Annotated in this window: 45 protein-coding genes and 3 pseudogenes (1 of these 48 cut by a window edge); 9 read left to right on the top strand and 39 right to left on the bottom strand. The window is 39.7% G+C overall.

Annotation, left to right across the window (positions count from 1 at the left end; genetic code table 11):
* The 6 genes and pseudogenes from QF028_RS31250 to QF028_RS31225 all read right to left on the bottom strand — a co-directional run.
* Positions 1-84, bottom strand: a pseudogene (locus tag QF028_RS31250) (IclR family transcriptional regulator); it reaches 671 nt to the left of the window's first position.
* Between the two features lie 112 nt (positions 85-196).
* A complete protein-coding gene (locus tag QF028_RS31245; RefSeq protein ID WP_429471536.1) occupies positions 197-1204 on the bottom strand; it encodes a MupG family TIM beta-alpha barrel fold protein in 1008 nt (335 codons plus the stop codon).
* Positions 1201-2562, bottom strand: coding sequence for a PTS transporter subunit EIIC (locus QF028_RS31240; protein WP_429471534.1), 1362 nt, complete (start codon positions 2560-2562; stop codon positions 1201-1203). Before QF028_RS31240 ends, QF028_RS31245 begins: the two co-directional genes overlap by 4 nt.
* A 108-nt stretch (positions 2563-2670) precedes the next feature.
* On the bottom strand, positions 2671-3525 hold the full coding sequence (locus QF028_RS31235) for a MurR/RpiR family transcriptional regulator (protein ID WP_429471532.1): 855 nt from the start codon (positions 3523-3525) through the stop codon (positions 2671-2673).
* A gap of 23 nt (positions 3526-3548) precedes the next feature.
* The gene (gene murQ / locus QF028_RS31230; protein ID WP_429471530.1) at positions 3549-4457 is read right to left on the bottom strand and encodes an N-acetylmuramic acid 6-phosphate etherase; all 909 of its coding nucleotides are present in this window, start codon (positions 4455-4457) and stop codon (positions 3549-3551) included.
* A 150-nt stretch (positions 4458-4607) separates the two neighbouring features.
* Complete coding sequence (locus QF028_RS31225; RefSeq protein ID WP_429471528.1) at positions 4608-5471, bottom strand: Cof-type HAD-IIB family hydrolase; 864 nt, start codon at positions 5469-5471, stop codon at positions 4608-4610.
* A 190-nt stretch (positions 5472-5661) separates the two neighbouring features.
* On the opposite strand from QF028_RS31225, the gene glcD reads away from it, so the two are divergent.
* Together glcD and QF028_RS31215 are read left to right on the top strand one after the other, a co-directional pair.
* A complete protein-coding gene (gene glcD / locus QF028_RS31220) occupies positions 5662-7074 on the top strand; it encodes a glycolate oxidase subunit GlcD (RefSeq protein ID WP_429471526.1) in 1413 nt (470 codons plus the stop codon).
* A complete protein-coding gene (locus QF028_RS31215) occupies positions 7071-8393 on the top strand; it encodes a (Fe-S)-binding protein (protein ID WP_429471524.1) in 1323 nt (440 codons plus the stop codon). The genes glcD and QF028_RS31215 overlap by 4 nt, the downstream gene beginning before the upstream one ends.
* Positions 8394-8497: 104 nt before the next feature.
* Here QF028_RS31215 and QF028_RS31210 read toward each other — a convergent pair whose 3' ends face one another.
* The 9 genes from QF028_RS31210 to QF028_RS31170 form a co-directional block, all read right to left on the bottom strand.
* Positions 8498-9703, bottom strand: a complete 1206-nt coding sequence (locus QF028_RS31210) for a helix-turn-helix domain-containing protein (protein ID WP_429471522.1) — start codon at positions 9701-9703, stop codon at positions 8498-8500.
* An 80-nt stretch (positions 9704-9783) separates the two neighbouring features.
* The gene (hutH, locus tag QF028_RS31205; RefSeq protein ID WP_429471520.1) at positions 9784-11340 is read right to left on the bottom strand and encodes a histidine ammonia-lyase; all 1557 of its coding nucleotides are present in this window, start codon (positions 11338-11340) and stop codon (positions 9784-9786) included.
* Between the two features lie 31 nt (positions 11341-11371).
* Positions 11372-12751: an MFS transporter gene (locus tag QF028_RS31200; RefSeq protein ID WP_429471518.1), complete on the bottom strand. Its 1380-nt coding sequence runs from the start codon at positions 12749-12751 to the stop codon at positions 11372-11374.
* Positions 12752-13192: 441 nt separating this feature from the next.
* Positions 13193-14565, bottom strand: a protein-coding gene (locus QF028_RS31195) for an IS1182 family transposase (RefSeq protein ID WP_429471516.1) whose coding sequence is annotated in 2 segments (ribosomal slippage) — positions 13193-14367 and positions 14367-14565 — 1374 coding nt in all. Because the reading frame shifts where the segments join, the coding sequence is not laid out codon by codon here.
* 368 nt (positions 14566-14933) lie between these two features.
* The gene (locus tag QF028_RS31190) at positions 14934-16400 is read right to left on the bottom strand and encodes a sodium:solute symporter family protein (protein WP_429471514.1); all 1467 of its coding nucleotides are present in this window, start codon (positions 16398-16400) and stop codon (positions 14934-14936) included.
* Positions 16397-16585, bottom strand: coding sequence for a DUF3311 domain-containing protein (locus QF028_RS31185; protein WP_088089896.1), 189 nt, complete (start codon positions 16583-16585; stop codon positions 16397-16399). The genes QF028_RS31190 and QF028_RS31185 overlap by 4 nt, the downstream gene beginning before the upstream one ends.
* Before the next feature lie 232 nt (positions 16586-16817).
* Positions 16818-17909, bottom strand: a complete 1092-nt coding sequence (locus QF028_RS31180) for a tartrate dehydrogenase (RefSeq protein WP_429471512.1) — start codon at positions 17907-17909, stop codon at positions 16818-16820.
* An 18-nt stretch (positions 17910-17927) separates the two neighbouring features.
* Positions 17928-19379, bottom strand: a complete 1452-nt coding sequence (locus QF028_RS31175; protein WP_429471510.1) for an aldehyde dehydrogenase family protein — start codon at positions 19377-19379, stop codon at positions 17928-17930.
* Entirely contained in the window at positions 19372-20454 is a 1083-nt protein-coding gene (locus QF028_RS31170; RefSeq protein WP_429471508.1) for an aromatic ring-hydroxylating oxygenase subunit alpha, read from the bottom strand. Before QF028_RS31170 ends, QF028_RS31175 begins: the two co-directional genes overlap by 8 nt.
* Before the next feature lie 220 nt (positions 20455-20674).
* Between QF028_RS31170 and QF028_RS31165 the strand changes: the two genes are divergently transcribed.
* A complete protein-coding gene (locus QF028_RS31165; protein ID WP_429471506.1) occupies positions 20675-22045 on the top strand; it encodes a sigma-54 interaction domain-containing protein in 1371 nt (456 codons plus the stop codon).
* A 178-nt stretch (positions 22046-22223) separates the two neighbouring features.
* Here the strand turns inward: QF028_RS31165 and solA are convergent, their stop codons facing one another.
* A complete protein-coding gene (solA, locus tag QF028_RS31160) occupies positions 22224-23390 on the bottom strand; it encodes an N-methyl-L-tryptophan oxidase (protein ID WP_429471504.1) in 1167 nt (388 codons plus the stop codon).
* Between the two features lie 371 nt (positions 23391-23761).
* On the opposite strand from solA, the gene QF028_RS31155 reads away from it, so the two are divergent.
* Positions 23762-24019: a Spo0E family sporulation regulatory protein-aspartic acid phosphatase gene (locus tag QF028_RS31155; RefSeq protein ID WP_429471502.1), complete on the top strand. Its 258-nt coding sequence runs from the start codon at positions 23762-23764 to the stop codon at positions 24017-24019.
* A gap of 328 nt (positions 24020-24347) precedes the next feature.
* On the opposite strand, the gene QF028_RS31150 is transcribed toward QF028_RS31155, so the two are convergent.
* The 9 genes and pseudogenes from QF028_RS31150 to corA form a co-directional block, all read right to left on the bottom strand.
* Positions 24348-24491 (bottom strand): GapA-binding peptide SR1P, encoded by a 144-nt coding sequence (locus QF028_RS31150; RefSeq protein ID WP_429471500.1) that lies wholly within the window; start codon positions 24489-24491, stop codon positions 24348-24350.
* 79 nt (positions 24492-24570) lie between these two features.
* On the bottom strand, positions 24571-25527 hold the full coding sequence (gene pfkA / locus QF028_RS31145) for a 6-phosphofructokinase (RefSeq protein WP_429471498.1): 957 nt from the start codon (positions 25525-25527) through the stop codon (positions 24571-24573).
* 121 nt (positions 25528-25648) lie between these two features.
* A pseudogene (locus QF028_RS31140) lies at positions 25649-26976 on the bottom strand (MFS transporter).
* Positions 26977-27290: 314 nt separating this feature from the next.
* Positions 27291-28319, bottom strand: coding sequence for a zinc-dependent alcohol dehydrogenase (locus QF028_RS31135; RefSeq protein WP_429471496.1), 1029 nt, complete (start codon positions 28317-28319; stop codon positions 27291-27293).
* A gap of 239 nt (positions 28320-28558) precedes the next feature.
* A complete protein-coding gene (locus QF028_RS31130; protein WP_429471494.1) occupies positions 28559-29224 on the bottom strand; it encodes a FadR/GntR family transcriptional regulator in 666 nt (221 codons plus the stop codon).
* Positions 29225-29494: 270 nt separating this feature from the next.
* Entirely contained in the window at positions 29495-30253 is a 759-nt protein-coding gene (locus QF028_RS31125; protein ID WP_429471492.1) for an SDR family NAD(P)-dependent oxidoreductase, read from the bottom strand.
* Positions 30254-30287: 34 nt separating this feature from the next.
* Positions 30288-31235, bottom strand: coding sequence for a transketolase family protein (locus QF028_RS31120; protein ID WP_429471490.1), 948 nt, complete (start codon positions 31233-31235; stop codon positions 30288-30290).
* Complete coding sequence (locus tag QF028_RS31115) at positions 31235-32110, bottom strand: transketolase (protein ID WP_429471488.1); 876 nt, start codon at positions 32108-32110, stop codon at positions 31235-31237. Before QF028_RS31115 ends, QF028_RS31120 begins: the two co-directional genes overlap by 1 nt.
* Before the next feature lie 486 nt (positions 32111-32596).
* Positions 32597-33544: a magnesium/cobalt transporter CorA gene (gene corA, locus QF028_RS31110; RefSeq protein ID WP_429471486.1), complete on the bottom strand. Its 948-nt coding sequence runs from the start codon at positions 33542-33544 to the stop codon at positions 32597-32599.
* A gap of 238 nt (positions 33545-33782) precedes the next feature.
* Between corA and QF028_RS31105 the strand changes: the two genes are divergently transcribed.
* Complete coding sequence (locus QF028_RS31105; protein WP_429471484.1) at positions 33783-34151, top strand: hypothetical protein; 369 nt, start codon at positions 33783-33785, stop codon at positions 34149-34151.
* A gap of 106 nt (positions 34152-34257) precedes the next feature.
* Here the strand turns inward: QF028_RS31105 and QF028_RS31100 are convergent, their stop codons facing one another.
* The 4 genes from QF028_RS31100 to pssA form a co-directional block, all read right to left on the bottom strand.
* Positions 34258-34494 (bottom strand): hypothetical protein, encoded by a 237-nt coding sequence (locus tag QF028_RS31100; protein WP_429471483.1) that lies wholly within the window; start codon positions 34492-34494, stop codon positions 34258-34260.
* 579 nt (positions 34495-35073) lie between these two features.
* Positions 35074-35742: a hypothetical protein gene (locus QF028_RS31095; RefSeq protein ID WP_429471481.1), complete on the bottom strand. Its 669-nt coding sequence runs from the start codon at positions 35740-35742 to the stop codon at positions 35074-35076.
* Positions 35743-37093: 1351 nt separating this feature from the next.
* Positions 37094-38386: a DedA family protein gene (locus tag QF028_RS31090; protein ID WP_429471479.1), complete on the bottom strand. Its 1293-nt coding sequence runs from the start codon at positions 38384-38386 to the stop codon at positions 37094-37096.
* A gap of 207 nt (positions 38387-38593) precedes the next feature.
* A complete protein-coding gene (gene pssA, locus QF028_RS31085) occupies positions 38594-39085 on the bottom strand; it encodes a CDP-diacylglycerol--serine O-phosphatidyltransferase (RefSeq protein WP_429471477.1) in 492 nt (163 codons plus the stop codon).
* Positions 39086-39363: 278 nt separating this feature from the next.
* On the opposite strand from pssA, the gene QF028_RS31080 reads away from it, so the two are divergent.
* Entirely contained in the window at positions 39364-42489 is a 3126-nt protein-coding gene (locus QF028_RS31080; RefSeq protein WP_429471475.1) for an efflux RND transporter permease subunit, read from the top strand.
* Positions 42490-42729: 240 nt separating this feature from the next.
* Here QF028_RS31080 and QF028_RS31075 read toward each other — a convergent pair whose 3' ends face one another.
* The 3 genes from QF028_RS31075 to QF028_RS31065 all read right to left on the bottom strand — a co-directional run bounded on the left by QF028_RS31075 (position 42730) and on the right by QF028_RS31065 (position 45211).
* Complete coding sequence (locus tag QF028_RS31075; RefSeq protein WP_429471473.1) at positions 42730-43539, bottom strand: EcsC family protein; 810 nt, start codon at positions 43537-43539, stop codon at positions 42730-42732.
* 182 nt (positions 43540-43721) lie between these two features.
* Positions 43722-44246: a type 1 glutamine amidotransferase domain-containing protein gene (locus QF028_RS31070; protein ID WP_215003961.1), complete on the bottom strand. Its 525-nt coding sequence runs from the start codon at positions 44244-44246 to the stop codon at positions 43722-43724.
* 215 nt (positions 44247-44461) lie between these two features.
* Entirely contained in the window at positions 44462-45211 is a 750-nt protein-coding gene (locus tag QF028_RS31065) for a GDSL-type esterase/lipase family protein (RefSeq protein WP_429471471.1), read from the bottom strand.
* 390 nt (positions 45212-45601) lie between these two features.
* Between QF028_RS31065 and QF028_RS31060 the strand changes: the two genes are divergently transcribed.
* Entirely contained in the window at positions 45602-45820 is a 219-nt protein-coding gene (locus tag QF028_RS31060) for a hypothetical protein (protein WP_410884422.1), read from the top strand.
* Positions 45821-45846: 26 nt separating this feature from the next.
* Complete coding sequence (locus QF028_RS31055; protein WP_429471469.1) at positions 45847-46938, top strand: low temperature requirement protein A; 1092 nt, start codon at positions 45847-45849, stop codon at positions 46936-46938.
* A gap of 130 nt (positions 46939-47068) precedes the next feature.
* On the opposite strand, the gene sdaAA is transcribed toward QF028_RS31055, so the two are convergent.
* The 5 genes from sdaAA to QF028_RS31030 all read right to left on the bottom strand — a co-directional run bounded on the left by sdaAA (position 47069) and on the right by QF028_RS31030 (position 52678).
* Positions 47069-47968: an L-serine ammonia-lyase, iron-sulfur-dependent, subunit alpha gene (gene sdaAA / locus QF028_RS31050; protein ID WP_168240965.1), complete on the bottom strand. Its 900-nt coding sequence runs from the start codon at positions 47966-47968 to the stop codon at positions 47069-47071.
* A 55-nt stretch (positions 47969-48023) separates the two neighbouring features.
* Positions 48024-48683 (bottom strand): L-serine ammonia-lyase, iron-sulfur-dependent subunit beta, encoded by a 660-nt coding sequence (gene sdaAB, locus QF028_RS31045; protein ID WP_410884420.1) that lies wholly within the window; start codon positions 48681-48683, stop codon positions 48024-48026.
* Positions 48684-48861: 178 nt separating this feature from the next.
* Positions 48862-50259, bottom strand: a complete 1398-nt coding sequence (locus QF028_RS31040; protein ID WP_429471467.1) for an amino acid permease — start codon at positions 50257-50259, stop codon at positions 48862-48864.
* Positions 50260-50426: 167 nt separating this feature from the next.
* Positions 50427-51407, bottom strand: a complete 981-nt coding sequence (locus QF028_RS31035; RefSeq protein WP_429471465.1) for an L-threonine 3-dehydrogenase — start codon at positions 51405-51407, stop codon at positions 50427-50429.
* An 80-nt stretch (positions 51408-51487) separates the two neighbouring features.
* Complete coding sequence (locus QF028_RS31030; protein ID WP_410884416.1) at positions 51488-52678, bottom strand: glycine C-acetyltransferase; 1191 nt, start codon at positions 52676-52678, stop codon at positions 51488-51490.
* Between the two features lie 718 nt (positions 52679-53396).
* Here QF028_RS31030 and QF028_RS31025 point away from each other — a divergent pair.
* On the top strand, positions 53397-54803 hold the full coding sequence (locus QF028_RS31025) for a LysM peptidoglycan-binding domain-containing protein (RefSeq protein WP_429471463.1): 1407 nt from the start codon (positions 53397-53399) through the stop codon (positions 54801-54803).
* Positions 54804-54953: 150 nt separating this feature from the next.
* Here the strand turns inward: QF028_RS31025 and QF028_RS31020 are convergent.
* Together QF028_RS31020 and QF028_RS31015 are read right to left on the bottom strand one after the other, a co-directional pair.
* Positions 54954-55280, bottom strand: a pseudogene (locus QF028_RS31020) (NUDIX hydrolase); the annotation flags it as partial.
* Positions 55281-55878: 598 nt separating this feature from the next.
* Positions 55879-56754 carry an ROK family protein gene (locus QF028_RS31015; protein ID WP_429471461.1) on the bottom strand — a complete coding sequence of 292 codons (876 nt, stop codon included), beginning with the start codon at positions 56752-56754 and terminating at the stop codon, positions 55879-55881.
* Positions 56755-57671: the final 917 nt, after the last annotated feature.

Here is a 57671-nt window from a genome sequence, read left to right as displayed (position 1 = left end):
TTCTTGAAATGATAATTCGGAATGCTCTATAAATAGATTTAATACATCCATCGAACGGACAACTGTTTTATTTTTGTTGTTCATTAATTGTAATCTCCTTCTCAAACACCATTCCACAGTATATATAAAAATAATCCTACACGATAAATTCAGACATTCAAACAGAAAAAAACCAAGGGATATCCCTTAGTTTTAATCAAACTCGAATTAGTTTTACGATATGACCCGGTTGCAGGAAGGAAAGCAAAGGTAAATCCGCCTCCACTACCCTTCCAACCACATTAACTCGCTCATCGGACGGTAGGTCATGAAGCGTGATTTGGACCTCTCCGCGATATCGTCCATAGTGGTCATTGTCTCTCGTAATCGTCCCCACCGGCCGTGCTACCGTATTCTCAGCGACGACCGAGCCTGAACTTCTCGTATCCATAAGCCTGAGAACGTCACGGGAAAAATCAGGGCGAAGCCGGAACTCCCCTTCTTGAAACCCTTCCACTCGGAGCGAAACCCGACCAAAACGGTCTAATTCCATTAATTTACTAAGAAGCTCCTCACTTACCTCGGGATCGCCGATATACACATCATCCACACCCGTCCGAAACAACTCCAGTGCCGCTAGATACGGATCGACTTCACGATGTGCTTCCAAGGTGGGCAGCCCTTCAAACAGAGGGCCGCGTTTCTCACCGTCTCCTGGAATATACGCACTTACTGGAATACCATACCGTCTAAAAAGTTCATTCTGTGATTCAAAGAACGATTCAGATAAGCCCGTTTCACGCCTTGGATAGAAATTATGCCAAGCCAGGAGCTGACTAGCCTCTAACCCGCCCTCAAGGAGAGCATGCACATCTTCCTCAAACAAAATACTGGCATTGAGAGCAAGTTTGAATTCCTTAGCTAGGTTCAAAATTGTTTCATGCGCAAAAAAGTCATCCAAACGCAAACCGATGACCCCTAAGGATTTTAACGCTGATAAGCATTCTAATCCTAAATGGGCAGGTGTTCGTGCCGATACATCCGCATAAACCTCTATTCCAGCTTCTTTTGCTGCTTGAAGCAACGATTTCGCTCGGCCCGCTAAATCGCCTGCCTCTTCAGGAATGTGAAGCGACGTAAACGCCCGCCTCACACCCATTTTTCCTGCGAGCGCAATCCGCTCTTCTGCTAAAGGGTCATTTAAATAGAAGGAAATACCAATCAATCAAACTCACCGGCCATATCATCGTTGAAGCCGAATAAATAGGTAAACAAGAACCCAGCAGCATAAGAAATTAACACACCAAGCAGGTAAAGCAGTACTTGCCCAGAAACCACTAGGAAGGCAAGCGGTAAACCAGAAACCCCTACAGCAATCGTTGCGACATGGAAGACAGCCTGGAACGCACCGCCGACACCCGCACCTAAGCAGGCCGTTAAGAATGGACGGCCTAATGGTAAGGTCACACCGAAAATAAGCGGTTCGCCAATTCCAAGAATTCCAGCAGGCAGACCCCCGCCAATCGCTCTTTTTAAGCGTTTTTTCTTCGTCTTAAAGTAAATCGCAAACGCAGCGCCGACTTGTGCTGCACCACCCATAGCCAAGATTGGCAGAAGCGGGTCATTTCCAAGCGTATTAATTAACTCCAAATGAATCGGTGTTAATCCTTGATGTAAACCAGTGACAACGAGCGGCAGGAAGGTTGCCCCAAGGACAAACCCAGCCACAACACCACCCACATCAAGCAGCGAAGTTAATCCTTTTGTAATCGCATCTGAAACGAAACCACCAAGCGGCATAAAAACAAGATAAGTTACAATACCAGTAAGCAATAAAGCAACCGTTGGCGTGATAAACAGGTCAAGCGATTGTGGAACAAAACGACGAACTCGTTTTTCAACAAGGGCAATAAAGATGGCGGCAAAGAGAACTCCAATTAAGCCGCCCCGCCCAGGAAGTAAAGCGGTATCAAACAATTTGATTCCTGCAACAGCTGGGTTAATGATTAAAATACCTGCAATCGCCCCAAGTGCGGGTGAACCACCGAATTCTTTCGCTGCATTGGTACCAACTAAAATACCAAGGTAACCAAATAAACCGCTTCCAATCACGGACAAGATGGTCGCAAGTTGAGAATCTGCTGCTAACCATCCTGCTTGGACGATTGCTTTGGTGATCCCTGTAATCAATCCGGAAGCGACAAGTGCTGGGATTAATGGAATGAAAATACTTGAGATTTTTCGTAAGAATAGCTTAAATGGTGTGGCATTCTTTTTGTTAATTTCAGCCTTTTTGCTGGCTGCCTTTTCTTTCAAATCGATCCCGCCAGCAGCATCTATCAATCTACCAAACTCTTCTGTCACCCTGTTTACTTTTCCAGGGCCTAAGATAATTTGAAGTGTTTCTTCCTCTACCACTCCCATGACTCCGTCTATTTTCTTAATGGCTGCTTGGTTGACAATCGAATCATCCTTCGGTGTCACACGAAGTCTTGTCATACAATGAGTATAATTTTCAATATTCGCTGGGCCGCCTAATTGTTCAAGAATCTTTTCTGCTAAAATTTTATTCTCTCCAGCCATGCTAATTCCCCTTCTCTCTGTTGTTTTTTCAAAAGTGAACTTCTTATTCCAAGTCAGTATTGCAGGACGATAAGAGATGGATGGTGTTCACATCACCTCCTGAAAGGACTATTTCCCTTCTTTAATAAACCGGATCGCTTCTCTTGTTTTATCAATGGAATGAATCGTATCCTCATATTGAACGGTTGCCATCGATAAAAACAAAATATCCATGATATATAACTGCGCAAGGCGTGATGAAGTGGCTGCACTTCGAAACGGAGCTTCACCTGAATATGCGGTAAACAACTTAATATCTGCCAAAGCAGAGACCGATGATTGCCCATATTTCGTTAAACTAATTGTTTTAACGCCGCGCTCTTTTGCGAGTGCCATAACTTTAATCACCTCAGGTGTCTCTCCTGAGTGGGAAATTCCAAACACCAGATCATCCTTATTGGCATTGGCAATCAATGTAGCAACAAGATGTGTATCCGAAAAGGCCGTTGCATTTTTATGAACTCTAAGGAGCTTTTGCTGGGCGTCCCTAGCGATGATGTTTGAAGCCCCAATTCCAAAAAAATGAACATTTTGAGCAGTCGACAAGGTTTGCACAGCACGTTCCAATTCATCGTAATTGATCATCTCTTCCGAGTCGCGGATGCTTTGGATGCTGTTACTCGTTGTCTTCTGAGCGATAGAGAAAAAAGATTCACCAGGCTCGATATCACGGTACCCTTGTTCAACTGGTTTCACAAGATCCCCAGCAATTCGTACTTTTAAATCTTGAAAGCCATTTAAGCCCAAGGACTTACACAGCCGAATCACAGCAGCACCACTTGTATTAGCCTGCAATCCGATGTCATGAACGGTACTGTTTAAAATCGCTTGAGGATTATCAAGAATAAATTCAGCAATTTTCCGCTCGGAAGCCGGAAGCTGTTCCAGCATATTTTGAATCATTTTTAATCCGCCTGCCGCCACACCAAAGACCACCTTTTTTTAAATTACTCTGCCACGTTTTGGATTGCTTTTTTTACATAGCCATTCGCTTCTGTTAATAATCGTTCGGCTTCTTGTTTATTTGTATTTGTTTTTATCATGACGATTGCTGTTTTAACTTGTAGATCTGATGCCTCTAATGTCTCCAAAGCCTGTTGATAGGATACCCCGGTAATTTTCCGGATGATGCCGATCGCTCGTTCCTTCAATTTTTGGTTGCTCACATGAACATCGACCATTAAATTTTCATAGGCTTTTCCTAAAAGAATCATTGAAGAAGTTGAAATCATGTTCAAAATCATTTTATGGGCGGTCCCTGATTTCAAGCGAGTCGAACCAGTTAGTACCTCTGGACCGACAATCACTTCGATGCTTTGGTCGGCTTCCTTACTAATCGCCGCATTTTTATTGCACGAAAGAGCAACCGTTTTCGCCCCAATGCTTCGTGCATAGCGAAGGGCACCAATGACATAAGGTGTCCGCCCACTGGCCGCAATTCCAATAACGGTATCATCTTTTGTCAGACCCAATTCCTTCAAATCGGCTACACCAAGATCAGGCTGATCCTCTGCTCCTTCGACTGCTTTCAAAAAGGCGCCTTCTCCCCCTGCCATAATCCCTTGGACCATTTCAGGGTCCGTGCTGAAGGTAGGCGGACATTCGACTGCATCTAGAACTCCTAATCTTCCGCTCGTGCCTGCACCTAAATAAATGAGACGCCCGCCGTTTTTAAAGGATTCAAACACAAATTGAACCGCTGCCTCCACATCTGGTAACACATCCTTGACCGCTAATGCGACCAGTTGATCTTGCTCATTCATGATTCGTAATATTTCGATTGGATTTGCTGTATCTATTTGCATTGACTGTTCATTTCGCGATTCTGTCGTTAATAATTCAAGATTTTCTGCCATTTTTTTGGATCCTCCTGTAAGTCTTTTCTGAGGTGAAAACGGTTACCCGTACATTTATTATATTACACGTGAAATAACATTTCAAGTTTTCCATCAAAATAATGAAATGTTATTTTAAAACACTATTGTACTGAAATGTTTATTTGGACATTATTCCAGCAAATAGCGGCGGATCGCCTTAGCAACACCAACTTCATTATTCGTACCAGTCACCTGATCCGCTAATTGTCTCACCTTTTCGGGCGCATTTCCCATCGCAATTCCAAGGCCGGCAACCGAGAGCATGAGGGCGTCATTGTAATTATCACCAATCGCAGCCGTTTGAGAGAGTGGAATCTTCAGCTGCTCGGTCAGTTTCATAAGGGCAGACGCCTTTGTCACACCAGTGGGGGTAATTTCTAAATTAACAAAGTTAAAACTGCTGCTAATTTCCATATCGACGCTCTGTTCCTTCAGACGTTTGGTAAAATCAGCCAGCTTGTTCCCATCATCAAAGACAGCAATTTTTGTAATGTTCGGCTCTTGTTCCTTTACGTATCGGTAAAAGTCATCAACCACTTTCACCTGACACTTTTCTCGAAAACTTTGACAATGTTGGCGTTCTCCCCCTGATTTTTCAAGGGTAGGGATGTTATTTTCGATCCAGTTCTCGTTCCATTTATTCACCTGTGGGACCAGGAGCGTATCCCCCTCGTAAAAGTGGGCATAGATGCCCTCTGACTCACATAATTCCCAAAAACTCAACAGCGGTTCGTATTGAAAAACTGATTGCTCGCTGACCTCTCCATTTTCATCGATTAGGATCGCCCCATTGTAAGCAATGATTGGTTCCCCCTCAAGTCCAATCGTACGGGCAATCCATTGGGTTGAAAGCGGGGAACGCCCGCTGCAAATTACGACTTTCCCCCCTCGTTGGCGGTATTCGTGGATTGCCTCAATCGTTTCCAAATCAATCTCTTTTTCATCGTTTAATAATGTACCGTCCAAGTCCGTCGCTAATAGTCGATATTTCACCTAACATTTCCCCTTTGTAATTTTATTTTATATTTAATATAATATTATTGAAATTTAATTTCAAATTTCAGTGGTGCCTGACACCACTTTTTTAGGACGAAAATTTATATAATATTCTGATTTTCAAACAAGAATCACCTATACTGTAAGAAATACTAAAATAGACAAAACAATGAAACGGGGAAAACAAATGCTCTCGAATACAGTAAAAGAAAAACTAATTTCCATTGTATCCAAGGAAAACTTCGATGATTCCCAAGTCGAACGCTTAGTTTACTCATATGATGCCACACCGAACTTCCAGTCGATGCCTGATGCGGTCATCAGCCCGAGGAATACAGCAGAAGTTTCACAAATCCTAAAGGTATGTAATGAGCATAAGGTTCCGATTGTTCCGCGCGGTTCCGGGACCAACCTTTGTGCTGGGACATGCCCAACCGAGGGCGGGATTGTCCTGCTTTTTAAGCATATGAACCAAATCCTTGAAATTGATGAGGAAAATTTAACTATCACCGTTCAACCTGGTGTCATTACCCTCGATCTGATTAATAAGGTCGAAGAAAAAGGGCTGTTCTATCCGCCTGATCCAAGCTCGATGAAGATTTCGACGATTGGCGGAAATATCAATGAGAACTCCGGTGGGTTGCGCGGGCTTAAATACGGGGTGACACGCGATTATGTCATCGCCCTTGAAGTCGTTCTGCCAAATGGCGACATCATCAGGACCGGTGGAAAGCTGGCAAAGGATGTTGCTGGTTATGATTTAACCCGGCTGTTTGTGGGATCTGAAGGCACGCTCGTTGTCATTACCGAGGCCACACTCAAATTGATTCCGATGCCGGAGACGAAACAAACGATGCTAGCCCTTTACCAAGACCTATCTGCTGCAGCAAACTCTGTTTCAAAAATCATTGCTAATAAAATAATTCCTACAACACTGGAGTTCCTTGACCAGCCAACCTTAAAGGTAGTCGAGGAATTTGCTCAAATCGGGCTGCCTACCGATGTGAAGGCCGTTCTTTTAATCGAACAGGACGGCCCGCCCGAAGTGGTCGAGCGTGATTTAATTAAAATGGCGGAAGTTTGTAAGCAAGAAAATGCGGTTTCGATTCAAGTCGCCGCTTCTGAGGCAGAAGCGGACGCACTTAGAACAGCACGACGGGCTGCACTTTCTGCGATTGCACGCTTAAAACCAACGACGATACTCGAGGATGCAACGGTTCCTAGATCAGAAATTGCAAATATGGTGCAGGCGATCAATGAGATAACTGAAAAATACCAGCTGACCATTTGTACGTTTGGCCACGCCGGAGATGGAAACCTCCATCCAACCTGTGCAACAGATGCAAGAAATCATGAAGAAATGGAACGGGTCGAAAAGGCCTTTGAGGAAATTTTCGAAAAAGCGATTGATTTGGGCGGAACGATTACCGGGGAACATGGAGTCGGCGCGATGAAAGCCCCCTACCTTGAATGGAAATTGAAAGAAGAAGGAATTGCAGCAATGAAATCTATTAAAAGCGCGTTTGACCCAAATAACATCATGAATCCTGGGAAGGTTTTTGCCAAAGACAGCAAGAAACGCGTGGTGATTACAAGATGACAACAGTGAAAGAAAAACAAACGATTCAAGAACAATTTAAAGCGCGGATGAACGAAGATGAACTGCTCAACTGTATGCGCTGCGGCTTTTGCCTGCCAACCTGTCCGACCTATATTGAATTAGGCTACAAAGAATCTCATTCTCCAAGAGGCCGGATCGCACTAATGAAGGCGGTTGTGGATGGGCTGATTGAGCCGGATGAGGATTTTGAGCGATCGCTTGAACTCTGTCTTGGCTGCCGCGCCTGTGAACCAGTCTGTCCTTCCGGCGTGAATTATGGCCATTTACTCGAAGAGGCCAGAGATATTATCCATCAAAACAAAAAGCACTCTCTGCCAGCGCGGGTTGTCAGAAAAACCGTTTTTCAAGAGCTGTTCCCGTACCAGAACCGCATGCGCGGGGTGGTCGGCTTAATCGGATTTTATCAGCGCTCCGGCATTCAAACGATTGCTCGAAAAATCGGCTTTTTAGGACTGTTACCAGACCAATTAGCCGCAATGGAAAAAGTATTGCCAAATGTGCCAACGATGAAAGAGATGAAAAATCGGCCATCCTATTTGCCAGCAATAGCTGAGAAGGTATACAGAGTTGCTTTTTTCAGCGGCTGTTTAATGGACACGATGTTCCTGAAGTCAAACGATGCCACCATGAAGCTGCTGCAAAAAGCCGGCTGTGAAGTGGTGATTCCGCAAAATCAAACGTGCTGCGGGGCGCTCCACGGTCATAGTGGAGAAAAAGATGCAGCAAAAGACTTAGCCAAACGGAATATTAGGGCCTTTGAAGATCTTAACGTTGATTTCATCATTACCAACGCAGGTGGATGCGGTGCCTTCTTAGTCGATTATGATCATTTACTGAAAGATGATCCTGTTTGGAAAGACCGCGCTAAGGACTTTAAGGAAAAGATAAAGGATATTTCCGAAATATTAGCAGCCGTCGATTTTCATAAAAAGATACCATTGAAACTTCCTGCGCAGGTGATCACCTACCAGGACTCTTGTCACCTAAGAAATGGCATGAAAACAGCCTCCGCACCAAGAAGACTCCTTCAAGCCATCCAAGGGGCAGAATATAAAGAAATGAAGGATGCCGATCGCTGCTGCGGTTCGGCCGGAATCTATAATATTGTCGAATCAAAGATGTCGATGGTAATGCTCGACGCAAAAATGATTGAGGCCAAAGCGACACACGCAACGACGATTGTCACCGCAAATCCCGGCTGCCTATTACAGATGCAGCTTGGCATTGAACGGGAAGGCTTGTCCTCTACAATGCGTGCGGTCCATATCGTGGACTTATTAGTTGAAGCGATGAAATAAGACTTGAATGTGATTTTCAAAAAGACGATCCGTTTTTTTAGTAGAATAATAAAAGAAAGCCTTTCATATACAAGATTCAAACCTTGTTATATGAAAGGCTTTCTTTATGGAGTTGCGGTCTGAACTCTTGCTAATCGATAATCTGAAGGACTAAACTGCATATACTTTTTAAACATGCGGCTAAAATAATTGGCATCATGGAAACCTATTTTGGCAGCAATCTCACTTATTGGTAAATCAGTCATATCTAAATACGACAAAGACATGTCAATTCTCATTCGATTTAAATAATCAATCAAACTAATCCCTACTTCTTTTTTAAACAAATGACTAAAATGATGCCGGCTTAAGCAGCAATATTGTGCTATTTCAATCAGCGAAATACTCTTCTGATGGTGTTCTTTAATATAACCGATAGCTTGTTGAATTACAGGACTTACTTCATTTAAATTCGTGTTTACTGATTGCTCGGTAAGCCAAACCGCATATTCACAAACCTGATTGACAAATTTATCGTAACGAATAATATGATACAAGTTTTGAATAAAATTAGTATTATTTGAATGGATGGTTATTGCATTTGCACCTGAATCTATCACCCGTTTAGACAATAATAAGACGATGGACACTACTTCTGTTTTGAAAATATCCTCATTAAAATGACTAGCCACAGCTAATTTTTCCAGGAGGCGTTTCAAATTTTGAATGGTCCCTTCTACATCCCCAATTTTAACAAGTGCCAGCAGCTCTGCCTTTTCTTCATTAAACGGATTGATTACTGGCTCCTCGTTATTTCGTTTCATTTCACAATGAAAGATTAATTGATTCCCTTGAAAAAAGCGGCCTGTCATGGATTTCCTTGCTTCTAAAAACGATTGGTAAAGCGCATATGGATCCTGATAATATCTACCAATCCCTATGGATACTGACAGGTCAATAGAATTAGTAGCAAGTTGGATTTCTTTTGCCATATGAACCATTTTTCTATTAAACTCATTTACTGAATCCTGTTCCTCCAATTCTAAAAGAAGAGCTAGAACTCCCTCTTCAATCCAATTCCAAAGAAAAGGAATACGTACGGTTTCCTCAATTTTTTCCACTAGCTGCTGGCCAACTTTTTTTCTCCACTCCAAAGAATTCCCGCTTGCGCTTGCTATATCTGGATAACGATCGATTGAAATAATCATAACTAAATGTGGATGAATAAAAATCCCGAATTTTTGTTGTAACTCTGTAAATGTCCCTTCATGAACAAGCGTTCCAGAGAGTAGAAGATGCGAAAAAGCAGCTCTGATTGGATCTTGCTTCATAATCATTCCCCTCGTTCATCCTGTCTTTCTAAGTTAAAGAAAAAGAAGAAGCTTCCTGTGGCTTCCTCCTTAAAGAATTATTATTCTATTTCTCCAATTAACTCTTCGACTAATGAGACGATTTCTCCTTCTTGAATATATTGGAAAATGATTTCAATATCAGGATGGAAAAATCTGTCCTCTTGTACAGTTGGAATTTTCTCTCGAATAAACTGATGAACTTTTCCAGTGACGATTGATGGATTCAATGTTTCATAGAAATCTAAAGCCTGCGTGGCAAGCATCAGTTCAATCGCTAAAATATATTGAAGTTTCTTTGATATTTGATAGGCTTTCTTAGCAGCAAAATAGGCAAAACTCACCACATCCTCTTGATTGGCACAAGTGGAGACATTATCGATGGTAGCTGGATGGGAAAGAACTCTAATTTCATTTAATAATCCTGCAGCCGTATACTGTGGAATCATATAGCCATTATTCAAACCGAGGTTAGCGACTAAGAAGTTTGGTAATTCACTTACATGATAATTCACTAATCGATCAATCCTGCGTTCCGTTATCTTGGCTAAGTTAGCCATCGCGATACACAAGGCATCTGCATCCATTCCTACGAGGGAGCTGTCGAAGTTTCCTCCCATCAGGGCAAGCCCATCTTCCCCTTCAGGCCAGATGATTGGGTTATCACTGGTGGACTGCATTTCATTCATCAGGTTTTCCAGCGTATTTTTTAATACCTTCTTTACCGCACCATGGACTTGTGGAATACAGCGTAGACTTAGAGCATCTTGTAATCGATAATCTTTGTACTGTTCAACAATTTCACTACCACTCAGAATTCTCACTAAATTTCGAGCTGTTTTCCCCTGTTCCTCGTGTTTTTTTACAGAATGGAGGCGAGGATCAAATGCTTTTATCGTTCCTTTTAACGACTCAAACGACATAGCCCCCGATATATCTGCTGTCTTCACAGCTTGAATTGCATTGTATAAGGCGAGCGTGGCGATTGCTGTAACCGAAGTCGTACCACTTATAAGTGCTAGTCCTTCTTTACAACCTAAGATAACCGGTTTTAGTCCTGCTTTCTCTAAAGCATCAAAACCTGAAAGGAGTTCACCGTTATACCAGGCTTTTCCTTCACCCATTAATACTAAAGCAATATGTGCTTCAGGAGCAAGGTAGGCCACTGAACCATCACCGGGTACAACCGGTAATATGTCATGATTTAATAATCCGGCCATAAGTTCTAAAACCTCTAAACTGACTCCTGAAAACCCATGCCCTAAATGGTTTAGGATCATTAGCTGAATCGCTCTAACCACTTCTTTTTCAAGTGGCTCTCCTACCGAAACAGCATGTGATCGAACAATATTTCGTTGTAGTATTTCAGCATCGCTCTTCGAAATCACTTCTGTTACATTACTGCCAAATCCGGTTGTCACTCCATAAATCGCACGCTCTTCTTGTAAAAACTTTTCGATTAATCCACGTGATGTTTTTACCCTGTTACAATACGTATCCGTAAAGGAAACTTTTGCAGAATATCTAGCAACAGCGATCACCTCATGAAGCGAAAGCTCATGATCTCCAAGAATAACCTCTTTAATATCTCTTGGCTGTAAGTATTCATTCTTGGTCATCTAAAACACCTCTTTAATTCAAAAATAAAGCTTATGATAAATTTCTTTTGCTTGAAAGCGCAGAATCTATGTTTGGAGAGTTCCCCGTTTCAAGTTCTGGTTTATTAACATCACTTATCGATAGATACTTTGTTTCAGGTGCCCATGCGATCGATACAATTGTTCCAATCAACAGTATAACACTCATCGCAATCATCGATGGTCCCATCCCCCATGAACTAACACTAACTGGTAACAGAAAGGTTCCAATAGCAGAACCAATTCGGCTGACAGCAGTAGTTACGCCGACACCTGTGCCACGAATTTCTGTAGGGAAAAGTTCTGCAGGATAAACTAATGTAAGGTTTGATGCCGCAGACATAGCAAAAGTAAAGGTAGCAAAGATAATGATCGCTAACGTTTGCGAATCCTTAGGCAATACACTTAACAAAAATAAAGAAATGGTAAGAATGATAAAGGTAGAAATCGTGAAGCTTCTTCGCGTAAGCTTTTCCGTACACCAAACTCCAACGATGGATCCAACTAGCAGGAAAATGTTCAGTTGCATATCAATACTAAACGTTTCCTCAAATCCCATTTTACTTAAAATCGTAGGTAGAAAAGTATAGATGGCGAAATACGGAACAACCTGACATAAATAAAATAACGATCCAAAGGTTGTCCGTTTCCAAAGATGTTTACTGAAAAGATCAACCATACGGAAAGCTGTTTTGGAATTTTCTTTAATTGTTTCATCCATGATGGCATTGGGTCCAATATATTTTCTAACGATGGCACGAGCCTCTTCCACACGCCCCATTTTAACTAACCAAAGTGGCGATTCTGGAGTTCCCAAACGCATAATTAATAAAAGGAAAGCGGGGATGGCAGCACTCATAAGCATCCATCGCCAAGAATCCGGGCCTGATTTTTGTAAATAAAAACCTACAATATTTGAAACGACATAACCGACTGTCCAAAGTACATTTAAAGAAGAAAGCAATAATCCTCTATACTTTCTAGGGGCAAACTCAGCTAGTAAAGTCGAGCCAACAGCGTAGTCTCCGCCTAATGCAATCCCGATCAATAAGCGTAAAATGAATAACGTCCATGGGTCATTGACAAAAAACTGTAAAGCAGAGGCAATTGTAATAATCAGAAAGTTAGCTAAGTAGATTTTTTGTCTGCCAATGCGATCAGATAATCCACCTAGAAATAGGCTCCCAAAAAAGAGACCAATTAAAGCCGAGCTTCCGATTAATCCTTCCCATATAGGTCCAAGTTTCATTTCTGGTCCTAATAATGAAAGCGCCATTCCAATAATCCCTAAAGCAAAACCATCTGAAAAATTAGAACCGAAAGTAAGTGCAGTAATACGAAGATGAAATTTATTAAGCGGGGCATCATCCATTAAATATTTTTGATTGCTCATAAAAAACTCCTTTTCATTGTTTTTTAATTTTTCAGATAACTACTCTCAAAAAAATAACTTAATTACCTTTCATCGTTATTTAAGCGTTTACACTTTAGCTAACTAAATTATAATGCTTTGAAATACAGAAGGCTCTAGATAATCATTCGAACTATTAGCACAATGTTGCTATTGTAAAGTGAATACCTGTTCATAAAAAAGAAGGAAACCTTTTTAAGGTCTCAGATTGTCGAGAAAGGGTATTTTTCTCGGCAATTTTTTATTCTCAGCATTTAATTATTCATTGTACCTGCTAATGGGACTGTTGATTTCCGCTCCAGGCATTCCGCTTTCCGCGGGCGGTCCGGGGAGCCTCCTCGGCGCTAGCGCCTGCGGGGTCTCCCCAGCCCCGTCCTCCCGCAGGAGTCTGCGTGCCTTCCGCGGAAATCAACAGGGAGGTAATCAACCTAAAGAATTGCAACACACTTTTTCTAGCCTTGCTAATTGTGTTGCAATCTTTTTCATATTTTGGCAGGCTGCCGTAAGGAGAGCCTGTTCGTTTGCTTTCTTCAATCCCCGTAACCGGCAATAGCGAAGCCCGTGCAGCTCTTTTGAGTCTGCGAAGCTTCGCTCAATTTTTTCCTTTCTAAATTTATAAAGCATTTTTCCAGATTTAGATAAGCGATTTTCCCTTACCCTTTCCTTGTGCTCTTCCCAAACATGACGTGTCACTACTTTTACCTTATTTTTGGAGCGTGTACATTGGGAAAGAAGTGGGCAGTTTTCACATTTCTTCGAATCAGACTTAAATTCTTTATAACCCTCACAGTTTGTTGTACTGTAGGGTAATTCTTGATTATTAGGACAAACGTATAGATCTCGTTCTTTATCATATGTAAATTTCCATTTTGGGAATAAACCAGTAGTAGGATGAAATCTTCTATGGGCAATTACTCCAAAGATATTTCGGTCAGATAATCCCTTACAAATCGGGTTCGTGAGATAACCGGAATCAAGTGCCACAGCTTCTACCTTAAATCCAAATCGTTGGACCTGACGGTCCAACCGGCCTAGGTAAGGAACAGATTCATGAACATTTCCAGGAGTAACATATACATCGGTAATAATGTTAAATTTCATATCAGTAGTCCGGTGATCGAGATAACAAAACATTTCCTGCTTATTTTCACGAGACATAAATCCACATTCAGGATCAGTGGTACTAACCCGAATTTCTTTAGTTTCCTTCACTTCTTCCCTTTCCTTTAACTGCTTTTTTCCGTGAGCTAATCTGTCCTCTTCTACGGCTTTATTCAATTCATCAAAATATTCACGAGTCTCTACTTCAATTTCTTGTTTTGTGAATTTATGTTTATTAGCGTTAGCCTTTAAATGAGTAGAATCCGAAAATAAGACACGACCACCTACCATTTTGTGATTCATTGCCTGGAGAACAATCTCATCAAATATTTCCTGAAAGATATCGGTACCTTTAAAACGATGTTGGCGATTCCAACTAATCGTTGAGTGGTGTGGAACAGGGTCCTTAAATTTCAGGCCTAAAAACCAGCGGTAGGCAACATTCATTTCAATTTCTCTTTGTAATTGTCGCTCGGATCGGATGCCATATATATACCAATAAACATCATTTTAAATAGAATAGTGGGATCGGAAGGGCGTCCGTTATCATCACTATAATAAGGACGTACCTTTTCAAGAAGGAATGAAAGATCAATATATTTATCGATTAAACGAAGAAGGTGATTGTCAGGAACCAATTCATCAATAGAAACAAATTCATATTCACTTTGGGTAGATACTCTTGGTTTAAACATAGATTTCACCACTTAATTTTTTATTGTTTGGTTGTGTTAAGAGCAGTGTATTATTGATTTTACAGCTCTGTTGATTTGCGCGGAAGGCACGCAGACTCCTGCGGGAGTACGGGGCAGGGGAGACCCCGCAGGCGCTTCAGCGCCGAGGAGGCTCCCCGGCACGCCCGCGGAAAGCGAAGTGCCTGGAGCGCAAATCAACAGACATGTTGCAAAGCCTATATATTAATAATATTATAATAAATTAACGCGGTGAATGGTTAAAGTTATTGTAGAAAATAAGAGGCTGTCGAAAGTTTCTCGACAGCCTGAAACCTTTTTAAGGTCTCCCTCTTTATCAACCGTTCTTAGTGACCGTGTGCTGCATTTTTTTATACCGCTTCTGTCTCAATCTCTGACTCTATTTTTACTGATGTTCTAGTAATTGCACTGACCGCGAACATGAAAACAATGTTAACGACAAGGGCTGCTATACCGATATCAAGATCTTTTATGAACTGAGGGGCTTTCGGAAAGAACGTCCCCATAGTTGAACTGGTGATCGTTACATAAGCAACCATGATAACACCGGTTATGATTCCTGCAGCTGCGCCTGTTTTGTTCACAGGGTTTTTCTTCCATAAGCTGCAAAGCAGTGGAGGGAATAATTGCAGCACAAAGCTGTAAGCCATGATCAGCAAGGCAATAATACTGTTTCCGCCGAAAAAAGTGAAAAATAAAGCGATTAGCGCCACAATAGGGACACAAATACGCGTGTATCGTCCAATTTGCTCATCGGTGGTATTCGGTTTGATCGCCTTATAAATATTTTTCGATAAAATCGTCGAGGCTGTTAGTAATAACATCGAACACGGAACAAGTGCGGTTAAGATACCGGCGGCTCCTATGACTCCGACCACCCACGGATCGAACGTTGCTTTTGCGATTTTAAAGAGAGCTAAATCTGTATCTGTTCCTTGTAAATTTGGAATTTGTAAAAGGGCTGTGAAGCCAATGAATAAAATGAATACTAAAATGATTTGGTAAAGCGGCAAAATAGCAGCATTCTGGCGCAGTGTCCGTTCATTTTTAGATGATAAGCTTGCACCGAAGCATTGAGGCCACATATATTGCCCTAATCCGATCGTTAAACATGTCGAAATATACCAGGATATGCTGTATCCTTCTTTAGGAATTAATAAAAACTCCGGCTTTGCCGTATCCAATGTTTCAAACATCGGCTTTATTCCGCCGTAGTAGTGATACGGCAAATAAATACCTAAAAAAAGAATTACAACGAGAAGGAGAATGTCTTTTAAAATGGCTGTTGAGGCTGAACCGTGAATACCAGACAATGTCACAAATATTGTGACAGCAACCACCCCAATGCACACCGCTAAATTCGGTGAAATCGCACCATATGAAGTCTCTGATACAATAATTTTAAGTCCTTTTAACTGTAAAACGATATAAGGAATCATTGAAACGACCCCGACAACGGCTACTAATAACCCGAGTGGTTTACTATTATACTTCTTTGCAAAAAAGTCAGATTGAGTAATCACTCGATGCTTTTTGGCATAACGCCAAATGGGAGGCAAAATCCAGAACGGCACAATATAACAGAAGGCGTTGAAGATATAAATGATAGGTCCTCCCATTCGGTAGGATCCGCCGCTTCCTCCTAGAAACACATACGTTGTAAAAATTTCACCGGCCATTAACACAAACATGGTGATAGAACCAAAATTACGGCCGCCTACGGCCCATTCTTCGAGCTGTTGTCCTTTGCGGGCACGGACACCTAAATAGAAAGCAAGAAGAAGAGTAGCTAAGAGAATGAAGATAGCACTATTCATTTAATTCCCTCCTGTCTATCTATTAGAATATTAATAATGTACAAAAATAATGAAGTTAAAACGAGCCAGGCCGTCGCCCAAAAAACAATGAAGGGTAACCCAAATATATACGGCTCGATACGGTTTACAACTGTGAACGCACCAATAATAGGAATTATTGCTAGGATCCAAATTAAAACTTTCACTCAGAAATTCCCCCTCACGAAAAATTAGTATGAATTTTGAGACTTTTTACTCTCTGCCTATTTCGAATTCTATTAGAGTAGAGTATTGGTAATATAAAAACAAGTGAGTTTAGCATCATGTTTGAGAACGCTTTAAATTTTCGAATACAAAAATGAAATGGGTATTACATAAAAGGCCAATTGAGACCTTTTATGTAATACTTAATGCATCAAATGAATCTCTATCAGTCTATCAGCTTTTCACATTTTGAGAAAAAACTAAAGATTTCATCAGGTCTACTACACGGTTTCCTACGTCTGACGTAGTAGAAGTTCCATTCATATCAGGTGTCAAAACTTCATCTTCTACCAAAAGTTGTTCAATCGCATCCAACACTAGTTTTCCGTATGCTTCATAGCCGAAAAAGTCGAGCATTTGGCTAGCGGACCAAATAGCGGCAAGCGGATTGGCTATCTGCTGTCCTGCAATATCAGGAGCTGATCCGTGAATCGGCTCAAACATAGACGGAAAGTCTCTTTCGGGATTAATATTCGCTCCGGCAGCGAGCCCTATCCCGCCAGCAATCGCCGCCCCCAAGTCCGTTAAAATATCGCCGAACAAGTTCGATGTCACAACGACCTCAAAGCGTTTTGGATCTTTAATCATCAGCATCGCCGCCGCGTCGACGAGATAAGAAGCCGTTTCGACTTCAGGATATTCTGCACTCACTTTTTCAAATACCTGGTCCCAGAAAACCATTGAGTAATTAAGGGCGTTTCCTTTAGAAATGCTCGTCAGCGATCTTCCTTCTTTTTTCGCCGTTTCAAACGCGTAACGAATGATTCGCTCTGTGCCTTTACGGGAAAATACACCGTTTTGCAAAACGACTTCGTGTTCCTGCCCTTTAAACAGCCAGTCACCCGCGCCTGAATATTCGCCTTCAGTGTTTTCACGAATGAACAGCATATCGATGTCTTCGCGTTTCACATCCACAAGCGGCAAGTGAGCCCCTTTTAACAGTGTCACAGGCCGAATATTAACATACTGATCAAAATTTTTTCGGATTTTTAATAACAAATCCCACAGTGAAATATGGTCCGGGACACCGGGAAATCCAACTGCTCCCAAATAAATCGCGTCAAAATCTTTCAGCTGTTCAATTCCATCTTCATCCATCATTTTTCCATGTTTCGCATAAAATTCGCATCCCCATGGAAAGTAAGTGAAATTAAATTGGAAACCCGCATCAAGTTCAGCCACTTTTTTTAATACTTTGACACCTTCAGTAATGACTTCAGGACCGATGCCATCTCCAGCAATAACTGCTACTTTAAAAAGTTTCACTATGATCTCCCTCGCTTTTTAGCTTTGGTTCCAAACGACCAATTTCATTTCAGTCATTTCTTCCACTGCGTATTTTATGCCTTCACGGCCTGTACCACTTTCTTTCACACCGCCATATGGCATTTGATCGACACGATAGGTAGGCACGTCATTAATGATTACACCGCCCACATGCAGTTCCTTTGAAGCGTATAAAGCGTTTTTCACATTGTTTGTATAAATGCCTGCCTGTAATCCGAACCGAGAATCATTCACTTGCTCAATCGCTTCTTCAACTGAACTCACTTTGTTTACAACGACAACCGGTGCAAATGCTTCCTGACAAGAAACTTTTAATGAATGGTCCGCATCTGTAATAATTGTTGGCTCAAGAACGCCATCATGAAGTTTGCCGCCCGCAGCTATTGTTGCAGCGCTGCCTTTCGTTTCTTCGATCCAGCCTAGTACACGTTCAGCTTCCCCTTTAGAGATTAAAGCGGAAATATATGTGTCCGGATCAAGAGGGTCACCAATTTTCAGCTTCTTTGCTGCCTCAGTGAACTTGGCAACAAATTCATCATATACATCCTCATGTGCATACACACGCTGCAGAGAAATACATACTTGTCCCTGGTTCGAGAATGCCCCCATGATGCATCGGTCAATAATTTGATCAATGTCAATATCTTTGTCAATAATTAATGCAGAGTTTGAACCAAGTTCAAGCGTCGTCTTTTTCAAGCCCGCTTTATTGCGGATGCCAATTCCGACACTCGGGCTGCCTGTGAATGTTACCATGCTTACGCGGTCATCTTCAACAATCACTTCACCGACTATGCCGCCGGGACCTGTTACTACATTTAATACACCCGCTGGAAGACCTGCTTCTTCAAAAATTTCCGCGATAAAGAGAGCAGACAGTGGAGTTTGCGACGCTGGTTTCAAGACAAGGGTATTGCCCGCCGCTATAGCCGGCCCAACTTTATGAGCAACAAGATTCATCGGGAAGTTAAAAGGTGTGATCGCTCCAATGACACCAATCGGCTCTCTTAACGTGTAACCAATTCGGCCGACGCCGCCAACAGCAGCATCAAAAGGTATCGTTTCTCCGTGGATTCTTTTTGCTTCTTCAGCCGCAAACTTATACGTTTCAATCGTTCTGGCCACTTCCGCTTTTGCGAACATAATTGGTTTAGCTGATTCACGAGAAATAACTTCAGCCGCTTGATCCGCTTTCTCTTTTAATAGCGCCACAACGTTTTCCAAAATCTCCGCCCGCTGATACGCTGGCATTTTTGCCATTATTCCGCGTGCGTTATAGGCAGCAGTAATGGCCTGTACAGTCAGTTCTTTATCCGCCATCGCAATTTGAGCGATTTCTTCCCCAGAATAAGGGGAGTATAATGGAGCATATTTCGTTGTTTCAACTTTTTCACCATTGATCATGAGAAACTGCTTCGCCACTTTTACTTCATTCGCTAAATTACTCATTGAGGGCCTCCAATACCATTTCATGAAATTGTACAATTGCTTTTTCTGAAGACGAATATCTTCCTTTGTTAAATGCACGTGAGCGGAAACCGATTTGTTCTAACTCTACAAGTTCCACATCTTCCAAGCGAACTTGTTCAGCAAAAGCAACTAAGTCTTTTTCTTCTTGCGTCAAATTTTCGTTACGGAAATAATAAGTGTACACAATCTTAGTTGTTTCATGATCAATCGGCACTAATTGAATTGACGCCATGTTCCCAGGACCTGGGTAAATTGTTAACATTAGGTTTGGCCACAACCAGAAGAAAGATCCGCCTTGCATTTCTGCCTGATTTAAATCAACGGTTCCATAATTTTTATCAGGTTTAACAATTGAGCCTTGAAGTGAATAGTTTTCACATGTAATGATTTGATAATCATCCATGTCAAGTGCTGCAACGAAGCCTGGATGAGCTACATGACAGTGGTCGCACTCTAAATAATTATCAATAAACGCTTTCCAGTTCGCTTTAATCACCCGTGATGTTACGCCCGTTCTTTTTAACTCACTCAAAAATGGGAATTTACTCAAGCGGTCGAAGAAATCGCCGTAAGATTCGCTAAGTGGCTTCGCGTTATCGTCCAAGTTGACAAAAATTAAAGATTCCATGATTTCCATACGAACTGGACGTAAGCAAGCGTCTTGTACACAAGCTTCATCCTCACCTTTAAAGTTCGGTGCTTTGTTTAATTTTCCATCTAACTTAAAAGTCCACCCATGATACATGCATTGTAAAATTTTCTTCTTGCCTGACTCACTTTTTTCAAGCTTTGTGGCACGATGAGGACAAACGTTATAAAAAGCACGGATGACTTCATCCTGGCCACGAGTCACTATAATCGGCTCGTTAGCTACTTCAGTCGTAAAGAAAGCACCTATTTTTTCTAACTGACTGACATGCCCCACGAGCTGCCAAGATTTAGAGAAAACAAGATCTATTTCTTTTTCAAGTACTTTCGGATCTGTGTATTTGTCATAAGTCAATGTTCTTTCAAATGTCCGATTAGATGCATTTTCTACTGTGTTATAAGCCATAATTCATTCTCCTCCGTAAATAAATGATGATTGCCTACATGCTTTGCCGCCTGTCAATTGTATATATGCAATTCGTGTGCCAAGTTTAAAAAACCGTAAGAATACACAAAAAATTTTGATTTTTATTAAAAACGCTTTCATTTTGAGTTATAATTGACTCAATATGGTCAAATTTTTGTCAAAATTAACTCATTACCTTGTGAAAAGAGAGGATCATTCTATGAAAAGTCCTGAGGCAACTGGCAATATTGAGATGACGCTGCAAACTCTTTTAAAAATTCTCGATCATTCCTCCGATGAAATTTTCGTCCTCGACGGCGAAAAGCGGATTCTATATGTTAACCAGGCCTGTGAGCGCCATTATGGGCTGAAGCCGAGTGATGTCATCGGTAAATACAATGTCGAATTATTTGAAAAAGGCTACTGGAAACCGTCGATAGTGCCAGAAGTGTATAAAAGAAAAAAGCCTTGCTACATGAGGCAGCAGACGTATATCGGAGCTGAACTGATGACATCGGCAATTCCCATCTTAAATGACGAGGGGGAAATCGAACTTGTCGTCACCACATCGACCGAATTACAGACATATAAAATGGGGAAAGCGATTGGAACGAGCAATGAGTCAAAAACCACTCATGAGGAGGAAGCTGGCCAGTTCATTACGAACAGCAGCAAAATCAATCGAATCCTGACTTTTTGCGAAAAAGTAGCCCCGACAGATTCCACGATTTTAATCCAGGGAGAATCAGGAACAGGAAAAGGCGTACTCGCCCATTACATCCACTGGATCAGCAAGCGGAAAAGCGGCCCGTTCCTGACGATTAACTGTGCGGCCATTCCGGAAGAGCTGCTCGAATCGGAACTATTCGGCTATTCAAAAGGGGCGTTTACCGGAGCAAACAAAACTGGAAAACCGGGATTGATCGAAGCTGCGAACGGCGGCACGGTTTTTCTTGATGAAATCGGGGAAATGCCACTCGCCCTGCAGGCAAAGCTTTTACAAGTCATCCAGGATAAACAATTCATTCCCATCGGCAGCAGCGAAATGAAAAAAGTCGATATCCGCATCATCGCCGCAACAAACCGGGACTTAATTGAAATGGTCAATAACAAACGATTCCGGGAAGATTTATTTTACCGGCTGAATGTGATCGACATTTACCTGCCGCCGCTGCGTGATCGCAAAGAAGATATCATTCCGCTCACGTACAATTTTTTACATCAATTCAATAAAAAATACCAAGACAACAAAGTTATCTCGGAAGAATGCATGAATATATTAATCCATTATTCGTGGCCGGGAAATGTACGCCAGCTCGAAAATTTGATTGAACGGTTAGTCGTCATTAGCGACTCAATCATCCAGGTGGCCGACTTGCCGGATATGATCACCGACAACGTGGAACAAGTTACCCAGCTTGCTCTCCCCACTTCACTCGATAAAGCGATTGACGAAACGAAGCGGTTACTAATCAGAAGATCTTTCCAAACCTACAAATCGTCAAGGAAAGTCGCGGAAGACCTCGGTATCAGCCAGACGAAAGCCTCGAAACTAATCCGGGAGTACTGCGAGGATTTGATGAAAAACTGAGATTTGAAATAAGCATAGGTTAGCAAAGGCTGACTCAATAAGTTGTACACTGCAACCATTTTGAGTCAACCTTTTTTTGTTTTTTCAAACGTTATTTCTTTACTTTCATGAGTAGGGTTCTGACCCCAACTTTTAATCAAGGATATGCCGATGATTACCCATTCAGTCTACTGCAATATTATTTACTACTACATTCACTTGAAAATCGATGAAGTGAAAACATGGAGATATCATCATTTGTTTTACCTTCCGTAACTAGATCACAAATGATTTTTCCTACAATGCTGGCAAATTTAAAGCCATGTCCTGAAAAACCAGCTGCGATAATGACATTTGAAAGTGAAGGGTGACGGTCAATAATAAAATGCTCATCAGGAGTAAGTGTATAAAGACATGTTTTACCTTTAATCAGGGGACCATTGGCTTTTGGCAGATACTTCTTAATAAAGTTTCGAGCCTCATCCTCATCAGTTGAATTCACACCGTATTCCCGATTGAAACAATCCGGATCTACCTTTTCTCCTCCATCATGTCTTCCGATTTTTACCCCACTTCCATTGATATTTGGAAAGCCATAATAGTGTTCATTTAATAGATCGATCGTGAAAGCCGGAAAATGACTGGCATCATAAAGAAGATCATCACATTCAAACCATGAGACAGTCTTACGTGTCGGCTGAAGAGGAATGTCCAATCCTGTTTCCTCGAGGATTTTTCCTGTCCAAGCTCCTGAACAGATCACCACATAATCAGCAACATATTGCTCGCTATTTGTTTGTACAACGGCACCTTCACCAAACTTTTCAATTTTCTCCACTTTTGTAAATGGCACCAATGTCATCCCATTCGCTAAGCCAAGTCGGCGATAGGCTCGAATACATTCTTCACTAAATAACACTCCTGAATTTTTTTCTAAACATCCTACGGATCCTTCTGGTATCTTGAAGCCTGGCCACCGAACATTTATCTCATCACTTGATAGTATTTCAAGAGGTAAAGAAAATTCTTTTGCACTTTTGACAACTTCCTCGATAAATAAAGAGCCCTCTGCACCGACACACAATACTCCTGTAGGAGAAAACAAATCCATTCCTGATTCTTGTTCTAATTCACGCCATAATGCTTGAGCGCGGAGCGCAAGCGGAACATATTTCCTTCCTTCTCCATAGGCATGACGAATGATTCTAGTATCCCCATGGTGGCTGCCCAAGCTATGGGGGGGATCATTCGAATCTAGTAATAATGTCCTTTTTCCAAGCTTCGATAAATAATACCCTGCAGCCATGCCCATAGACCCTGCGCCTACAATAATCACATCATAGTGGTCCATCAAACGATCACGCATCCTTCCATACACCTTTTTAAGTATGAAATAATAATATCAGAAATTTCTTTCTTAATAGAAGAAACTCGGTCTTTTTAATCTCCAGAAGGGCTTACTATCTACCTATTAGTTGTTGGAACACTCCTGCAAATTTTAGTCTTAAAGTCCTTCAACTTCTTTAAGGGACTACAATGTGAGTGAATTCAACAGGCCATGTTGTCGAAAATCTACATGCCTCGTCTATTTTTGTCTCCTTTTATCTTCTTTTATCTTCTTTTATCGAATCTAATCCATATCAGTTAATAAATGCTATAATTCATTCAACTCTACTAGAATCTACGTTTACTGAATTTTACTAAATTTTACTGAAATTTTATAAGGAGTAATCGGCAATGAGACTAGAACAATATGAAGCTGCTATTAAAGAGAAAAAAAATGAAATGATTAAATTAGGAATGTCAAAAGGACTCCAAAATGAAGAAACCATCTATTGCAGCCAAGAACTAGACAAACTGCTTAACGAATATAATAGGTTATTATTAGACGATAAACATTCTAACCCCCTAAATCCTTATGTTGACCTTTTCACAATATTTACAACACACGTACATAGGATTTTATCGATTCCTTACGGATCTTTCTTTATTTAATTGCAATAGTCGTATACCTCAATTTAAGTCCTTCGAGAACCATTTCTAAATGTGTTTGAATTCGTTCATATTTTAGAGAGAATGCATCCATGCATTCTCTCTCTTTTTTGTCTTTTTTCTTGGAATAAAGGGAAAAAGCAACGTAGGAAGGCTCTACCTGACCGAAACCGTTCAAAGAAGGATGAGAGGGTCACGTAGCAGGGGTCTACGTGACCGGAACCGTTAAAAGAATCAAGAGCTTTTAAGTGCCCTCCCAATAAAAAAAGACAAAGAGCAGCTTGCTCTCGTCTTTAGCTAAATATAAAACCTAAAAGTTCCTAGAACAAAATCAATCTTCTTTCTTCCCCTCAGAACAATCCGTACACATTCCATACCATGTTTTAACGCCTTCTGGGCTATCAACTATGTCAATCACTTCTCCACATACCTGACATATGATGGTACCTTGTTTTACTATTAATTGCTCAACCATAATGTTTGCCCCCTTAACTTTTGTTTGATAAAAACATTTTTGGTAACCATTAAAATAATCCTGATCTAATGGCTATTTCCTAGTGCAACAGCGTTTCTAGTAATCTATATTTATCCTGCTTATCAGCCCGTTCGGCATGGACATATTCAAGTTCTCTATGGATGATTTTATTTTCTTTCATTCCTACAGTATGACCTGAGTGACCATTCACCAACAGTTCTACGGCCGTAACTCCCATTTTGGTTGCTAATACCCGATCAAATGCTGATGGGTTTCCGCCTCTTTGTATGAAACCCAATACAGTAGTTCTTACACTAATGTTTAACTTCTCTTCAATATAGCGTTGTAATTCCTGTAAATCATACATTCTTTCTGTTATGATGACGAGGTTATCCTTTTTCCCACTACTAATTCTTGAACTTAGTTTTGAACACATGGTATCAAAATCAAGTTTTCTTTCTGGAGTGGAGATGATTTCTCCACCGCCTGCTAAAGCTGAATATAAGGCTAAATCACCACAATATCTTCCCATCACTTCGACAATGGTTGTTTTATCATGGGAAAAATCTGTATCTTTAATTTTACCAATACACTCCAATACGGTATTTAAAGTAGTATCAAATCCGATGGAATAATCTGTATACGCCATATCATTATCAATCGTTCCAGGTATACCGATCACGTTAATACCTAGTTCATGTAATTTTTCGGCTCCTTTTAAAGATCCTTCCCCACCTATTACAACCAAAGAATTTATATCAAAGTTTTTTAACACCTTAAGAGCCTTTTTCCTTCCTGCTTCTTCCATGAATTCTGAGGATCTCGACGTTTTTAATATCGTTCCGCCTCTATCAGCAATATTTTCTACATCTGATGAAGTTAATCGATGAATTTCACCATCAATTAAACCTTGATATCCACACTGTATACCCATTACATCGATATGATAATAATTTGCTGCTTTTACGACTGCTCTAATAGCGGCATTCATTCCTGGGGCATCTCCACCACTTGTTAAGACCCCTAGTTTATTCATTATCAATACACCTCTTACACAATAAGAATTTTAATAGGTTAGAAGGAAATTCCAGCAGCCAGATAAACATAACCGCCGGAATTTATTTAAGGTAGAATCATGGAATGATCAAATTTTTGTTTTAACTAGATTTTTTTAGACTTAGGTCATTCTTATTTAGAGCCCTTCCTGACTGTTTCACCAAGAAAACAACAATACAGGAGCTAATGATCATGCTGACACCTAAGAAAATCATCGCTGATTAAAGGATCCTGTTGTATCCTTAATATATCCCACAATATATGGTCCAAAGAATCCACCAAGATTTCCTACACTGTTGATGAGTGCAATTGCCCCTGCGGCAGCGGCCTCCGTTAAGAAAGATGGCGGAATGGACCAGAATGGAGAGTAGGCACCAAATGCTCCACATAAGGCGATTGTTAGGAAAACAAAGGATAATACAATACTGGTATTTGCAACTAAGCTGCTAATAACCATTGCAACGGCACTTGTTGTTAAACATGCCGCAACATGCCAACGTCTCTCGTTCTTCTTGTCGGAATGGTTACCAACTAGAATCATCGTCACCATGGCACAAACATACATTAGCCCTAAAACCCAACCCATAGATTGGGTACTTAGTGATGTTGTCTCCGTTAATCCTTGAGAAATGGTTGGTAAAAACATGACAATTCCGTAATAACCAATCATCCAGCAAAAATACCCTACCGATAAGATGAGAACGTCACGATCCTTTAAAGCTTGCCAGAAAGTGTAGTGTTTTACTTTCTGTTTTTCAAGTTTCTCTTTTGTTGTAACATCAATTAACCATTTTTTCTCGTCGTTGTTCAACCATTTTACATCTTCAATTTTATCATCAAGATAGTAGAAACATACCACACCTAAGATGACTGCTGGAATCGCTTCCATAATAAACAGCCATTGCCAGCCAGCCAGACCTAACCAGTCGGCTCCTAGTAAGAAAGTAGAGAGTGGAGCACCTAAGGCATTCGCACCTGGTATCGCCACCATAAACCCTGCAATCGCTTTGGCATGATGTTTTGTTTGATAAAAACCACTTAAATAAAAAACCATACATGGATAAAAACTAGCTTCAGCAACCCCTAAAAGAAACCGTGCTGTATAAAATTGCATCGGAGTTTGTACGAAGGCCATTAAAACGGCAATTATAGCCCATGTCACCATGATTCTACTAATCCATTTTCTAGCTCCAATTTTCGTCATAATGGCGCTGCCTGGTACCTCTAAAAGGAAATAACCAAGGAAAAAGATCCCTGCTCCAAATCCAAAAACCGCATTAGAAAAACCTAAATCTTCGTTCATTTGCAGCGCAGCGAATCCAATATTTACCCTATCAAGTATCGATATTGTAAAACATAGAAATAGAAATGGGATTAATCTTAACGTAACTTTTTTAGTAGTTGAACGCTCTAATTGTAGTAGATCCAAAATAATTCCCCCTTATGTGTTCATGCCTTCCTTTTTACAAGCTTTCATTTAGAGTTTGATGGTCTATCAAATTCCTTTTGACAATGAAGCTACGAATCTCCCAGAAAAGATTTAAAAATTTCGAGAATTAAAAATATCGCAACCCCTTACATAAAACGCTTTCAAAAAATACTTTTTATTCCACTCGGTTTAGCGGAACAAAAGATGGGGTATGTCCGATCGATTCCTCAAATATTTTCCCATAATAACTTTTATCTTACTATACGATAAAGTAAAGACCAAGTAGTATGTAAAGCAATACAGTATAGGATAGATTAGAATTTCAGCAATACTTTTACCACATTTTCTAATTTTTCATCAACCATTTTCATGGCATTCTTGATATCTTCAATGGGCACAACCTTTGAAATGAGCAGAGAGGTATCAAACATATTGGCTGCTATGGCCTCCGCTGCAATCTCGAAATCATCTCTCACATACATATTGGAACCGATTAATTGGATTTCCTTATTTTGAATGTAGGAAATATCAATTTCTGGTTTCTTTCCAAAAAGAGCAACTTCAGAAACCTTTCCGCCCCTTCTAACCATTTTGAAAGAATCATTTAGCACGGATTGGATTCCAACCGCAATAAATACTGTATCTACACCCTCACCATTGGTCTCGTCCAGAATTCTTTGAACTGCATCCTCATGAATCGTATGGATGGGAGAAGTGGCCCCTAATTTTTTGGCAATATCTAAATTAAAATCCACAGCATCTGTTATAAAGATCTTGGTTGCGCCTGAGTTTTTTACTGCTAGCAATAGTCCCAACCCAATTGGACCTGCTCCTAGGATCGCCACTTTATCGCCCAGACCTACTCTAGCCTTTCTAACAGCATGGACACCAACAGCAAGCGGCTCAATCAGGGCTCCCTGTTCAAAGGATACATTATCAGGCAACTTTACGATTGTGTTTTCCGGAACAACAATAAATTCACCAAAGGAACCGATCCATTCCTGTGTACCTAAAACCTTCTTTTCTTTACAAATATGATAATTTCCGGCTTGACAGTGTCTGCAAACTCCACAGCCATAATGGGGCTCAACAGTAACGCGATCCCCCACCGAGACACTTTTTACTTCTGAACCTATTTCGATTACCACACCAGCAACCTCATGTCCTGAGATGACAGGTGGAATTCGAAAAGGATGGGTTCCGTGGTAAGCATGAATTTCCGAACCGCATATTCCAGTTACTTTGACTTGGATCTTGACTTCATTCGCTAGCTTGATATCTGGGATGCCAACCTCTTGTAATTCTACTGAGAATGGTTTATCAATGACTGCTGCTCTCATCATCTTCCCCCTTTTTTAACCGATGAAATTTTTTACACTCCCCCTGCTTCATTCTTGTCATCTTGGTTACTTGTCTACTAAGGTACCTTATATTAGTAATATACTTTTAGTTGAATTGTTTGTCAATAAGATTATTGAAATGAATCTAATGAAAAATAAAAATCCCCCACCATTTTTTAGGTAGGGGATTTAAAGTGTAAGTTTCAATTTACATTCTGTTTATGGGCACGGAACTTTCCCGTTTAATCTTTCCAATATCGATCATATAAGTTTTGCATATGTTTCGTCATAATTTCAACTGCTTCTATTTCGTTGTGATCCTCAATTGCTTTAATAAGTAATTGATGCTCTTTAAAATTAACGTCTCGATAGTCTGGTCGAGTTACGGTTCGGTCTCGAATAAATTTCCACATTTCTTGTTGTTTCATAGCATTACTAATAGCCGCCATAATGTTAATAAATAAATCATTATGAGAGGCCTTTGCAATACTATTATGTAATTTCTCATCTGTTTCTGGTACATATACACCCGCCTTGGTTTCTTCCTCCATCTTTTTGATGGTCGAACGAAGCTCCTCTATGTCATCATCAGTAGCCCTTTCGGCTGCATATCTAACAATCAGAGGCTCGATATTCATCCTTGCTTCAACAATGTCCTCTGGAGTGATGGATTCAAAAAAGATGGCGGATTGAGAATTTTCAGCTACAGTATGATTACTTTTAACAAAAGCACCTTCGCCTTGACGGGAATAAATAACCCCATTCAATTCCAATGCACTAAGGGCCTGTCTAATAGGTGCACGGCTTACACCAAACTGTTCACATAGCTCTCTTTCAGCTGGCAGCTTATCACCTATTTTAAATGAACCTGATTGGATTTCTGAAAGAATTTGATTATAAATTTGCATGTATAATTTTTTGCTAGATACTGGATTAAAATTAATAATAACCACTTCTCTCTATATATTGTTCATTATATTTTAGGTAATTAGATATAAATAATTATATATATATATATTTGAAAGGGCAACCACACTTCATCCTGATATCGGAATCAAGCATTGGTTTAAAGGAAACATTTTTAACAAAATCTGATTATTATTGAAATTTCCTTATTCCTATATAATGCTAATACAGGCATACCAGTTTGGAATGCCTGTAAAGGATAACTATGTAGACTAATCCATGTGCGAACCACCGTTTATATCTACTTCTTCACCAGTAATATAGGATGCTTCTTCTGAAACTAAGAATGCGATGGTTGCTGCAATTTCCTTCGTTTCACCAGGTCTTCCCATAGGGATTCCTGCTACAATTTCCTTTGCCTGATCTTCAGGAAGCGATTTCCATATGTCCGTATTAACAAGTCCTGGTGCTACACAGTTTACTGTAATACCATCCAGTGCAACCTCGCGAGCAAGGTTCTTGGAGAATCCTAATACAGCAGCCTTTGAGGCTGAATAGTGCGGGCCTCCAAATACTCCTCCTCCTCGTTTGGCTGAAACAGAAGAAAGGCTCACGATTCTGCCATACTTTTGTTTTTTCATCGTTTCAAGTACCGATTGGGTGCATAAAAATAATCCAAACATGTTAACATTAAAGACTCTTGTTATGTCCTCAAGTGTCATCTCTTGAACAGTGACTTTTTGTGAAATCCCTGCATTATTGACAAGAATATCAATCCTGCCATAGGTTTGGAGAACCTTTTCAACCATGGCATCATTAGATTCTTTGCTGGTAACATTTAACTCGATCCCTAAAGCTGTTCCACCAGCTTCTGTAATCGCATGAACCGTATCTTGAATTCCGTCCATATTTATATCAGCAACAACAACGGATGCTCCCTGTTTGGCAAGGGTTAAAGCGATCGTACGTCCTATCCCCTTTTTGGATCCGCTGCCAGTAACGATTGCTACTCTATTATTTAATTCAAACATTGTTTACTCCCTCTTCCTGATTTATTATTCCTTACTAAAGCATTTCCTTTGCTGTTCTTACAATATCTTCTATCGTAATTCCGTTAAGCTCTAACAATTTTTCATAGGGTGCAGATTGTCCGAACTGATCTTGAACCCCAATTCTTCTCACAATACCCTTTCCTTCTTCCGCAACTACTTCACACACGGCACTTCCCAGACCATTTAAAATATTATGATCTTCAACCGTAATGATCTTGCCAATCGTTAGACATTCCACGACCGCTTCTCGATCGAGAGGTTTAATCGTATGCATGTCTAATAGCTTAACGGAAATCCCCTCTTTTTCTAATTCCTTTGCTGCTTCTAATGCGAGATAGACGGTATCACCATTCGCAATAATCGCAATATCCTGACCATCCTTGATTTTCTTTGCTTTCCCAATGGTAAACTCTTCATTTTCATCATATAAAATTGGAACGGTATCTCTAGTAAAACGAAGGTAGACCGGACCATATATTTCTGCCGCTTGCTCTACTAATTTTCTAGTAGAATAATAGTCAGCACCCATAATGACTGTCATATTTGGAATCGTTCTTAGCACTCCCATGTCCTCTATACTTTGATGACTTGCACCATCATTAGCTGGCGTAAGTCCCCCATGAGAACAAGCAATTTTTACATTTAAGTTGGGGTAACAAATTTCTTGTCGAATCTGCTCAGCCATTCTTAATGAACCAAATACTGCGTAAGTGCTTACAAAAGGAATTTTGCCAGTTGTCGCTAATCCTGCAGCTAATCCAGCACCATTTTGCTCAGCAATCCCAACATTAACATGCTGATTAGGTAATTGCTTTGCGAATTCTGTCGTCTTACATGACTTGCCAATATCAATATCAACAACATAAATATTTTTATTCTTTTTTCCTAATTTTACAATTTCATCACCGAAGGCTTCTCTGGTAGCTTTTTTCTGGAAAACATCCTTTTCGATAACACTCATTATTTTAACCCCCCAGCAATTTCTTCTATTGCATGAAGATACTCAGCATCATTTGGAGCAACACCATGCCAACCACAAACATCTTCCATAAAGGATACGCCCTTACCTTTTATCGTGTCGCATACGATGCATTTCGGTTTTCCATTTTTTGCTTCTCTTATATCATCTAATGTGTGAACGATCTCTTCCATTGAATGTCCATCAATTCTTCTTGTTTCAAAACCAAAGGCTTGAAACTTTTTTTCTAAATCTTGATTAGGCATAATTTCATCCGTTGTACCATCAATTTGCAATCCATTATCATCAACAAATACAACTAAATTATCTAATTGATACTTAACCGCACTTTGTGCCGCTTCCCATATTTGTCCTTCTTGACACTCTCCATCTCCTACAATAGCGAAAACTCTATAATCCTTTGAATCTCTTTTTCCTCCTAGAGCCATTCCAACTGCACAAGAAAGTCCCTGTCCTAGAGACCCAGTAGAAATATCAATGCCAGGGCACTTTTTCATATCGGGATGACCTTGAAATGGAGAGCCATACTGTCTTAACGTGTAAATGGTTTCGTACGGAACATACCCTCGTAAAGCTAATGCTGAATATTGAATAGGACAAACATGCCCTTTTGATAAAACAAACCGGTCACGGTCTTCCCATTGGGGATTAGCCGGATCAATGTTCATTTCCCTAAAATAAAGTGCCGCTACTACATCAGCTGCTGATAGGGAACCACCTGGATGCCCAGATTTTGCTTCATGAATCATCGTAATAGCCGTTTTTCTAAGCTCAATCGCTTTTTGCTTTAATTCTTCAACACTACAATCTTTCATACCAGCCACCTCATTAAATTTTGACTTACTTTTTTTAGACATTAACTAAACGCATCACAGTATTTCTAAGTTGTCCACTTGTCTACTAAGGTACCTTATGATTTTAGTATACCTCTATTTAACCAATTGTCAATACACATTTTTATAATAACTACATGGCGTATTTTAAAGAAACTCAACATCCTCACAAAAAAACAACCACATGGTAGAATTATCAAGAAACTGAGTGCTTCGATAAATTATATTCATAAAGGAATGAGTTGAAGGAAAAGTTGTCGTTAAATTAGTAGGTGAAATGGAAGAAGGGAAAGAGAATTTGCTTATAAAAAAACTCATACATTATGTCGAAAATATAAAATGGAATTTTAGAACAATTGGAGTTTGAATAATAGAAATAATAGGTACTAGCTGCGAATGTTTATAACCGAGAATGAGAAAACATATCCATTAGATTAGGTAATGAAATAAAACCCCCGGGATGTGAGTCTGGCGAGACGTTTCCCAAGGGCGCTGCAAGTTGGATGATAGTTATTTTTTAAATAACCAGCCTTTTTTGTAAAACCAAAAAATCATTACAATTACAATGATCGCCATAACTCCTAGAGTGATAAAATAGCCGTATTGCCAATGTAACTCTGGCATATGATCAAAATTCATTCCGTACACGCCTACAATAAATGTAAGTGGCATAAAAATGGTTGTTATAACGGTAAGTGTCATCATAATGGAGTTCATGCGATTGGATTGAATGGACATGTAATTCTCCCTCATATCAGAAGTAACGTCTTGATTAGACGCAACCATATCCGTTAACTTCATCAAGTGATCATAAATATCGGAAAAATAATGATGAATTTGCTTTGTTTCCTGAATCCGCTTCGAGTTTATCATCCGATATAACAAATCTCTCATCGGAATGATCGATTTTCGCAACCGAATCAGTTCTCTGCGAATCTCATAAACCTCTTCAATGATTTTTTTGCTGCTGGCTTCCTTCTCTTCATATTCATTTAGTTTATCCTCAATTTGATGCAAAATTGGAAAATAGCAATCCACTAATTCATCAATAATGCTATGTAGAACAAATAACGGTCCAACCTTTTCCATTTCCTTACTTGCAAATAATTTTTGCTTAACCATATCTATCGCCTCATCCTTCTCCTTATGAAAGGACACGACATAGTTTTCTCCTACAAAAACATCTATCTCCTCGCACCTTATTGTTTTACTTAATGAATGTAAAACAAAGAAAAGAACTCCATCATAATAATTCATATTGGGGCGCTGGATAAAATGCAGACAATCCTCAATCGCCAAGGGATGAAAGTGGAAAAATTCACTTAACAACTTCGTTTCCACAATAGTTGGTTCCTCAAAATCCACCCAATAAAATTTAAACCGATCTGACCTTAGATCCTCCAACTTTACTTCTTTTATCAACTGATTATCTTGTGTAATAGCATAGGTAAAAATCATTCATAAACCTCACTTTATTGATTTCAGCCTTTCAAATTTACCAACACTATCTAAACTAATGACCATCCTGTAAATTGTCCATAACAAGGCCTCTTGCAACAACCTTATCATGAAACATTTCTCATTTGTTTATAATTGAGCCGATTTTTCACCTCTAAACTCAATTAAGATAGATATAAGGAACATTTTTCTACTATATATAATTGGAAATGAATATAGGTTTTTGGAAAGCGAGATATTGAAATGGCTGGAGTCCTATCAACCTTCGCAGGAATGGTTAGAGAGTGACTTTATTGATAAAAAAGGACGGACCCTAGAAGAATATGTAACTGAAGCTATCGTCCTCACAACGTTGCGGATCACAAAAGAGAAATTGGTGGGATTCTGTAAAAACGGGATGCCTTTTGAGAGAGTCGGAGAAAAGGATTTTTTTCATATTCAGGATATCCTCGACCATTATCGGAAGGGGTCTGTTGTCATACCCAAAGGAACACCGCCTGCTAGAAGTTCAAAGAAAAAATTTTTACTGCCGTTGTGTCTAAATATACCTAAAGAGGTACCCTTTATTATCGTTGATGGTTCTTACAATTTTAAGCTCATACCTTAAGCAGAGCATATAAAACAGCTGCGTTTGACCATTTAGAGCTAGAAAAATAGTTCCTATAAACTTAAATTAAAAACATAATAATGACATACAAAAAAACTTGGCATGATTAACCAAGTTTTTTTCGGGACTTGTAAATGTAAATTTTTTCTGCCAAAAAGCTAATAATCAACCCGATAACAAGCGGAGTCAACGAACCAGCTGAAATAAAGAAACCATTTGCGTTATCTGTATATTCGTGATGGAACATTAACCATGGAATAGTAAACATATGTCCAACTAGGTAAAGCAGTCCTACCGTAAATACAAATGAACCAAAAGTAACTATAAAGCTCTTTAATTTCATCCGACCACTTCCTAATTAGCTGTTATTGTAAATATTATACATTTTTCAGTCGTAACTATCAATATAACAAACTGGTGGTCAGACCCGCTAAACCTCCCGAGTTGGGGTTTTTTTGGTTGTAATTAAGACTCTTTGTAAGGCTGAAATAGATCTTTTTATCAAGAAATTTTGATTTGTGTATTTTTAGGAGGGTTTTGTGCATTTTTAAACACCTTTTGTGCCATTTTCAGAGGATTTTGTACGAAAATTTATGTGTTTTGTACAATTAGACAATATATGTAAATAATCAACCTGATATTGAACTTAATTTTTCAGAAAATTGATATGACACAGCAAAAAGCTTCTAGTCCACACTAGAAGCTTTTCTACTTTACCGCTTTAACTGAGCGGAGGCAGATCCCCACCTATCAATTAGATGTAATCACAGTTTCCTTCTTGTCTATTGATGTAATAATTACCTTATACGAATCATTCTTTATGATTGCCTTGGTTTCCTTACTCGTTGGAATACTTGAATGGTGTTATTGATAACTTTGGTTTTCGTTAAAGATTAGCCGTATACCCTTTCTAGAGAAACAGCTACATCCCCATTCCTGGAAAACCGCCCATCCCCATTCCTGGTTGACCACCCATTCCCATTCCTGGTGAACCGCTCATTCCCATTCCTGGAAAACCGCCAATCCCCATTCCTGGTTGACCGCCCATTCCCATTCCTGGTGAACCGCTCATTCCCATTCCTGGAAAACCGCCCATCCCCATGCCTGGTTGACCGCCCATTCCCATGCCTGGTGAACCGCTCATCCCCATTCCTGGTTGACCGCCCATTCCCATTCCTGGAAAACCGCCCATCCCCATGCCTGGTTGACCGCTCATTCCCATTCCTGGAAAACCGCCCATCCCCATGCCTGGATGACCGCTCATTCCCATTCCTGGAAAACCGCCCATTCCCATTCCTGGGGAACCGCTCATTCCCATTCCTGGAAAACCGCCCATCCCCATTCCTGGATGACCGCCCATTCCCATTCCTGGGGAACCGCTCATCCCCATTCCTGGAAAACCGCCCATTCCCATTCCTGGGGAACCGCTCATTCCCATTCCTGGAAAACCGCCCATCCCCATTCCTGGATGACCGCCCATTCCCATTCCTGGGGAACCGCTCATCCCCATTCCTGGAAAACCGCCCATTCCTGGGGAACCACTCATTCCCATTCCGGGGAATGACATCATACCTTGTGAACCTAATGCCATGCTTTCACCTACTTTCTTTTGCATACTATGCTAAAAGAAAATAAGGGAGCTTATTTTACCTATAAATTAGGCGAAATACCCACCAATTCTTATGTAAAAAACTAATGGGATGCCTGCCAATGAAGCTGCTGAGCTCTGGATATGACAAAGTGCCCCCCCCCCCTCTTATTCACATAAGGTCGTGTACACCAACCCAAGGATCACATTTATAGACTAGAATAAATTTACCCATCAGCATCCATAAATTCACTACCTAAAATCCACTTTCCATCTTTTAAAAATTATAGTATAATATCATTTTGGAAAAACAGATAAACATCAGGAATTTAGTGAATTTTTATAATGGCATAAAGGAGTAAAATAGATGTCAAAAAATTACTGGCTCACCACAGAGGAAATTCTGGAAAAGAAAAAGCGCAAAAAGAACCTTACTTATAGTTTTATAGCCATAGGAACTATTATACTAAGCGCATTTGTAACAATCCTAGCAAACGGTATCTAACGAGCTAGTAGCAGAGCCTATTCCCATAAATAGGTTTGAATTTAACTTTTTTAATAAAATCTAAACGGTTTATTCATAGTTTGTTCATGATTAAGTAGTAAGATAAATACATGAAGAGGACAACATTTAACTTTTTCTTTTTCATGACCCCCTTATAATATATTTTTTGTAGATCCGGCATCTTGCCGGATATTTTTTTATAAAAAGCTTTAACCAGATTTGATGCCTCATCTAAGTTATTTTCAATTTTTAAAATATTTTTATTTTAATTTTAATGTTATTACAATATAACTTGTTCGCAGTGAATCGAAATAAGCTAAATTCAGTATTTGTTTATTTTCAAGCGGTTACAAATTGCTATTGGAGAACACTTGATATACCAATATTATTTACCTTTTTTCAAATATTTTTACTATTTCATTCCCTGTTCACATGAAAAATCCACTATGTTACTATCAGAATGGGATTGGAATCGTATTATCATTAGAAGATGAAGAATAAGGAATCAAGTCATCATGCCTTCCAAACCATTGTTGGAAAAAAATATTATTTTACGAGGTGTATGATGGAAGCAATCGAATCTGCTCAAAATGAAAACATGGAACTTTTACAGGAAATAGTTACTCTTAAAACGAAACTAAGCGAAATATATAATCAAATAGGTCCAAGCAGTTCCGAATATATTACACTTTCAATCAGACTTAATTTACTTATGAATAAATACTTTGAGGAAAAAACCGTAACTCTAATGAATTAGGACTGGCATGTAACAGACAAAAACCCTCTTACCTACTTTTGTAGATATGGGGGTTTTTGTTTGTTTGAAATTTTCTCTTAACCATGATGACTTTAAATGTATTCATTTTTATTTTTTTCCAATACAAGTCGTATCATTTCAAAAAACAAGAAGTTAAAAAATATCCAGACACCACCATAAACATAACCCCCAACAAAATCACTCGGGAGTTTTTCAGTGGATGCAATATTTGCTATGGTTAACCCCATTAATAAAACTAAAGTAAATAAAGGGCCTAATACTGGCGGTATATTCGTTTTTGGATGGCGAACAAGTAAAAATATGCATGTCCCATAAACAATGATTGTTAAAGTGGAACTTATATCAGGAAAATTATCGGAATGAAATTTTCCTACAAACCCTATTGTTTGTAGATGGGAAAAAATCTGCAGGATGGATTCATGAAACAGCCTAGCTCCTAAAATTGAAACGATGAGAAGAAGATACTCTAGGATCCTGTTCTTTCCTTTTCTCCAAATACGGATGATGGTTATGCCGATCATTGCACCAATAGCATACGGAGATTGAAATACTAGAAACCCTTTCATCCAACTCATATATATAACAGACTTAACCATATATTCAGCTATTTCGTTAAACTGAGTAAACTCATTAAATAAATAGTCTTGAGCCATTCCTAGCATCAAGGTCACCATACCAATTAAAACTAAAGTGAGAAAAGTAAGAAAGATCTCTGTTTTTCTTATGGTTTTTAGTCGATTAATTAACCAAGTTAACAAACTAATAAATAATGACTTAATTTGATTTTTATTAAACCGATAGACTAAATACCCTGCTAGTAATACTGCTATAACAATAATAAAAATCACAAAATATTTACTTGCTGCATGATGGAAAACCTCCCAGCGAGGTCCCAATACTTTTCCTAATGTAATAAAACAGAATCCCCATAAAAATGAACCTATATATGCAGGAATAATAAATTTTCGAAAAGGCATTCTAGAAATCCCCGAAATATAACCAGTGAAATGCCTAATCCCTGGAATGAAATAAGCAAAGACCAGCAATTTACTACCTGAACGTTCAAACCAAACGGATGTTTTTTTATATCTTTCAGGTCCTAGATGGATATATTTTCCGTATTTTTCGATAAGTTTATATCCCCCTGCCTTTCCAATCCAATAGGTTACAGTAATTCCTGCACCGCCTGAAACAAAGACTGTCATGAGAGCCAAAAGGTAATTCATTTTTCCCTGAAATACAAAATACCCGGCGTAGCTCATTAGAAATTCGCCTGAAATAGGCAGGGCCATAAGTTCTAAAAAGATTCCTAAAAATAGAATCAGATAACTGTGCTGTTCAAATAAAGTGATTAAGTATGACATATAAATGCCTCCGTTATTTAAAAAACACTAAAATAAATAATCCATCAACTCTAGTTCTAAATACAATGTAGCACGATAAATGATTTCATTTTCCATCTTAATGAATTATTAATCTTGTATTAAGAGAACAAAAAGGATAATGGATAAAATAAAAAAGCTATTGCCTTTATGAAAAGGTTACTAGCTTTTTTACATCGGATAATAAAATTAAAGTTTTTTAACCCTAATTGGACTCACCATTAAGAGAGCAAGGATTAAAGTGATCCATGCATTGCTATATAAAAATAATCCCATACCAGCCAATGGCAATCCCGCAGCTGGAATAGGTAATCCTTTAAAATACCCAATGGTTGGTTTAACACTAAATTTAGCTAATCTTAATGCCCCCATTGTTGGGAAAAGGATAAATGCCAATGAAGTTAAAATGGATGGCGCTGCTATCGAATGAAATAGAAGTGCAGGAGCAACTCCGAAGCTAACAATATCAGCTAAAGAATCTAATTCTACGCCATATTCACTATTCACTTTTAATTTTCTCGCTATTCTTCCGTCAAGAAGATCTAAAACAGCTGATAAGAAAATAAAAATGGAGGCTAGTTCAAAAAAGCCACTCATATTAGAGGTAATTGAAAGAACACCGCACAATAAATTTCCAATCGTAAATAAATTAGGTATAGCCTTTACCATATGATTTAACAAGGTAGCCCTCCTAACAAAGACAAATCTTCCCCATTTAAGTAGCATTTTCTATATATCCTTCCGTTATTCGAAAAAAACAAGCAAATAAAAACAAAGTGAAGAACAAATTTTCATTTTCCATTTTAATGAAAAATTAATCTTTTATTAAGGGAGCGTACAAGTTTGTTTTGTAAACTTTAAATTGCCCAATTAGATTGCAATACCATTCTTGAATTCACGACAGAAAACGATAAAGTTATTGGGGTTAATTTTATATAAAAGATGGGGGAGGTAAAGCAATGAAAAAATTCGTAGAGGCAACCATGCAAAGAGGCATTCTTATGATTGTGTGTGTTGTCATCATTTTGGGTTGGGGCGGTATATCTGCTTACCAGATGCAAAGAGATTATTTGCCTGGGATTAACAATACGACCCTTTCAGTTAGTATGAGGGTACCAGGATATCAAGCAGCTCAGGTAAAACAGCAAGTGACAGATAATTTATCAAGTGCCGTCAAAACAGTGGATGGTTTATCCAATGTTGAAACCACTTCTTATGACGGTGGATTATTTATGAGTTTGTATTTTCCAATGAATACAGACATGAAGCAAGCAGAAGATCAAGTAAACAAAGCCTTGGCAAATGCAGATCTTCCGTCAACTATTACGAGCACTCCTTCGATAACAAGATTAACAACTAGTTCATTCCCAATTTTGACATACAGTTTAACAAGCTCAACATTGGATGAACAAACACTACGTTCCACTGCAACACAGGAAATTGTTAAACAATTAAAATCTGTCCCTGGTGTAGCGGAGGTATCCGCAATTGGGGGAGCAAAAGATGGATATGTATTAACTGTCCGCATGAAAGACCTAGTGAAAAACGGATTAACATTGGATGATGTGAATAAATCGTTTGCTTTGGCTGTTCCATCCATGCCACAGGGGAATATTGTAAACAACCAATTATCAATCCCAGTATCTTTTGATGGGTTACCATTAACTGAGCAGCAAATGGAAAACGCAACGATTAAGAATAAGGAAGGGAAAATAATTCCTGTTTCATCATTTGGTACCATAACGCATTCCTTAAATGACGTTAAAACCGTCTCCAGAACAAATGGAACGCCAAGTGTTACTTTAAATGTAATCAAAACACCATCAGCAAATATCACAGATGTTGCAGATCAAGTAAAGGACCGTGTTTCACATCTTCACTTGGATACGGTAAATCCAAAAGATGTTTCTTTCCAAGTTTTACTTGACCGTGAAAAAGAATTAAACAGCTCTCTTTTCGGATTAGTTAGAGAAGGCCTACTTGGCTGCCTATTCTCAATGATTTGTGTGTTCTTCTTTTTCCGAAATGTAAGATCCACATTTTTAATTGCGATTTCGCTGCCAATTTCATTGTTAGCCACAACTGCTTTCTTAAAGTCAATGGGTATCACATTAAACATTTTAACGGTTTCAGGTTTGATTGTAGCTATGGGTCGTATTGTAGATGATTCGATTGTTATTTTAGACAACATGTATCGAAAACGGGAAGAATCGAAAGATATATCCTTACTTTCCATTCTTGCATCATCAGTGGTTGAAATGATTCCTGCGATATTGGGTTCTACGTTAACGACCATTGCTGTTTATATTCCGATCGCCTTTGTTGGGGGAGTAATCAGTGCATCGTATAGCGGATTTGCTTGGTCCGTTGTGATTGCACTCGTCATATCTTTCTTTGTAGCAATGCTTGTCATCCCTGCTCTTGCTTTTATGGGATGGAAAGGTGGAAATTCTACAAAACAAACGGTCAAACTAGATTCGACAATGAAACCACTATTACAATCTGCTTTTAAACATAAAAAAGCGATGATTATTGTTTCGATCTTAGTCTTTTTAGGTGCAGGCATCTATTCTGCATTTCTTCCAGTAAGTTTATTGCCTAGTGGAAAAATTGGACAAATTGCCATCAAGGCTGAATTACCTAAAGGAAGCACGTTAATTCAAGTAGATTCTGAAGTACAAAAAATCGAAAAAGCATTAAAGGAAAATCCAAAAGTCGATGCTTATTCAGCAAATTTTGGTTCGACGATGACACCACAAAGTGATGACGTGTTTGACCAAGGTGGAGGTTTTATCACCTATCCAAATGTCGCAAATTTATCTGTTGTGTTGAAAAACGACAAGGATGCGGATTCTGTGATTAAACAATTACAAACTTTGCTTCCAACGATATCTAAAAATGTTATTTATACCGTAACAAGCCAGAACATTTCTGGTGATGATTCACAAATGCGTATCTTATTTACAGGTCCAAACCAAGCAACATTGGATCAAGTAGCTCAAGAAGCAAGAACGAACTTATCAAAAATTGTGAACCTAAGTGTAGATGGAAAAGTGGATTTAACAAATGGTTCACCAAAATACAAAGTTACATTTGACCAAAAAGCAATTCATGATAAAGGTATAAAAATTACTGACATTCTAACGGTCATTAATCGTTATATGTCTTCATCTAAAGATGCAACGATTACGGTTGACCATAAAGCACTTCCTGTGGATCAATATTTAGATCAGATTGCAACAGGAACAAATTCAACTATAACGTTAAATGCTTCTGCGGATGATGTTTTAGCATCTCTTGCTTCTGAAACTTTTAAAGGAACAAATGGCGAAATGGTTCGTTTTGATCAGTTAGGTAAAGTTTCAAAGGATACCTCTCCTTCTACTATTAGCGAAAGAGATGGTCAACCATTCTCCCTTGTGACAGCACAGATTACATCAAATGATATTAGTAAAGTGTCAAGCCAAGCAGACAAGGCTCTAAGCAGCATGAAACTTCCTAAAGATGTAACGTATTCATTGGGAGGAATCACTGAACAAGTAAAACAAATGATTTTCGATATGTCTGTTGCCGTTGCATTTTCTATCCTTTTAGTATTACTTATTACCTCTTCTATCTTCAAAGGATGGAGAGCACCATTATCAGTACTTTTAAGCATCCCACTTGCTTTAAGTGGTGTCGTAATAGCATTAATTCTATTCAACGGAGAATGGAATTTAGCAGCATTAATTGGTATTCTGATGCTTACTGGTATTGTAGTAACAAATGGTATTGTGTTAATTGATAAAATTGAAAAAAATAGAAAAGAAGGCATGCTGGTTAAAGAAGCGGTTTTAAGTGGAAGTCTTTCTAGGATCAGACCGATTTTAATGACAGCAGCCGCAACAGTTCTTACTTTGTTACCACTTGCCTTTTCTCATAATGCAGATACCGTAATTTCTCAAACTCTCGGCATTGTCGTAATTGGCGGTATGGTAACATCGACAATCAACAGCTTTATTATCATCCCAATCATTTACGAGTGGTTGCATAAAAAAGCAGGAATCAAAAACATTAACGCAACAAAAGTGAAAAGTATCAGCTAAAAAATCTTTTAAGTACAGTGAAGATGTCCATCAAGCATCACTAACACTTGAGTCTCCTCAATTATTAATAAAGCGAGCAATGCCAATCATTAATGGAATGGGGAGAATCAGTACCTAGAAGCCAAGGGACGGGAGAAACAAATGACAAATAGCACCGCATTTTGCGGTGCTATTTTAGTTTTACGATAGAAAACGGAATCCAAAAAATTCTGTCTCTTTTACTAACAAACTTACTCCCAATCAAGATTGACCTACTTCTGACTCCAATCTCTCAAGAATCCTTCTTTTTCGGTAAAGCATAATCCCTGTCTCCGCTAGGTCATTAATCATTGACCTGTTTGTAAATGCACCAAAAATCATCCCAGCAATAGGTACCATTTGAAACAGCTTCTTCCACCCAAACTGGTCTCTGTATGTATAAACAACCTCACGCCAGCCTTGCAGCTGCGACATCATTTCGCCTGAACCGCTTCCTTGTTGATAATAGCTGGAAAGCTCATTCAGAATCGCACGTTTGCCGACAATATCAGCTGAGGAAAACTGCAGGCATTTAATTATAAAAATTCGTTCGCTTTTTTCGTTAGGATCATATCCATGAATGATAGCAATTTCCTGCAGCGTTTTTAATGAAATGCCCATTAAAGCCGGAACATCGATCGCAAGAGTAAAAATCCCGCCGATTCCGGTGCTCGCCCCTTGGATCGTCGCAAACTTCTTTCGTTGACCAGTCAGCTCTTCGCTTATCTTATTCATGGCATTTAAAGGGATCTCCTGGATATCAGCTATTTGGTTAATCGGCTTACCTGTCTCTTTTTCAATTTTATCAAATAGTTTATCTTCTTTAATTAAATAGCTGCCGCCCGTCTGAATATAGTTACCGACCTCTTCTAGTAATTTCCCCACTTTATTGTGGATGAATTGAGGAGTGATTTTATCGAGAATCTTAAATGGCAATCGTCCCAGGCGATCCCAAATCCACAAATCGCTTTGGCCATTTTCCCACTTCTCAATAACAGTTAGCTCTTTCAATAATTCATCTCTTGTTTCCATTTATTATGAGTCACCCTCGTTTGTTTATTTTCTACAGAATTACCCTTATTCTCATTAATAAAACATACGTATGATAAATGGAAAGGTTTCATGGTTTGTGGTTTGGCAGGTTGTTCGGAGAATGACTAGGCATGGAATCAAAAAAAGACAGCGAGTTATTGCTCGCTATCTCCCTTCCATGACTATTTCTTTTCTAACACATTAATAAATTCCCGTAGATAGTCAGGCAGATCCGGTGGACGACGACTGGACACCAGATGACCGTCCGTTACAACGGGTTCGTCATACCAAATCGCGCCTGCATTTTCCATATCATCTTTGATACCAGGAGTACTGGTTACTTTTTTTCCATCAAGGATTTTTGCAGAAACTAGTACCCAGCCTGCGTGGCAGATTTGTCCGATTGGTTTTTCATCCGCATTCATCTGCTGAAGCAGAGAAAGGACTTCAGGGAAGCGCCGGATTTTATCTGGTGCCCATCCTCCTGGAACTAAGATTGCATCATAGTCTTTAGCGCTAACCTCACCATAGGCAAAATCAGAGATCGCAGGTACGCCGTATTTACCAATATATTTTTCCTTTGCATTTTCTCCGGCAAGATGGACGACAGCCCCCTCTTCCTGAAGTCTGAGAATCGGGTACCATAACTCTAAATCTTCAAAATCATTATGAACGAGACTAATTACTTTCTTTCCTTCTAATCGCATGGGTTCATGTTCCTTTCAAATGAGGGAGTGTTAGTGCTTGTAATCGGATCATTCAATAGCTTCATATTTCTTTTGATTATACAGGGATATGTCCTTTGCACCAAATATCTCACTTTGTGGGATAAAAAAGTAACCACCCAATCCAGATGGATGAGCGGTTACTTTTTTGCTTTTTATCGGTGATAATAACGTTCTTCTGGTTGTCGTTATTTCCTCTATGGTAAGGTCGGATCAATTTCTTTCCAGAACTGGTCGGCAACAACTTGATAGCCTGCTAGACTTAGATGAATGTCAAATGGATTTGGAAGATACAATGGATAGTTTGATGCAATCACATTGTAAGTCGGCACATACGTATCCTGATTGGCTTTAGATAGTGTGTCGATTTTACTATTAAACGCAAACAACAATGGCAGCAGCCCGGCCTGTTGCTCCGCAGGCAAATAAGGGAAGGTATTGTAATAACCCATGACATAAACCTTCGCATGGCGGTTTAAATTATCAATCGTTTGTAAAATGATTTGTAAATTTAGAGATGCACGGGCAATTGCAGCTGGCGCAGTTTTACCAGTCGGATCGGCCTTTAGAGCCCCGAGAAGGTCATTTCCCCCAATATCAATGGTAATGTACTCAGCTTCTTTAATTCCCGCCCTTACCTCTTTGTTAGAAAGGACATCTTTCAACAATTGGGCTGAAGTATAGCCAGGGACCGCATAATTATCGTAATCAACTTTGTAATTTTCTTTCTCAAAATCTTGTGAAATATAGTCAGGATATCCTACATCACCTGGACCAAAGGGCGTATATCCTACTGCGAGGGAATCCCCTAGGGCCACATAATCAATGACCGGTTTTTGAGGACTTTTTGCGGCGTTTGCAGGGCCTTTTGCAAAAGCGTTAACGGGTAAGGACATAAGTAAAGCGCCCACCAATACTAAACTCTTGAATTTTTTACTAATTTTCATAACACCTCTCCATTCGTTATAAAGTACATTACTATTTTAACAAAGAGGTGTTGCGTTCGTAATTAAGAATGTTTAGTCAAAAATCTACAAATCTAATCTTTTATTTTTATTTTTGAAGAAAGTCATCATCTCACGATCCCCGGGAATAAAATTCAGCCCATATTTAAACTTTTCCTACGAAAATGACCTCTTCACCGACAAATTCCGTTCAGAATTTGTCAATTTTTTTGTATAAAAATATATTTATAGTATCAAATCGTTTACCCGTAGCGAGCTTCCTCTTAATTAGGGTAGGAACATTTTGTAAATGGTGCCTGACACCACAGCCTTAGTTTTTATAATACTTTCGCCTGGAAATGAATAAACATGTACAAGCGAAAGGGGATAAACATGGACAATCATGGCTTCTTTAATTTTGTACTCTATAAGTTATTAACTATTACGCTAGAGTTCATCTCCCTTTATCTCCTGATCCTATGGTCTGAATGGTTTGCGGAGAAAAAAGGCTATAACCTATTTGAAAGAGCGTGGTTAATCACCCTAATCTCCATGCCAATCTTAACTTTGATCCTTTGGACGATTATAATCGGAAGATTCCATTTGTTTTAATAAGTGGCAGAAGGAGTTGAAACTTTATGGAAGAAAAAAAAGTGACGTGGTTAGAACTTTTTTATGACTTGCTATTTGTGGCAGCAGTTGCAACTACTACTCATGTTTTACTTCATGTTGAAAAAGGTTATATTTATCCAGAATATCTATTAAAGTTTGCTCTAATGTTTATCCCGATATGGTGGTCTTGGACTGGACAAACAATGTTTATTAATCGGTTTGGACAAGATTTTTTGCATCAACGTATCTTTATAATTCTTCAAATGTTATTTGTCCTTGTTATGACATCCAGCTTATCGGAAGATTTTGATCAATACTATCTCCCTTTTCTTATTGGCTATATTGGAGTAAGGGCACTAACGGCAATTCAATATCTTGTTGTTCAGAATCTAGAAGAAGGGGATAGAAAAACAGCTGCTCGGTTTTTAGGAACATGTTTTGGGATTGGAGTCCTCATCTCATTTCTCTCTATCTTTTTTGATTCATGGATTCGATACGCTGTGTTATATGCAGGAATTATTGTCGATGTTATTGTGCCTGTTTTCGGACGCAGGTATTTGGTAAAAGCCCTGACCAATACGGCTCATTTATTAGAACGATTTGCTTTATTGACATTAATCCTTTTTGGAGAATCGGTCGTCAGCACCCTATTTGTACTACAGCCCCAAAAAGGTGATTGGAATTCGATCTCATTTTCGATTATTTCATTTATCCTTATTATTTCGATGTGGTGGCAATATTTTGATAATGTAGAAAAGAAGGTAGATAAGTCGATTCATGGGGCAGGACAAACTATTATTTACGGACATCTGTTTATTCTAATGTCTTTGAGCATGATTGCAGCATCTATCAAACTGATGTTTTTATCTGAGGTCCATTATTCATTTAGCGTATATTTTGTATTTAGTTCTGTATTGCTCTATTTCATTTCAACTACCATTGTTTTTCATCAATACAGGTATGAACAACACCGTCTGAAAATTTATCATTTAGGGTTGTTTTTAGGGATTTTAGCAGCCTTTTTTATTATTAATTTAATCATGGTAGTTCCAAACATTGTCATAATAGGAGAATTAACTCTATTTTTTATCATCTATGCTAAATTTACAACCACTTAATAAAATACAGACCCGGCTTGAAAAAGTGCTAGTGATTTCAAAAGTTGTTCTTGAAGGCCGGGACGGACAGCTCATTTCATAGATACCAAAAATAAAGCTGCCTGGAATGACCGGCAGCTTTTTAAAGTAGTTATACTAAATAATCAATCAGTTTTACTTTAGGCTGGCCAAAGATTTCAGCTTCAAGCCTACGTCCGGTCGGGGTAGCCGCTAGTCCGCCTTCGGCTGTTTCCCTTAAAGAAGCCGGCATTGACTGTCCAATTGCATACATGGCTCCAATGACTTCGTCACAAGGAATCCTGCTGGTTATCCCGGCAAGGGCCATATCGGCTGCTGTTAAAGCATTCGATGCACCCATTGCATTCCGTTTCACGCAAGGCACTTCAACGAGGCCGGCAACCGGGTCGCAAACAAGACCCAGCATATTTTTCAAGGTGATGGCCATCGCTTCCGCTGATTGCTTTGGCGTACCGCCAGCCATTTCAACGATTGCGGCTGCAGCCATACCTGAAGCTGAACCTACCTCTGCCTGGCAACCGCCTGCAGCCCCTGAAATGGACGCATTGTTTGCAACGACAAATCCAAAAGCCGCTGCCGTAAATAAAAATTCAATCATTTCCTGCCTAGTTGGATTGAGTTTATCCTTTACCGCAAATAATGTACCTGGGACAACCCCAGCCGAACCGGCAGTTGGCGTGGCACAAATGATGCCCATTGCTGCATTGACTTCATTCGTTGCAACCGCCTTGCTCACCGCATCCAACAGCAATGTGCCCGTAAGGGACTTTCCGCTTTGAATATAGTTTTGCAGCAATACTGCATCTCCGCCTGTGAGTCCTGTGCGTGATTTTACTCCATTTAAGCCCCGTTCGATAGCCCGTTCCATTACCGTCAGGTTCTGATCCATTTTGGCAATCACATCCTCACGGGAAAGGCCAGTAACTTCTATTTCCTGCCGAATCATAATTTCGGCTATTTTAACCTGTCGTTGTTCCGCCAGTGAAACAAGTTCAGCTACATTACGAAACATAGGATTTCCCCCTGCTGTCTTCTATTAATTTATGTTCGTGCCCGAAAACACCTATTTATACAACCATACGGATTACACTTATAACGTTATCCAGCTTTTGTACTCCGTTGATCACCTGGTCATCTAGCTTTTCATCGGACTCAATTACCATGATTGCCATGTCGCCTTTATCTTTCCTGGACACTTCCATATGACTGATGTTTATTTTATTTTGCGAAAGAATGGATGTTACAGAGCTGATTACTCCAAAACGGTCATTATGAATGACCAGTATTGCAGGGTCACCCGATAATTTTAGCTTAAACGAATTGATTTCCGTGATTTCAATGGTTCCTCCGCCAATGGAGATGCCGATAATCTCCAACTCTTTATCTTCATCAAAAAGATTAATCTTTACTGTGTTTGGATGTTCTGTAATGGCCTCTTCCTCTTGAAAGATGACCTCCATACCCAATTGTTCCGCTATATCCAATGAGTCGGGTATCCGCTCGTCGAACGTATCAAAATCCAATAAGCCCGCAACAAGAGCCAAGTCTGTTCCATGTCCTTTATACGTTTTTGCAAATGAGCCGTAAAGCGAGAGAACAGCCTTTTTCGGCTGGCCCTCGAATAGGGTTCGGGCAACGCGGCCAATCCGGACTGCACCTGCTGTATGTGAACTGGAAGGCCCAATCATAATTGGACCAATGATTTCAAATGCTGATCGATACTTCATTGTTTTCACCTGAGTCCTATAATTAAGATTCTCTACATAGATGTTCCATTTGTTTTCTTAGCAGGCAGCCATCAAGAAAAATAGGGACAATTTATGAAAACTGTCCCTATTTTTTGATTCTTATATTAACAGCTTCCTTATACCCTTCCGTTTCTCCCACAATCAAACAGTCAGGAGTTTAGATCGCTTTCCTCTCTGTCTGATCCTCTGCTTGAAGATCCGCAGGTACACGTTTGTTAATTCCGAAAGCATAAAAGCTGATGACCACAATAGCCAAGAACACAATACCCGCAATCAGCGATACACGAGTGTCTTCATTGAACCACATACCTACAAGCACCGCTACCAGATAGGCAATTGTCACATAGTTAGTGACAGGCGCAAAAGGCATTTTGAATGGATGAGCCGCCATTTTTGCAGCATGGACTTTCCTGAACTTGATTTGGCTGATCAGAATGACAAACCAAGGAACCATCCCAGGAAGAACACTTGAAGCATAGACGTACACAAACAGTTTTTCAGGTGCAATATAACTTAAAACAACTCCAAAGCCAAGGCCGATTAGTACGCCAATTGTACCGAATAAAGGCACCCCATTACTTGAAACCTTCGCAAACGCTTTTGGAGCTTGTCCATTGACTCCAAGTGTATAAAGCATGCGCCCTGCGCTATAGATACCGCTGTTACAGCCAGACAATGCAGCAGTGATAACCACAAAGTTAATGATTCCAGCTGCAGCAGTAATACCGATTTTTGCAAAAGTTGCTACGAATGGGCTTCCGATCGCATGTAATTGATCCCAAGGATAAACTGTAACAATAACAAAAATTGCGCCAATATAGAAAACGAGGATACGCCAAATAGTACTTTGGATCGCGTTTCTAATTGTTTTCTGTGGATCCTTCGCTTCACCAGCTGTAATACCGATAAGCTCTACACCCTGATAAGCACCAACAACAAGTGATAGGGCAAAGAGGAACCCTTTAAGTCCGCCAGTAAAGAAACCGCCATTTTTCCAGAGGTTTGATAAGCCGATCGCATCTCCTCCGTTGCCAATGCCGAAGAAAATCAGGCCGAAACCTGCAATAATCATCAATACAATCGTAACTACTTTAATCAAAGCAAACCAAAATTCGAATTCACCAAATGATTTTACAGAAATAAAGTTAGCCGCCCCAAGGATAACCATTGCGATTAGGCCTGGAATCCAAGCAGGAAGATTGGGAAACCAATAATGCATATAAGTACCGATTGCGATAACTTCCGCCATACCGACAACTACCCACTGGAACCAGTTACTCCAGGCAGTCATATATCCCGCTATTGGATGGATATACTTATAGCCAAATGTTGCGAATGAACCTGTACTTGGTTCCAAATAGAGCATTTCGCCCATGGCGCGCATAATCAAATATAGAAATATTCCTGTAATTCCATAAGCGAGCATTACGGATGGACCCGTCCAGCCTATCGTGCTGGAAGACCCCATAAATAGACCTACACCAATCGTTCCGCCCAACGCAATCATCTGAATATGGCGTGAACTTAAACCCCTACTCAATTCCTTGTTTGCCATTTAAATTTCCCCCTCTTTATTGTCAAATTTCTAATATACATGAAATAGTCCATCCGGAAAATACATTTGTCTTTTTTTCGCAGATGAATTATAATAGTTTTTATAGAAGAGAGCGCTTTCCTTTACCCCAGATTTCATAAAATAGTTTTGGGAAAGAAAGGTAATAATTAATAGGCTAGTGCAAGCTCCCTAAAGGGAATGCCTAATTTCTCTGATAGGTTTTCCAACATATCTTTTGTCATACGGTCCAGGTTATATTGAGGATTGAAATCCCATTCCTCGCGTGCAGCAGATACATCAAGGCTATTTGGCCATGAGTCTGCGATGCCTTGGCGTACAGGGTCAACATTGTATGAGATTTCGAATTCAGGAATGAATTTTCTAATGGATGCAGCAATTTGTTCCGGCTCAAAGCTCATGGCTGTGATGTTAAATGCATTGCGGTGCTTCAATCTTGAAGGATCAGCCTCCATCAATTGAATGATAGCATCGATCGCATCAGGCATATACATCATATCCATATAGGTTCCTTTGCCAATGAATGATACATATTTCTTATTCTTAAGTGCTTCATAGTAAATATCTACTGCGTAGTCGGTTGTTCCCCCGCCTGGAAGAGTCTTGTATGAAATCAGTCCAGGGAACCTTACTCCGCGTACGTCTACACCGTATTTTGTAAAATAGTAGTCGCAAAGCAATTCACCGGATACCTTTGTGACGCCATACATAGTAGCTGGCCTTTGTACCGTATCCTGTGGTGTCATTTCTGCCGGTGTTCCTGGTCCGAAAGCAGCGATGGAGCTCGGTATAAAGAGTTTCAGGTTTAGCTCACGTGAAACTTCAAGGGCGTTCATCAGGCCACCCATATTCAGGTCCCATGCGAATTTTGGTTTTGCTTCTCCTACTGCCGACAAAAGGGCTGCAAGATGCATGAGGGTATCAACTTCATACTTTTTGCAAAGGCCTAGCATTGCTTCGTAATCCATAACATCAAGTATTTCAAATGTACCACCCTCGATGACTGGATTGCCTTCGATATGGCGAATATCTGTTGCAACAACGTTTTCTGTTCCGTACATTACTCTGAGACGGTGTGTCAATTCCGAACCGATTTGGCCGAGACAGCCAGTAATAAGAATTTTTTTCATATGACGGGACCTCCTGAGGTTTATTTACCCTTATTTTACTGAAGCAAGAACAATTTTATCCTTGGTGAAATTGTAAACGTTTAAATAATAGACAATTCTTTACCTATTTTTCCATAGACTGCCAAAACCTCATCAAGCATTTCCTTGGTATGCGCAGCAGTAGGCATATTCCTGACTCTGCCTGTACCTCTAGGAACTGTTGGGAAGGTGATTGATTTTGCATAAACGCCTTCTTCCATCAGCCTGCGCGAAAATAATTGGGTCAGATCTTCTTTTCCTATGATGCATGGGGTAATTGGTGTTTCGGAATGTCCAATTTCGAAACCAAGGTTCTTTAAGCCTTCTTTTAGGTATCTTCCGTTTTCCCAAAGCTTTTCAACTTTTTCTGTCGATTCGGTCATGATATTGATAGCTTCGATACAGGCGGCAGCATCTCCTGGAGTCAATGAGGTTGAAAACAGGAATGGACGTGCACGGACTTTCAGCCAGTCAATTAGCTGCTCTGTACCTGCTACATATCCGCCTACGACGCCAATCGCTTTTGAAAGGGTCCCAATCTGTAAGTCAATTCGGTCTGAGAGGCCAAAATGCTTAACCGTACCAGCACCGTTACCCATTACACCAGAACCATGGGCATCATCTACATACGTGATTAACCCAAACTCATCAGCAATTTCGACGATTTCCGGAAGCTTTGCTACATCACCGTCCATTGAAAAAACTCCGTCTGTGATGTACATGACTTTTTCGTATAAACCGCTTTCAATTGTCTCTTTCGCTACTCGACGCAAATCGTCCATGTCCTGGTGCTTGACGCGGATAATTTTCGCTCCTGACAATCTGCATCCATCAATTATCGATGCATGGTTCAATTCATCCGAGAGAATGGCATCCTTCTTTGTCATCAGGGCTGAAATAGCACCCATATTGCAATTGAACCCGGATTGGAAGGCAATGGCAGCTTCGGTATGCTTGAACTTGGCAATTGTTTTCTCCAATTCATTATGGATTGTCAATGTACCATTGATTGTACGGACCGCACCGGCCCCCAAACCATATTCCTCGATTGCTTCATGCGCTTTTTGCTTCATTCTTTCATTATTGGCAAGGCCAAGATAGTTATTGGATGACATATTGATTAATGATTTGCCATTGATGGTAACTATAGGGCCGTTTGGTCCTTCTACAGTATCAATGACATTGTAGAGGCCGTTTTCCCGCAACTCGTTCAGTTGGGGTGCTAAGAAATCCTTTAAAACCTTTTTTGCCAAAATAATTCCTCCTTTTAAAATTACCTCACTCAGTTTCTCACATAACATCTGCTCGTGTTGTTTCATTGGGATTTTATTGTTGAAATTTGCAAACGGTTTCAAATTGGTGCAAAAAAACAATTGCCTCACGAAAATTACTCCCGAAATTTTTCAATCCTACTTTTGAACGCAAGATGTTATGCTATGGAATTGGAAGTGGAATAATAAGCTGGTTTAGTTGATCCCCTGATCACCCGTATTAAAAATGCATAGATTCATATATTTCAATGTAATTCTATAATTATGTCGAAAAACTGTCAATACTATTACAAAAAACTAATCATTCAGATTAATGTACTGCTATTAAAGAGACCTAGATGCATAAAGGGTTTTATTTATTAGCTTAGAAATTACTGCTTTTATTTTCCAAAAGAATGTTTCGTTTTCATGCTTTAAAAATAGTCGAGTCATTCTAATCCATTTTATCGATTTTTGTTCTGAAACTTAATCCAATTTATCGTCAATGCGATTTTATTGTTCATTTCGTTTCTTTGAGGATCATACAAAACTACTAAATAATAATAATAATAATAATTGGATTTCACTTATCCCCACTAATATTCGATGATTAGCTTTTTTACAAAAAAATCGAACTGTGCCCATAAATTTATATAGACAATTAACCCATTCCTTCTAACCCACATAAGTTATTATTGAAGTGAAACAGGAGGAGAGGTAGATGGTGATTCATGTGGTCCGGAGCGGTGAAACACTTTGGCAAATTGCTGCTCGCTACAAAGTAAATATGAATGGAATTGTTCAATCAAATGGGCTCCAAAACCCGAACCAGCTGTTAGTTGGGCAATCACTAGTAATACCAGTCCCCGGGACATCACACATCATTAGATCCGGTGATACATTGTGGTCGATTTCACAACAATATGGGGTGGAAATTAACTCGATTATCCAGTCAAATCAACTCACAAATCCGTCTCTTTTATATCCAGGGGCAAAACTCATCATCCCTCCACGGATACACGTGACTCAATCTGGGGAAACATTATGGCAAATTGCGAATCGTTACGGGGTGACAGTCCAAGCGATTATCGATGAAAATCAGATTCAAAATCCAAACCTCATTTATTCCGGTACACGATTAAGAATACCAATCAAGAAACCAACCATCGAAGTCAATGCCTATACCTACCAACCCGATCAAGCAGCGGCTGAAACGGTTAAGGAACTTAGCCATTTGCTCACGTATATCAGTCCATTTGCTTACCTAATCAATGAAAATGGGGATCTCACTCCAGCTCATGATGAGTTAACCCTACAAGCAGCAAAGACCAGTAATGTCACACCGATGATGTCGATTACAAACTTTACTTCAACTGCAGCTGGCTCAAACGTGGCTCATACCCTTCTATCTAGTCCAGAATTACGTGAAAAGGTACTGACAAATATGCTTCGGATTATGGATGAAAAGGGCTATAAAGGAGTAAACATCGATTTTGAAAATGTGTTACCGGCCGATCGCGAAAATTACAATCTATTCCTCCAACTAGCCGTGAACCGTCTTCATCCGCGAGGATATTTTGTCTCAACGGCAGTTGCTCCCAAGCAAAGTGCGACACAAGCGGGTCTACTGTATGAAGCACATGATTATGAAGCACATGGTAGGATTGTAGACTTTGTCGTGTTGATGACCTATGAATGGGGATACCGGCTTGGACCGCCACAGGCGATTTCTCCTATCAACCAAATAAGACGTGTCGTGGAATACGCGCGGACCGTTATGCCGGCAGAAAAAATATTCTTAGGGTTCCAAATTTATGCCCGTGATTGGCTCCTTCCACATGTTAAAGGACAAGAAGCAGAAACATTTAGTACACAAGAAGCGATTGCGCGTGCAGTAAAATACGGGGCATCGATTCAATATGATGACACCACCCAATCACCATTTTTCCGTTACGTCGATGAAAAAGGCCGAGGCCATGAAGTGTGGTTTGAAGATGCCCGCAGCGCCCAAGCCAAGTTCGACTTGGCTAAGGAATTTAATCTCCGCGGAATTAGTTACTGGGCATTAGGCTATCCATATCCGTCGAACTGGACGTTGTTAGCCGATAATTTCAATATAAAAAAATGAGTTTTTTGAACAATCAGTTCTAGCATGGACTGATTGTTCATAAGTGAATATTTCCGAGTTAGGGCTGATTACTGAAATATCTCCAAAGAAAAACCCACCGTAACCCCTGTTCGTTCCATTCTTTTCACAACTAAAAAAAAGAAATTAAAATCAACACTCCACATAAAAAGGATGAAGTTTTTCGTTTAAACAATACTCGATTCTTTGCCTGAAATTATTCCAAGTGACCATTTCCAATGCTTCTTCAACTGGAAAGAAACCTACTTCCAAACTTTCTGAGGAAGTGGTCAGCTCTCCTCCGGTTGGTATCCCCAAAAATAATGTACTACATATCGATTGGCTCACATTTTGATATACACCACAAAATTTAATCACATCAATATCTATTCCGCTTTCTTCTTTTGTTTCCCTGATTGCCGCCTCCTTCAATGATTCTCCTTCTTCAACCTGACCACCAGGCATTTCCCATCCCCTTCTTTCACATAACCGATCCATGAAAGGACACAACTCGCCTATTTTCCCCAAATTCCCCTTTCAACCAATTGTTTGATTAAAAGTGCCTTCAACCCTTGATAAATAAGTATTCATACCTTCAAATTTATAAATTAATTGTTGAAAAACGACCTAAAAATAGGAGATAAATAGCCTTTGAACAATTATTGTCTATAAACGACAGCCAATCGACGTCATTCCATATATGCTATACTAATCAAACGTTTGGTTGAAACAGCTGTAAGTACGGTTCTATAGGTATTTTCCCTGTAAAAGGTGAGTGGATATTGTCGAGATTCGCAAAATCATTCCGCAGGAAATAACCCACCTTCCCACAAAATCTGATGGGTTTCTCTTAAACTTCCATCATTTTATTAATTTCCCGCCTTTTCTCTACTACACCAACGTTTAATTAAAGGTGGTGTTACCCCTCAAAATACCTGAAAGGAATATAGAAAAATGGCTTCATCATTTACTCACTCTCTATTTCAAGGCGTCCAGCCACTCTTCGTTAAGACCGGGAATTTATGAAAAAATAAAAAACGTAATAGATCACCTATTACGCTTTTTATTAGGATGAAGTTTATTTTTCAAGTCCGGCTTGAAGTAATGCTCGATGGGCAAGCAGAAGGGACCCCGTGATCCCGGCATTATCCCCTAGACCAGGACTCACAATAAAGCTAGAAAGCTCCGGTAAGGTGATATAATCGTTCAATAATTCCGGCAGGTACTTATAGATAGACGTGAATACCTGCTTTTGGTTCATGACGCCGCCACCAAGAATAATTTTTTTAGGAGAGAGAACCAGTATATATTGCATAAGTGCCTGTGCAATATAGTACCCTTCCATTTCCCATACTTCGGAACGCTCCACCAGATGGATTCCTTTTTCACCCCACCGGTCTTCAATCGCGGGTCCAGCCGCCAGACCTTCCAGACAATCAGCGTGGTATGGGCATTTGCCTTTGTATTCATCATTCGGATGACGTCTTACAAGAATGTGACCCATTTCAGGATGTGACCAACCTTGCAAGAGTTCCCCCTGTACAATCGCACCTGCTCCAATGCCAGTCCCAACAGTTATGTAAAGGCAGCTATCCAGGCCTTTTGCGGCACCCAGAACAGACTCACCCAATGCAGCAGCATTTACATCCGTATTGAATCCGACTGGAACCGAAAAAGCCTCTTTGAACGTGTCGACAAATGGGAAGTCCCTCCATGCTGTTTTCGGTGTCGTGGTAATCATTCCATAAGTTGGACTTTCCTGGTTCACATCAATCGGCCCGAACGAGCCAATTCCGATGGCTTGGATAGGATATTTTTTAAAAAATTCGATCACCCCAGGAATGGTCTCCTCAGGTACGGTAGTAGGAATCTTAAACCGCTCCAGAATCTTACCCGATTCATCCCCTACTGCACAAACAAATTTTGTTCCTCCTGCTTCAATGGCACCTAACATGTAAACTCCTCCAATTGGCATTATTTTAAATGTCTTTTTGATATATTTAAAAATAGCACAAAATAGAAGAATGGAGAAACCCGCTAGAACAAAATTAATTCACCGCATAAACTCATGTTATCGGCGAAAGTGCTCAAAAAACTATATTACTAAAATAAAATGAGCACCACACTAGCTGTTAGTGGTTTAGAATCTCTCTATGTGACCGAACTCTTCCTTTTTCTTCCTTCACGGTCACATAGAACCTCTCTATGTGACCGGACTCTCCATTTCCACCCGCCCGTTGATTATTTACTCCCAATCCATCCGATTAAATGACAAACCTCGCTTATTTCCCCCAAATTTCCCTTTCAATCAAACGTTTGATTAAAACTGCTTCCACCCTTAGATAAATAAGTGTTTGTCTCTCCAAATACGTAAATTAATTGTTGAAATATGAACTGAAAATGGGAAATAAATAGCTCCAGAGCCATTATTGTCACTAAACGACGGCCATTCGTCTAAATACCATATATGCTATACTAATCAAACGTTTGGTTGAAACAGCTGCAAGTACTAACCTATAAGGATTTCCTCTGCTAATGCAGGCGGGAAATTGTCGGTTTACGCGGGATCATTCCGCAGGAAATAACCATTATTTCCACAAAAACAGGCGGATTTCGCTTGAACTTACATCATTCTATTAATTCCCCCCCTTTTCCCTACTACATAAACGTTTGATTAGAAGTGGGTTCAGCACCTGCCATTCCTGGATTTATTTCTCTAAATGGCTGAAAGGTATGTCGAGAACTGTCTTTAATAACACCTCTTTTCTGGAAATTACTAATGAACAGCTGAGCACTCCACATAAAAAAAGCTATTCTATTAAGCTACCAGACGGTTTATTACGTGGGACAATCCCATGTAATAAGAGTATC

The organism is Neobacillus sp. B4I6 (assembly GCF_050434045.1).
In the GTDB taxonomy this organism is placed as follows: Bacteria; Bacillota; Bacilli; order Bacillales; family Cytobacillaceae; genus Neobacillus.
Note: the sequence above shows the minus strand (reverse complement) of the source record. Positions and strands in the feature narration are given on the sequence as shown.

Excerpts from the sequence above, each read along its gene's own strand:
- QF028_RS31200 (WP_429471518.1), bottom strand. The coding sequence starts at position 12,751 with ATGAGCAATCAAAAATATTTAATGGATGATGCCCCGCTTAATAAATTT.
- QF028_RS31025 (WP_429471463.1), top strand. The coding sequence starts at position 53,397 with ATGGTGATTCATGTGGTCCGGAGCGGTGAAACACTTTGGCAAATTGCT.
- QF028_RS31075 (WP_429471473.1), bottom strand. The coding sequence starts at position 43,539 with ATGGAAACAAGAGATGAATTATTGAAAGAGCTAACTGTTATTGAGAAG.
- QF028_RS31135 (WP_429471496.1), bottom strand. The coding sequence starts at position 28,319 with ATGATGAGAGCAGCAGTCATTGATAAACCATTCTCAGTAGAATTACAA.
- QF028_RS31090 (WP_429471479.1), bottom strand. The coding sequence starts at position 38,386 with ATGTCATACTTAATCACTTTATTTGAACAGCACAGTTATCTGATTCTA.
- QF028_RS31065 (WP_429471471.1), bottom strand. The coding sequence starts at position 45,211 with ATGAAAATTAGTAAAAAATTCAAGAGTTTAGTATTGGTGGGCGCTTTA.
- QF028_RS31210 (WP_429471522.1), bottom strand. The coding sequence starts at position 9,703 with ATGAAGCAAGATCCAATCAGAGCTGCTTTTTCGCATCTTCTACTCTCT.
- QF028_RS31035 (WP_429471465.1), bottom strand. The coding sequence starts at position 51,407 with ATGAAAAAAATTCTTATTACTGGCTGTCTCGGCCAAATCGGTTCGGAA.
- glcD (WP_429471526.1), top strand. The coding sequence starts at position 5,662 with ATGCTCTCGAATACAGTAAAAGAAAAACTAATTTCCATTGTATCCAAG.
- QF028_RS31040 (WP_429471467.1), bottom strand. The coding sequence starts at position 50,259 with ATGGCAAACAAGGAATTGAGTAGGGGTTTAAGTTCACGCCATATTCAG.
- QF028_RS31070 (WP_215003961.1), bottom strand. The coding sequence starts at position 44,246 with ATGCGATTAGAAGGAAAGAAAGTAATTAGTCTCGTTCATAATGATTTT.
- QF028_RS31170 (WP_429471508.1), bottom strand. The coding sequence starts at position 20,454 with ATGGCTTATAACACAGTAGAAAATGCATCTAATCGGACATTTGAAAGA.
- QF028_RS31080 (WP_429471475.1), top strand. The coding sequence starts at position 39,364 with ATGAAAAAATTCGTAGAGGCAACCATGCAAAGAGGCATTCTTATGATT.
- QF028_RS31095 (WP_429471481.1), bottom strand. The coding sequence starts at position 35,742 with ATGGCATTAGGTTCACAAGGTATGATGTCATTCCCCGGAATGGGAATG.
- QF028_RS31015 (WP_429471461.1), bottom strand. The coding sequence starts at position 56,754 with ATGTTAGGTGCCATTGAAGCAGGAGGAACAAAATTTGTTTGTGCAGTA.
- QF028_RS31120 (WP_429471490.1), bottom strand. The coding sequence starts at position 31,235 with ATGAGTGTTATCGAAAAGGATGTTTTCCAGAAAAAAGCTACCAGAGAA.
- QF028_RS31175 (WP_429471510.1), bottom strand. The coding sequence starts at position 19,379 with ATGAGTAATTTAGCGAATGAAGTAAAAGTGGCGAAGCAGTTTCTCATG.
- QF028_RS31215 (WP_429471524.1), top strand. The coding sequence starts at position 7,071 with ATGACAACAGTGAAAGAAAAACAAACGATTCAAGAACAATTTAAAGCG.
- murQ (WP_429471530.1), bottom strand. The coding sequence starts at position 4,457 with ATGGCAGAAAATCTTGAATTATTAACGACAGAATCGCGAAATGAACAG.
- QF028_RS31155 (WP_429471502.1), top strand. The coding sequence starts at position 23,762 with ATGAGACTAGAACAATATGAAGCTGCTATTAAAGAGAAAAAAAATGAA.
- QF028_RS31055 (WP_429471469.1), top strand. The coding sequence starts at position 45,847 with ATGGAAGAAAAAAAAGTGACGTGGTTAGAACTTTTTTATGACTTGCTA.
- hutH (WP_429471520.1), bottom strand. The coding sequence starts at position 11,340 with ATGACCAAGAATGAATACTTACAGCCAAGAGATATTAAAGAGGTTATT.
- sdaAA (WP_168240965.1), bottom strand. The coding sequence starts at position 47,968 with ATGTTTCGTAATGTAGCTGAACTTGTTTCACTGGCGGAACAACGACAG.
- sdaAB (WP_410884420.1), bottom strand. The coding sequence starts at position 48,683 with ATGAAGTATCGATCAGCATTTGAAATCATTGGTCCAATTATGATTGGG.
- QF028_RS31100 (WP_429471483.1), bottom strand. The coding sequence starts at position 34,494 with ATGAAATTAAAGAGCTTTATAGTTACTTTTGGTTCATTTGTATTTACG.
- QF028_RS31125 (WP_429471492.1), bottom strand. The coding sequence starts at position 30,253 with ATGTTTGAATTAAATAATAGAGTAGCAATCGTTACTGGCAGCGGATCC.
- solA (WP_429471504.1), bottom strand. The coding sequence starts at position 23,390 with ATGCGTGATCGTTTGATGGACCACTATGATGTGATTATTGTAGGCGCA.
- QF028_RS31130 (WP_429471494.1), bottom strand. The coding sequence starts at position 29,224 with ATGCAAATTTATAATCAAATTCTTTCAGAAATCCAATCAGGTTCATTT.
- QF028_RS31060 (WP_410884422.1), top strand. The coding sequence starts at position 45,602 with ATGGACAATCATGGCTTCTTTAATTTTGTACTCTATAAGTTATTAACT.
- QF028_RS31115 (WP_429471488.1), bottom strand. The coding sequence starts at position 32,110 with ATGTCTAAAAAAAGTAAGTCAAAATTTAATGAGGTGGCTGGTATGAAA.
- QF028_RS31165 (WP_429471506.1), top strand. The coding sequence starts at position 20,675 with ATGAAAAGTCCTGAGGCAACTGGCAATATTGAGATGACGCTGCAAACT.
- pfkA (WP_429471498.1), bottom strand. The coding sequence starts at position 25,527 with ATGAATAAACTAGGGGTCTTAACAAGTGGTGGAGATGCCCCAGGAATG.
- QF028_RS31150 (WP_429471500.1), bottom strand. The coding sequence starts at position 24,491 with ATGGTTGAGCAATTAATAGTAAAACAAGGTACCATCATATGTCAGGTA.
- corA (WP_429471486.1), bottom strand. The coding sequence starts at position 33,544 with ATGATTTTTACCTATGCTATTACACAAGATAATCAGTTGATAAAAGAA.
- QF028_RS31190 (WP_429471514.1), bottom strand. The coding sequence starts at position 16,400 with ATGAATAGTGCTATCTTCATTCTCTTAGCTACTCTTCTTCTTGCTTTC.
- QF028_RS31240 (WP_429471534.1), bottom strand. The coding sequence starts at position 2,562 with ATGGCTGGAGAGAATAAAATTTTAGCAGAAAAGATTCTTGAACAATTA.